General features: G+C 71.5%; 37 protein-coding genes, 1 tRNA gene and 2 pseudogenes. 23 read left to right on the top strand and 17 right to left on the bottom strand.

Features of this window, described 5'->3' with window-relative positions; genetic code table 11:
• Positions 1–184, bottom strand: a pseudogene (locus ACWDX9_RS25200) (hypothetical protein); the annotation flags it as partial.
• A gap of 158 nt (positions 185–342) precedes the next feature.
• Here ACWDX9_RS25200 and dnaG point away from each other — a divergent pair.
• From dnaG to rpoD, 4 genes are all read left to right on the top strand, one after another.
• Positions 343–2,184: a DNA primase gene (dnaG, locus tag ACWDX9_RS25195; protein ID WP_363967279.1), complete on the top strand. Its 1,842-nt coding sequence runs from the start codon at positions 343–345 to the stop codon at positions 2,182–2,184.
• Between the two features lie 131 nt (positions 2,185–2,315).
• A complete protein-coding gene (locus ACWDX9_RS25190) occupies positions 2,316–3,302 on the top strand; it encodes a hypothetical protein (protein WP_449957848.1) in 987 nt (328 codons plus the stop codon).
• A complete protein-coding gene (locus ACWDX9_RS25185) occupies positions 3,299–4,180 on the top strand; it encodes a hypothetical protein (protein WP_449957846.1) in 882 nt (293 codons plus the stop codon). The genes ACWDX9_RS25190 and ACWDX9_RS25185 overlap by 4 nt, the downstream gene beginning before the upstream one ends.
• Before the next feature lie 306 nt (positions 4,181–4,486).
• Positions 4,487–5,623, top strand: a complete 1,137-nt coding sequence (gene rpoD / locus ACWDX9_RS25180) for an RNA polymerase sigma factor RpoD (protein WP_449957844.1) — start codon at positions 4,487–4,489, stop codon at positions 5,621–5,623.
• Between the two features lie 66 nt (positions 5,624–5,689).
• On the opposite strand, the gene ACWDX9_RS25175 is transcribed toward rpoD, so the two are convergent.
• The 7 genes from ACWDX9_RS25175 to ACWDX9_RS25145 all read right to left on the bottom strand — a co-directional run bounded on the left by ACWDX9_RS25175 (position 5,690) and on the right by ACWDX9_RS25145 (position 13,983).
• A complete protein-coding gene (locus tag ACWDX9_RS25175; protein ID WP_449957842.1) occupies positions 5,690–6,496 on the bottom strand; it encodes a transporter substrate-binding domain-containing protein in 807 nt (268 codons plus the stop codon).
• The gene (locus ACWDX9_RS25170; protein ID WP_449957840.1) at positions 6,493–7,878 is read right to left on the bottom strand and encodes a hypothetical protein; all 1,386 of its coding nucleotides are present in this window, start codon (positions 7,876–7,878) and stop codon (positions 6,493–6,495) included. Before ACWDX9_RS25170 ends, ACWDX9_RS25175 begins: the two co-directional genes overlap by 4 nt.
• Positions 7,875–8,504 carry an FHA domain-containing protein gene (locus tag ACWDX9_RS25165; RefSeq protein ID WP_449957838.1) on the bottom strand — a complete coding sequence of 210 codons (630 nt, stop codon included), beginning with the start codon at positions 8,502–8,504 and terminating at the stop codon, positions 7,875–7,877. Before ACWDX9_RS25165 ends, ACWDX9_RS25170 begins: the two co-directional genes overlap by 4 nt.
• On the bottom strand, positions 8,504–9,790 hold the full coding sequence (locus tag ACWDX9_RS25160) for a vWA domain-containing protein (RefSeq protein WP_449957836.1): 1,287 nt from the start codon (positions 9,788–9,790) through the stop codon (positions 8,504–8,506). The genes ACWDX9_RS25165 and ACWDX9_RS25160 overlap by 1 nt, the downstream gene beginning before the upstream one ends.
• On the bottom strand, positions 9,783–10,604 hold the full coding sequence (locus ACWDX9_RS25155) for a protein phosphatase 2C domain-containing protein (RefSeq protein ID WP_449957834.1): 822 nt from the start codon (positions 10,602–10,604) through the stop codon (positions 9,783–9,785). Before ACWDX9_RS25155 ends, ACWDX9_RS25160 begins: the two co-directional genes overlap by 8 nt.
• 77 nt (positions 10,605–10,681) lie before the next feature.
• Positions 10,682–12,820 carry a tetratricopeptide repeat protein gene (locus ACWDX9_RS25150; RefSeq protein ID WP_449957832.1) on the bottom strand — a complete coding sequence of 713 codons (2,139 nt, stop codon included), beginning with the start codon at positions 12,818–12,820 and terminating at the stop codon, positions 10,682–10,684.
• Positions 12,817–13,983 carry a hypothetical protein gene (locus ACWDX9_RS25145; protein WP_449957830.1) on the bottom strand — a complete coding sequence of 389 codons (1,167 nt, stop codon included), beginning with the start codon at positions 13,981–13,983 and terminating at the stop codon, positions 12,817–12,819. The genes ACWDX9_RS25150 and ACWDX9_RS25145 overlap by 4 nt, the downstream gene beginning before the upstream one ends.
• Positions 13,984–14,161: 178 nt before the next feature.
• Between ACWDX9_RS25145 and ACWDX9_RS25140 the strand changes: the two genes are divergently transcribed.
• The 3 genes from ACWDX9_RS25140 to ACWDX9_RS25130 are packed head-to-tail and all read left to right on the top strand — an operon-like array spanning position 14,162 to position 16,100.
• A complete protein-coding gene (locus ACWDX9_RS25140) occupies positions 14,162–14,320 on the top strand; it encodes a hypothetical protein (RefSeq protein WP_449957828.1) in 159 nt (52 codons plus the stop codon).
• A gap of 32 nt (positions 14,321–14,352) precedes the next feature.
• The gene (locus tag ACWDX9_RS25135; RefSeq protein ID WP_364239809.1) at positions 14,353–15,627 is read left to right on the top strand and encodes an amylo-alpha-1,6-glucosidase; all 1,275 of its coding nucleotides are present in this window, start codon (positions 14,353–14,355) and stop codon (positions 15,625–15,627) included.
• A complete protein-coding gene (locus ACWDX9_RS25130) occupies positions 15,624–16,100 on the top strand; it encodes a hypothetical protein (RefSeq protein WP_364239807.1) in 477 nt (158 codons plus the stop codon). Before ACWDX9_RS25135 ends, ACWDX9_RS25130 begins: the two co-directional genes overlap by 4 nt.
• Positions 16,101–16,218: 118 nt before the next feature.
• On the opposite strand, the gene ACWDX9_RS25125 is transcribed toward ACWDX9_RS25130, so the two are convergent.
• A complete protein-coding gene (locus tag ACWDX9_RS25125) occupies positions 16,219–16,536 on the bottom strand; it encodes a YtxH domain-containing protein (RefSeq protein ID WP_350725184.1) in 318 nt (105 codons plus the stop codon).
• Between the two features lie 125 nt (positions 16,537–16,661).
• Between ACWDX9_RS25125 and ACWDX9_RS25120 the strand changes: the two genes are divergently transcribed.
• Positions 16,662–16,736, top strand: a tRNA-Asn gene (locus ACWDX9_RS25120).
• 62 nt (positions 16,737–16,798) lie between these two features.
• On the opposite strand, the gene ACWDX9_RS25115 is transcribed toward ACWDX9_RS25120, so the two are convergent.
• The gene (locus ACWDX9_RS25115; RefSeq protein WP_449957826.1) at positions 16,799–16,975 is read right to left on the bottom strand and encodes a hypothetical protein; all 177 of its coding nucleotides are present in this window, start codon (positions 16,973–16,975) and stop codon (positions 16,799–16,801) included.
• Between the two features lie 75 nt (positions 16,976–17,050).
• Here ACWDX9_RS25115 and ACWDX9_RS25110 point away from each other — a divergent pair, with 75 nt between their 5' ends.
• Both ACWDX9_RS25110 and ACWDX9_RS25105 read left to right on the top strand, forming a co-directional pair.
• Positions 17,051–18,193 carry a sensor histidine kinase gene (locus ACWDX9_RS25110; RefSeq protein WP_449957824.1) on the top strand — a complete coding sequence of 381 codons (1,143 nt, stop codon included), beginning with the start codon at positions 17,051–17,053 and terminating at the stop codon, positions 18,191–18,193.
• Complete coding sequence (locus ACWDX9_RS25105; protein WP_449957822.1) at positions 18,181–18,795, top strand: response regulator; 615 nt, start codon at positions 18,181–18,183, stop codon at positions 18,793–18,795. Before ACWDX9_RS25110 ends, ACWDX9_RS25105 begins: the two co-directional genes overlap by 13 nt.
• 232 nt (positions 18,796–19,027) lie before the next feature.
• On the opposite strand, the gene ACWDX9_RS25100 is transcribed toward ACWDX9_RS25105, so the two are convergent.
• From ACWDX9_RS25100 to ACWDX9_RS25090, 3 genes are read right to left on the bottom strand one after another with little or no spacing between them, the layout of a single operon-like run.
• Entirely contained in the window at positions 19,028–20,269 is a 1,242-nt protein-coding gene (locus tag ACWDX9_RS25100) for an RNA polymerase sigma factor (protein ID WP_449957820.1), read from the bottom strand.
• Positions 20,266–20,589: a YciI family protein gene (locus ACWDX9_RS25095; protein WP_449957818.1), complete on the bottom strand. Its 324-nt coding sequence runs from the start codon at positions 20,587–20,589 to the stop codon at positions 20,266–20,268. The genes ACWDX9_RS25100 and ACWDX9_RS25095 overlap by 4 nt, the downstream gene beginning before the upstream one ends.
• 46 nt (positions 20,590–20,635) lie before the next feature.
• Positions 20,636–21,256 (bottom strand): dihydrofolate reductase family protein, encoded by a 621-nt coding sequence (locus ACWDX9_RS25090; protein WP_449957816.1) that lies wholly within the window; start codon positions 21,254–21,256, stop codon positions 20,636–20,638.
• 254 nt (positions 21,257–21,510) lie between these two features.
• Between ACWDX9_RS25090 and ACWDX9_RS25085 the strand changes: the two genes are divergently transcribed.
• The 3 genes from ACWDX9_RS25085 (at position 21,511) to ACWDX9_RS25075 (ending at position 24,081) form a co-directional block, all read left to right on the top strand.
• A complete protein-coding gene (locus ACWDX9_RS25085) occupies positions 21,511–21,915 on the top strand; it encodes a hypothetical protein (protein WP_449957814.1) in 405 nt (134 codons plus the stop codon).
• Between the two features lie 267 nt (positions 21,916–22,182).
• On the top strand, positions 22,183–23,304 hold the full coding sequence (locus ACWDX9_RS25080; RefSeq protein ID WP_449957812.1) for a nitric oxide synthase oxygenase: 1,122 nt from the start codon (positions 22,183–22,185) through the stop codon (positions 23,302–23,304).
• 3 nt (positions 23,305–23,307) lie between these two features.
• Positions 23,308–24,081: an enoyl-CoA hydratase-related protein gene (locus ACWDX9_RS25075; RefSeq protein WP_449957810.1), complete on the top strand. Its 774-nt coding sequence runs from the start codon at positions 23,308–23,310 to the stop codon at positions 24,079–24,081.
• A gap of 43 nt (positions 24,082–24,124) precedes the next feature.
• Here ACWDX9_RS25075 and galK read toward each other — a convergent pair whose 3' ends face one another.
• Entirely contained in the window at positions 24,125–25,237 is a 1,113-nt protein-coding gene (gene galK, locus ACWDX9_RS25070) for a galactokinase (RefSeq protein WP_449957809.1), read from the bottom strand.
• A gap of 43 nt (positions 25,238–25,280) precedes the next feature.
• On the opposite strand from galK, the gene ACWDX9_RS25065 reads away from it, so the two are divergent.
• Positions 25,281–26,078, top strand: a complete 798-nt coding sequence (locus ACWDX9_RS25065) for a 1-aminocyclopropane-1-carboxylate deaminase/D-cysteine desulfhydrase (protein WP_449957807.1) — start codon at positions 25,281–25,283, stop codon at positions 26,076–26,078.
• Positions 26,079–26,223: 145 nt separating this feature from the next.
• Here the strand turns inward: ACWDX9_RS25065 and ACWDX9_RS25060 are convergent, their stop codons facing one another.
• The gene (locus ACWDX9_RS25060; RefSeq protein WP_364239787.1) at positions 26,224–26,772 is read right to left on the bottom strand and encodes a hypothetical protein; all 549 of its coding nucleotides are present in this window, start codon (positions 26,770–26,772) and stop codon (positions 26,224–26,226) included.
• Positions 26,773–26,901: 129 nt separating this feature from the next.
• Here ACWDX9_RS25060 and ACWDX9_RS25055 point away from each other — a divergent pair, with 129 nt between their 5' ends.
• The gene (locus tag ACWDX9_RS25055) at positions 26,902–31,857 is read left to right on the top strand and encodes a hypothetical protein (protein ID WP_449957805.1); all 4,956 of its coding nucleotides are present in this window, start codon (positions 26,902–26,904) and stop codon (positions 31,855–31,857) included.
• A 6-nt stretch (positions 31,858–31,863) separates the two neighbouring features.
• On the opposite strand, the gene ACWDX9_RS25050 is transcribed toward ACWDX9_RS25055, so the two are convergent.
• Positions 31,864–32,424: a TetR family transcriptional regulator gene (locus ACWDX9_RS25050; RefSeq protein WP_449957804.1), complete on the bottom strand. Its 561-nt coding sequence runs from the start codon at positions 32,422–32,424 to the stop codon at positions 31,864–31,866.
• An 84-nt stretch (positions 32,425–32,508) separates the two neighbouring features.
• Between ACWDX9_RS25050 and ACWDX9_RS25045 the strand changes: the two genes are divergently transcribed.
• A complete protein-coding gene (locus tag ACWDX9_RS25045; protein ID WP_449957802.1) occupies positions 32,509–32,937 on the top strand; it encodes a hypothetical protein in 429 nt (142 codons plus the stop codon).
• Here the strand turns inward: ACWDX9_RS25045 and ACWDX9_RS25040 are convergent.
• Positions 32,921–34,561, bottom strand: coding sequence for a bifunctional metallophosphatase/5'-nucleotidase (locus tag ACWDX9_RS25040; protein ID WP_449957800.1), 1,641 nt, complete (start codon positions 34,559–34,561; stop codon positions 32,921–32,923). The genes ACWDX9_RS25045 and ACWDX9_RS25040 overlap by 17 nt on opposite strands.
• Before the next feature lie 112 nt (positions 34,562–34,673).
• Here ACWDX9_RS25040 and ACWDX9_RS25035 point away from each other — a divergent pair, with 112 nt between their 5' ends.
• The 7 genes and pseudogenes from ACWDX9_RS25035 to ACWDX9_RS25005 form a co-directional block, all read left to right on the top strand.
• Positions 34,674–35,537, top strand: coding sequence for a MurR/RpiR family transcriptional regulator (locus tag ACWDX9_RS25035; protein WP_449957798.1), 864 nt, complete (start codon positions 34,674–34,676; stop codon positions 35,535–35,537).
• A gap of 8 nt (positions 35,538–35,545) precedes the next feature.
• Positions 35,546–36,778 carry an extracellular solute-binding protein gene (locus ACWDX9_RS25030; protein WP_449957796.1) on the top strand — a complete coding sequence of 411 codons (1,233 nt, stop codon included), beginning with the start codon at positions 35,546–35,548 and terminating at the stop codon, positions 36,776–36,778.
• Complete coding sequence (locus ACWDX9_RS25025) at positions 36,769–37,659, top strand: carbohydrate ABC transporter permease (protein WP_449957795.1); 891 nt, start codon at positions 36,769–36,771, stop codon at positions 37,657–37,659. Before ACWDX9_RS25030 ends, ACWDX9_RS25025 begins: the two co-directional genes overlap by 10 nt.
• Positions 37,656–38,459, top strand: coding sequence for a carbohydrate ABC transporter permease (locus ACWDX9_RS25020; protein ID WP_449957793.1), 804 nt, complete (start codon positions 37,656–37,658; stop codon positions 38,457–38,459). The genes ACWDX9_RS25025 and ACWDX9_RS25020 overlap by 4 nt, the downstream gene beginning before the upstream one ends.
• An 11-nt stretch (positions 38,460–38,470) precedes the next feature.
• The gene (locus ACWDX9_RS25015) at positions 38,471–39,217 is read left to right on the top strand and encodes a sugar isomerase domain-containing protein (protein ID WP_449957791.1); all 747 of its coding nucleotides are present in this window, start codon (positions 38,471–38,473) and stop codon (positions 39,215–39,217) included.
• Positions 39,214–40,239 (top strand): hypothetical protein, encoded by a 1,026-nt coding sequence (locus tag ACWDX9_RS25010; protein WP_449957789.1) that lies wholly within the window; start codon positions 39,214–39,216, stop codon positions 40,237–40,239. Before ACWDX9_RS25015 ends, ACWDX9_RS25010 begins: the two co-directional genes overlap by 4 nt.
• Positions 40,236–40,509, top strand: a pseudogene (locus ACWDX9_RS25005) (hypothetical protein); the annotation flags it as partial. The gene ACWDX9_RS25010 and the pseudogene ACWDX9_RS25005, both read left to right, overlap by 4 nt.

Raw genomic sequence — 40,509 nt, 5'->3', positions numbered from 1 at the left:
GGAGCAGGCCGCCATGTGAACAATCGTCGCGGAGGGTGAAGAAAAAGCCATTAGGGTTGGCGGTCGAGGGCGAGGTCGCGTTGACCCCTGCCAGGCCGGTGGCCTGGGAGCAGGCGCCGGTCAGCAACAGGGCGGCCGTGACGGCCGCCCATCGTCCGAGATGCCCCGTACGCATGATCTCCACCCGTGTCACCGTTTCCACCGACAACCTTTACCTTTGTAGCCGACCGGGAGCTCCCGCAGAGCCGGTTTCCCTCTTTAGCAACCGACAGGTAATGCGCGCCTACCCGTACCGGGCCCGGAGGGGCGGAACCGTCGGTGGGGCGGAATAGACTCACCGGCGTGGCTGGCCGGATCCGTGATGTCGACATCGCGCTCGTACGTGAGCGTTCACCCATCGCCGACGTGATCGGCGAACACATCCAGTTGCGCAACGCAGGGGGCGGCAACCTCAAGGGCCTGTGCCCCTTCCACGACGAGAAGAGTCCGTCCTTCAACGTCACCCCCGAGCGCGGGATGTACTTCTGCTTCGGCTGCTCCGAGGGCGGCGACGTGATCACGTTCGTCGAGAAGATCGAGCATCTGTCGTTCGGCGAGGCGGTCGAGCGGCTGGCGCAGCGGGCCGGGATCACGCTGCAGTACGAGCAGGGCGGCTACGTCCCCAGGCGCGACCACGGCGAGCGGGCCCGGCTGATCGAGGCGCACAAGGCGGCGGCGGAGTTCTACGCGGACAAGCTGCTCGTGCCCGACGCGGCGCCCGGGCGGCGGTTCCTGTCGGAGCGGGGCTTCGAGCGGGCCGACGCCGAGCTGTTCGGGGTGGGCTACGCGCCGGCCGAATGGGAGGCGCTGACGCGGCATCTGCTGGGGCGCGGGTTCACCGCCGAGGAGATCGTCAAGGGCGGGCTGGCCAAGGAGGGCCGGCGGGGGCCCATCGACCGCTTCAGGGGACGCCTGATCTGGCCTATCAGGGACGCCACGGGCGATGTGATCGGATTCGGCGCGCGGAAGTTGCTCGATTCCGATGATGGTCCGAAATATCTGAATACGCCTGACTCTCCGCTTTACAAGAAGAGCCAGGTGCTTTATGGGATTGATCTCGCCAAACGGGAGATCTCCAAGCGCGCCCAAGCCGTGATCGTCGAAGGCTATACCGATGTGATGGCCTGCCATCTGGCCGGAGTGCCGACGGCGGTGGCCACCTGCGGCACGTCGTTCGGCGAGGAGCACATCAAGATCCTGCGCAGGTTCCTGCTCGACCAGGCCGAATTCCGGGGCGAGGTGATCTTCACCTTCGACGGCGACGCGGCCGGGCAGAAGGCGGCGCTGCGGGCGTTCGCCGACGAGCAGAAGTTCGTCACCCAGACCTACGTCGCGGTGCAGCCCGACGGGCTCGACCCGTGCGACCTGCGGGTCAAGCAGGGCGACGCGGCCGTGCGGGACCTCATCGCGAGCCGGGAGCCGCTCTTCCAGTTCGCGATCAGGAGCACGATCTCCCGCTACGACCTGCGCAGCAACGAAGGCAAGATCGCCGCGCTCGACGCCGCCGCGCCGATCGTGGCCGGGATCAAGGACGTCGGGCTGCGCAAGCGCTACGCCATCGACCTCGACCGGTGGCTGGGGTTCATGGACGAGCGGTTCGTGATGCAGCGCATCGCCGAGGTGGGCGGGGCGCAGCAGGGCCGCCCGCGGCGCGCGCCCCAGGCGGCGCCCGTCGATCCGAGCGTGCGGGTGGAGGGGGAGCTGCTCAAGCTCGCCGTGCAGCGCCCGGCGCTGCTCGGGCCCCGCTTCGACGCGCTCGACCCGCAGGCGTTCACGGCTCCCGACCATGTGACGCTGCACAAGGTCATCCTCGCCGCCGGCGGCGTGGCCGCCGGCTCCTACGGCGGGCGGGAGTGGGTCGACCGGCTGCTGGAGCACGCGCACGAGGAGGGGGCGCGGGGGCTGGTGACCCGCTTCGCGGTGGAGCCCATCCAGGCGGACGCGCACGCCGAGGAACGCTACGCCGGCGCCATGCTGGCGGCCATCGAGGCCATCGCGGTCGACCGGGCCATCGCGCAGGCGAAGTCGCGGATGCAGCGGCTCAATCCGGTGGAGGAGCAGCAGGAGTACAACAAGCTGTTCGGGGAGCTGGTGGCGCTGGAGCAACAGCGCCGCGTCCTCCGCGACCGCGCCGCCGGCAGCTGACCCCCGCCCCCGGCGGCCACGCCCCGCACGCCGCCCGGGGCCCCAACCCGCCGACCGCGTGCCCTGCGCCGCCTGCCCGGCGTGATGGGTTTGTGATCAACCTTTGCGGCGACAAAGCGGTCTAAACCGGCGTGAGAGTCAAGATCACGTCGGCCCTGGGGGCGCTGGCGGCCGTGGCGATGGTGGCGGGCGCGGCCGGCACGGCGGAGGCGGGTGCGGCCAAGAGCTCGCCGGTCCGGGCCGCTCATCTGCCCAACTGCGGCGCTGACTACTTCATCCCGTGCAAGAAGGCCCCCTGGTACCTCTACCTCCGCGACGGCCGCTGGGTGAAGTTCCCCGCCGCCGCCCGGTACGCCACCGAGGCCGACGGGACACGCGCCGACGAGGTGGAGGACGATCCGGCGCCGTTCGAGGTCAGCGGGGACGGTGGCACCATCGCCTACGTCAGGGCCCGCGACGGCCGGGTGGTCGTCGAGCGGTGGCCCGGCGGCAAGGCGACCGTGCTGCCCGCCTACGGCAAGGGCGTGGGCACCAAGTACGTCGATCTGTTCCTGTCGCCCGACGGCCGCCGCCTGCTGGTCGGCTTCGCGGAGGCGGCGAAGCCGCGCGCGCCGATGGTGGTCGACGTGGCGACCGGCCGGACGGTCAGGACGCTCCCGGCGACCGACGTGCCGAAGGGGTTCGGCGCCGACGGTGACGAGGTGCTCGCGACCAGGGCGAAGGACGACAACACGATCGAGGTGCTGGCGTACCCGATGGACGGCGAGCCGGTCGCCGACACGCCGCCCCAGGAGGTCGTGTCCAGGGACTCCGAGTTCGTGCTGGCTGCCGACGGCCACACGCTCCTGGTGCGGCCGCCCACGGCGGGCAAGCAGCCCGAGCGGGTGCGGACGTACGACCTGCCGGCCCGCGCCTGGGCGGGCAAGGGCAGACCGATCAAGGCGACGGGGGGCACCTCGAGCCTGGCCTGGGGGCCGGGCGGGCGGCTGGAGCTCCGCCGCGTCGTCGGCTCCGACGAGGAGTTGCGGCGGACCACCCGGGTCTACGCGCTCGACCCCGCGACGGGGGCCACCAAGCAGGTGGACAAGTACACGATCCATGCGGGGGTGCCGAAGTGAGAGTGAGCCACCTTGCCGTCGCGGCCGCCCTGCTGGCGCCGTTCGCGATCACGCCGGCCGCCGGGGCCGCGAGCGACCCGATCCGCTACGCGGCGCCGCTCAAGGGCAGGACGCTCCAGGTCGTGCTCCGCAGCGGCGCCACGCGCACGCTGAAGGCGCTGGGGGAGGGCGACCGGCCGGTCGCGGTGAGCGCCGACGGGGCGCGGATGGCCTACTTCAGGGCGGCGGACAGAGCCCTCGTCACCTACCCCTCCGGCAAGCGCGTGGGATCGATCAAGCAGCCCAGGAACGAGGCGGGCGTGGACGAGACGACGCTGATGCTGTCGCCGGACGGACGGCGGCTGGCCTATTTCGACAACGACGGCTCCCACCGGGGCCGCGTGTTCGACGCCGTCACCGGGAAGAGGATCGGCTCGCTGCCGGCCCCCCTCAACTGGAACCCGGCCGGGTTCAGCGGCGACGGCGGTGAGATGCTGCTGGTCCGGAGCGGCTCGACGACCGACCTGGCCGTCACGGACCTGCGCGGGCGCGTGCTCCGCCGCGACACGCCGCCCCAGATCGTGGGGTTCAACCTGCCCGCGTGGGACGGCGACGGCAAGGTCGCGGCGCTGGCCGCCGACGGGCGCAGGATCGCCGTGTACGTGCCGGGCCAGGCCCCGGGCCTGGTGGTGTACGACCTGGCGAGCAGGCAGGTGAGCGAGAAGATCGCCGTCCAGAAGCCCGCGGCCGCCACCTGGACGGGGGAGCGGGAGGTGACGCTCCGCGTGGACGGCGGCGGCCGGACACGGCTGGTCCGGATCGACGTGGACAGCGGCGCGAGCCAGGTCGCGGACGACTACCGAACCCCTGTGAAGCGGGCATACCACGCAGGCGGTTGATAACAGTTCGGCCGCGATGACAAGCCGGATACCAGAGCGGTTGGCCAGGGAACCTGGCGCGGTCCAATAAGTGGTGAAGAGGATGAGTGACGACTTCCAGGCAGCGAAAGAGTTGCGTCCGCCGGAGGGGGTCGCCGGGCGCCGGGAATCCAGACCGCGTAATTGACTTTACTTTCCTGATCAAACTCCGGCTAAACCTTTAAGTGATCTCAATTCGGTAAGGACGTTAGTCTTACCTTCGGTGACAAAAATGGGTCTGCCATTTGATGGAACCAATACTGCAGACTGTCTCCCGTGGGTGCATCGGTGCTGCCAAGCAGTCCGCCAACGATAGATCAGGTGGCGGACCTCGTCGCGAAGGGAAGAGAGCGCGGGAGCGTAACCGTCGATGACGTCGCAGCCGCGCTTGACCGATCCGAGTTGCCGTCCGACGCGCTGGAACGCGTCGTGCGCATGCTCGCCGAGAACGGCGTGGAGGTCCTCGAGCCCCAGGGCGACGAGGAGGCCACCCGCGCCGATGAGGAAGACGTTGGCAAGCGGGCGCCGACCAGCGATCTGGTCCGTATTTATCTACGGGAGATCGGCCGTGTGCCTTTGCTGACCGCAGAGGAGGAGGTGGAGCTCGCCAAGTCGATCGAAGCCGGTCTGTTCGCCGAGGACAAGCTGGGCAGCGGGGTCTCGCGCCTGGCCTTCCCGGAGTTCAGGGAGCTCGTCTGGCAGGGCACCCGGGCCAAGCAGCGGCTCATCGAGGCCAACCTCAGGCTCGTGGTGTCGATCGCCAAGCGGTACGTGGGCCGCGGCATGCTGTTCCTGGACCTGATCCAGGAGGGCAACCTCGGGCTCATCCGGGCGGTCGAGAAGTTCGACTACACGAAGGGCTACAAGTTCTCCACCTACGCCACCTGGTGGATCAGGCAGGCGATCACGAGGGCCATCGCCGACCAGGCGCGGACGATCCGCATTCCCGTGCACATGGTGGAGACCATCAACAAGCTCGTGCGCGTGCAGCGCCAGCTCCACCAGGACCTCGGCCGCGAGCCGATTCCCGAGGAGATCGCCAAGGAGATGGACCTCCCTGTCGATCGCGTGGTGGAGATCCAGCGCATCGCCCAGGAACCGGTGTCACTGCAGTCGCCGATCGGTGAGGAGGACTCCGACCTCGGCGACTTCATCGAGGACGCCGACGCTGTCGTGCCCATGGAGGCCGCGGCCTTCATCATGCTGCAGGACCAGCTCGACGACATCCTGGCCACGCTGTCCGACCGCGAGCAGCGCATCATCCAGCTCCGCTTCGGCCTCGCCGACGGTCATCCGCGCACGCTGGAGGAGGTGGGCAGGGAGTTCGGGGTCACGCGGGAGCGCATCCGGCAGATCGAGTCGAAGACCCTGGCCAAGCTCCGGCACCCGACGCGGGCGCAGATGCTGAGGGACTATCTGGACTGATCCGGAGGGATCCCAAGGGAACGGGCCCGGGCTTCGTCGCCCGGGCCCTTCCCATGTCCGCGGCCGTCAGGAGCAGCCCTCGAACTGCGGCACCGCGACCGTCGACAGGTCCAGCCCCGACTTGCCGAACCACCGGTTCAGCAGCCGAGCGGTCGTCCCGTCCTGGTACATGTCGGTGATCGCCCGGTTGACCGCCTCGCACCCGGCCACGTCGCTCCTGCGCATGCCCACCCCGGTGCGCTGCTCGTTGAACTGCGCGTTGGCCAGCTTCAGCCCCGTCCCGTCCTGGTTGGCCAGCCCCGCCAGGATGACGTCGTTGGTGGTGACCGCGTCGACCTGCTTGCTCTTCAGCGCCGTCAGGCACGCCTTGTAGTCGTCGAACGGCACCAGCTGCGCCGGCACCTCGCGCTCCTCCACGACCCGCTGGGCCGCGTTCGAGCCCTTGACCGCGCAGATCTTTCGGCCCTTGAGCTCGCGCACGTTCTTGATCGTCTCGTCGGGCCGCTGCAGGATGTCCTGGTAGGAGACGTGGTACGGCCCCGCGAACAGCACGTCCTTCTTGCGCTCCTGGTCGATCGTGAACGTGGCCAGCACCAGGTCGGCCCTGCCGTCCGTCAGCACCTTCGCCCGGTCGGCGGCCAGCACGGGGAGGTAGGAGGCCTGCTTGTGCAGCTTGCGCGCGATGTAGGCGGCCACGTCCACGTCGAAGCCCTCGAACCCGCCGTCCGGGCGGCGGAACCCGACCGACGGCAGGTCGGGCCGTACCGCGATGACGATCTTGTCCTTGTCCAGGACCGATTCCTGCCCGTCCGTCCCGCAGCCCGCGACGACCGTCGCGAACAGGGCCAGCACCGCTGCCAACGCCCGCTTCACCGGTACTCCTTGAGTCGTGGCCACACCCCTGCGATCACCAGCAGGCCGATCGCGCCGATCGCGAACGGCAGCAGCCGCCACAGGTTGTCCAGCGAGCCCTCGCCGGTCGCGATCGCCCGCGTGAACACGGCCTGGTGCCCGGCGGACAGCGACACCAGCGCGCGGTCATAGGCGTCGAACGCCTGGCTCACCGGCCCGAGCCGCTCGGCGACCGCCTCGTTGGTCCGGCCGCCCGCCACCAGCTCGCGGAACTTCCCGTCGGCGGCCTGGAAGCTCCGGTACGCCTCCATCGCCTGGTCGCCCTGCTTGCCGATGAGCTCGGGCCCCAGCAGGCCGAGGACGTCGTCGTCGCCCTTGGCGACCTGGTCGTGGTAGGTCCGCAGGTTGCCCGCCTTGAGGTAGACGACCGACATCGCCTTGTCCAGGAACGTGTGCTCGTAGGTGTCGGCCCACTCCTTGTCGAGCAGGTAGCGGCTCTGGTCGCCCTGCATGCTGTTGCTGATCGAGCGCGCCTTGGCCAGCGTCAGCACCGAGTCGAACCCGGCCGACTTCGCCGTGCGCAGCGCGTTCTCGTCCTGCGCGAGCACGGTCAGCCCGGAGACCAGCGCGATCGCGGTCGTCACGGTGGCGACCAGCAGCGCCGGGCCGAACACCCGGCGGAAGCGGCGCGCGAGGAAGACCTGCAGCCAGATCAGGCAGCCCAGCGCGAGCAGCCCGGCCACCACGACGGCGGCCCGCAGGAGGGGCACCATGACGGCCTTCTCGTCATAGGTGGCGCGCACGATCGTGCCGCTCTCCAAGGTCAGGTTGTACGCCTGGGGCAGCAGCTCGACCCGCATCAGCTTGGTGGCCTCGCGGTAGGTGAGCACCACGTCCTGGGGCGGCGGCCCCGGCGCGTGCTTGGACCGCTCGTCCAGCAGCAGCGCCTGGCCGGTCAGCCGTTCGTAGCGGCCCAGCCGGTCGAGCACCGCGTGAACCGTCGCCTGCTCCGCCTTGGTGTCGGCCAGCGACAGCGCCTGCATCAGCGCCTCGTTGGCCCTGGACCGCGCCGCCTCGTAGCGGTCGAGCGCCTGCGCGCGCTGCGGCGCGTACTGGTCGCCCATGACCAGCACGTTGGCCACCTGCGCGTCCATGTCGCTCAGCGCCAGGTAGAGATCGGCGGTGGCGACCACCTGCGGGCCCGCGTCGCGCCCGATGACCTGCAGGCCATCGCGGGCGGTCATGCTGCCGACCGCGAGCGCCCCGAAGAGCAGCGCCAGCGAGGCGACGGTGATGCCGGTGATGACCCGGATCCGGCCGGGCACGCTCCGGCGGGCGGGCGGCGGGCCGCCCGCCGCCGGCACCGCGGGGGCCTGGGGCGCCTGGGGCTGTGCGAGGGTCACGGCGTGCCCTCCCTGATGGTGATGACGGTCCACGCGCCCAGGTGGATCCGGTCGCCCGCGCCGACCCTGACCGGCACGTTGACCTTGACGGGCTTGCCGTTCACCTGGGTGCCGTTGGCGGAGCCCGGGTCGACCAGCATCCAGGAGCCGTCCGGCTGCGCCAGCAGCACGGCGTGCAGGTGGGAGACGCCGGGGTCCTCGGGCGGCCCGGTCAGGTCGATCTCGGGGGCCACGTTCCTGGCCCTGCTGCGCCGCCCGATGCGTACCTGCTCGCCCATCAGCGCGAACGAGCGCTCGGGGCAGTACGGCGGGAACGCCATCGCCGCCGCGTCGGGCCCGCCCTCGGCGACGACCTTCTCGTAGTACGTCCGGTCGGCCGCCGTGACGGCCTCGAACCGCACCCCGCTCACGGGGACCGCGACGGGCGCGCTGCCGCCGGTGAAGTCGTGCCCGCACACCTCGCAGAACTGCCCCGCGCGCGGCGTCTGGCAGACCGGGCACGCCTCCACCGACGGGCCCGGAGCCTGGGGCTGGGGCGCGGCCGCGGACGCGCCCCCCATCTGGGCGCCGCAGACGTCGCAGTAGTCGTCGGCGCCTGACGGGTGCCCCTGAGGACAGGTGGCCATCAGTTTCCTTCCTTGCGCAGCCGGCTGGTACGGACGGAGCCGGTGTCGAGCTCGAGCTCGTCGGCCTTGTCCACGTTCCTGCGCAGCCGGGCCGTGCCGGTGGCCGGATCGACCTCGACCACCTTCTCCAGCAGCCTGGCCGTGTCCTCGCGGCCCGACTGGGCGGCCAGCTGCTGGGCCTTGGCCAGGCGGGCGGTCGCGGTGTCGACGTCCCCCATGGCGCGGGCGCTGAGGCCGTCCTGGATGAGCTCGTGCAGCTCGGCCTGGCCGGTGTAGTGGGCGACCTTGCCGTTGATCCGGGTGGACTGCGCCAGGTCGTCGGTCCACTGGGCGAGCACGTTCCCGCTGGCCAGGACCTCCTGGGTGTCGGGGCGTACGAGCTTGACCCAGCCGGCCCTGATCTCGTGCCCGATCTGCCCCGGCGGCACCTCCACGCAGATGTGGTACTCGCGCTCCTCCGTGCCCCAGGAGCCGGTCGGGTAGTCGCCGGTCAGCGGGTTCACGTCGGTGCGCTTGCCGGTCAGGTCGAGCAGCGTGGGGGAGACCTGCTTGACGAACTTCAGCGTCGCGGTCTGCGGCACCCACACCCGCAGCGACAGCTCGGCCACGGTCTTGCTCATCGACGTCTGCGTCAGCCTGCGGAAGAACTCCGACAGATCCCCTTGGTTGCGTACGTAGTCGAACGAGCCGAGCATGGCCTCCGCGACCTTCCGCAGCTCGGCGGGCACCCAGTCCTCGCCGATCCCCAGGGAGTCGCACACGAACTTGCCGCTCCAGCCCGCCAGCACCGAGGCGAACACCTCGGGCCGCTCGTTGTTCTGGCCGTCGGTCATCAGCAGCGCGTGCCGGATCGCCGACGGGCGCGACGAGAGGAGATGCCCGGCCAGCTTCAGCCATTCGCCCATGGCGGTGCCGCCGTGCGCGCTCAACCGGCTGATCGCCCGCTCGGCCTCGGCCCTGGTGGCCGGGCTCGACCTGACCAGGTTGGCGTTGCCGCCGGGGTAGACGACCTTGGCCCGCTCGGTGCCGGCGACCACCGCGAAATACACCCCGTCGCGCAGGGTGTGCACGGCGGTCGTGGCCGCCTGCCTGGCCTCGCGGATCTTGCTGCCGCTCATCGAGCCGGACGTGTCGATGATGATCACTTCGGCGGCCTCGGTGGCGACGGACTGCGTGGTGACGCCGCCGGTGGAGCCGACCGTGAGGATGGCGTGCACGTCGCGGCCGTCGGTGGAGAGGTACTTGTTCTGGTCGATCGTCAAGGTGAAGGTCGGCTGCTCACCCATGCGTCACTCCTAGGGGGATCAAGGCGATGGTCACGTTGTCCTGGCCGCCGGAGTCGAGCGCGTGGCGCAGCATCTCGCGGGCCATGTCGATGGGGGTTCCGGAGCTGGGGAAGGCGTAGCCGTCCAGATAGCGCCACAGGCCGTCGCTGCAGACGAGCAGCAGGCCGGGCTCCTCCGGGGTGAGGGTGCGTACGTGGAGCGGGACGTCGACGGCGTCGGCGCCCAGCCAGCCGGTGATCTCGCCGGTCTCGATCGCGTCGTCCACGGTCAGCATGACGCCGGGCCGGCCTGCCGGACCCGGCAGCCAGTAGGCCCTCGTGTCGCCGGCCCAGCCGAGCGTGATCCGGCCCCGCTCGACCACGGCGGCGATGTACGTGCAGGCGGGGGCGTCGTCCACGGACGTGGCGAGCTTGGTCACCGCGCGCCCGGCCAGCTCGAACGCCTCCTCCTGCCCCAGCCCCCTGGCCAGCGCGGCCGAGGCGGTCTCGACGGCCACCGCGGACGCCTCGTCGGCCCTGGGCGAGCTGCCCACGCCGTCGCAGACCACGGTCACGATCGCGTCACCGGACGTCAGCAGCGCCACCGCGTCCTCGTTGCGGCTGCGGCGCAGGCCCTTGTCGGTCACGGCCGCCGCGCCGCCGTCGATCACGCTCTCCGCGTGGTCCCTGTCGGTGGGCTGGCGCAGGCCGCACCGCTCGCAGTAGCCCTCGGCGTCCACGGCCGCCGCGCCGCACGACGCGCAGGTCGGCGCGCCCAGGGTGTGCCCGCACGCCTCGCAGTAGGTGTCACCCGCGAGCACGGGCGCCTCACACACGGGACAACTCATGGCGTCCTTTTGCGGAGCTGCGCTCGGGGCGTTCTGATGGATGTCCTCGCTTCGCTGCGGATCCATCAGAACCAGCTCCTCGGGCGCACCGCGTTCGCCTGGTCGATGAGGGCGTGGCGCTCCTGGCGGGACTCGGCCGCGACGGCCAGCTTGCGGAAGATCGACTCCAGCCGCCTGCGCAGCCCCTGCTCGGTGAACGGCGCCTCGGCCAGTTGCGCGCCCTTCGGCGGCGAGCCGCTCTCGAGCCAGGTCAGCGCCGAGGTGAGCAGCTCGGCGGTGAGCACGTCGCGGCGGCGCGGGTCGAGGTCGGCCTGTTTGGCCAGCCGGTCGGCCGAGCCCACCAGGTCGTCCGTGGTGAGCCTGCTCAGGTCGGCCCCCCGTACGACGGAGACCGCCAGCGCCACCTGCGCCCGCGCCCGGTGGACCGAATGGGTGGGCACCTCGTCGAGCACGCTCATCCGGCCCGACCTGGCCAGCCCGAACACCGCGCTCACGTACGAGTGGTCGGTCCGCCACACGGCCTCGTACCAGCCGGCGGCGGGCTTGCCCGCGCACTCCAGCGCGAACGCCAGCGCCAGCTTCGGCGCCAGCTCGCCGGGCAGCGCCGACAGGCACGCGTCGAACATGGCGGCGGCCTCCTCCGGCCGCCCCGTGGTCAGGCACAGAACCCCGCGGTACCAGGTCACCCGCCAGTCGCGGGGCAGCTCGATGTCCAGCTCGTTCAGCGCGACGGGGGCCTCGGCCGAGGCCCACTCGGCCAGCAGCCTGGCCCGCATCAGCTTCGTCTCGGGCGTCTTCGGCAGCGCCCCGAGCTGGTCCATCAGCTCCTTGCCGTCGCTGCCCAGCAGCCCGGCCAGCGCGCCCGCCGCCGCGTCGGCGGGGTCGACCAGCGGCACCGGCAGCGCCTGCGCGACGGCCACCGGATCGAGCGGCCCGAACACCACGTCGCTCTCCTCCGCCAGCGCCGTGCCCACGGCGCCGCGCTCGGGCCCGAACATCGGCGAGGGCGCCGGGTACGGGACCTTGTCCTCGATGGCGCTGACCTCCCGCAGCACCCCGACGAGCTGCTCCTCCATCTCCTCCGCGCTCTGGAACCTGTCGGCGGGATTGACGGCGGTGGCCTTGCGCAGCAGCCGGGTGAACGACGGGTGCCCGCAGTCCTCGGGCAGCGGGGTGGCCACGCCGTTCGCGTACGGGGAGAAGCCCGGGATCGCCAGCACCGCCAGCGTCCTGGCCACGGTGTAGAGGTCGGCGGTGGCGGCGGCGGCGTGGGTCTCCACCTCGGGGCCGTGGTAGCCGGGCGTGGCCCAGCCCGAGCCCGGCGGCGCGCCGATGGGCAGCACCGCGCCCAGGTCGATGAGCTTGAGCCGCTTGCCGACCCTGATCACGTTCGCCGGCTTGAGGTCGCAGTAGACCATGCCGTGCTCGTGCAGGTAGGCGAACGCCTGCAGGATCTCCCGGCCGTACATGAGGGCCTCGCGCAGCGGCACCGGGCCCTGGCGGCGCAGCTCGTGCAGCGACTGGCCGCCCACGTACTCCATGACGATGTAGCCGAAGCCGCCGGAGCGCTGGAAGTTGAGGATCTTGACGATGTTGGGGTGGTCGACCGTGGTGAGGAACTTCCGCTCGGCCTCCGCCGCCGCCAGCGCCTCGGCGTCGTTGGTGTTGAGCAGGCCCTTGAGCACGACCCACATGCCGTCGAGGTTCTCGTCGGAGGCCAGGTAGATCCAGCCGAGCCCGCCGTGCGCCAGGCAGCCCAGCACGCGGTACTGGTCCGCCACCAGGTCGGCCTTGTCCAGCTTGGGGGTGAAAGAGAACTGCGTACGGCAGTGCGGGCAGAACCCGTCCGTCAGCCCCGGCCGCCCCTCCCTGGAGCGCCCGACCTCCTGGCCGCACGCCGGGTTGGCGCAGAACCTCTTGTTCTCGGGCACCACGGGGTCGGCCATCACGGCGGTGGCCGGGTCGCGGTAGGGCACCGACGGAAGGTCGGCGATGGTGGCCAGCACGCCGGGCCGCGACCTGCCGCTGCTCACCGGAGAGGTGACGGACCGGCTCACCGGCTGTGTCTGCAGGGGGACCGAAACGGGCGCGGAAACGGGCACAGAAGCGGGCGGCGGCGCCGGCGTGCTCGCCGAGTGGCCGCACAGGTCGCAGTAGCCGTCCTCGATCGTGCCCGTGCAGCCCGGCTGCGCGCAGCGGGTCATGGCTTACCTCCGTGGATCGCGCGCTGGTACGTCTCGACGGCCGCCGCCGCCCTCGTCAGGTCGCAGGGCGCGGACCACAGCAGCACGCGCGCCCGTTCGAACAGCTCGGAGGCCGCCGGGTCCTCCGCCAGGCCCTTGCGCACCGCCATCACCTGGCAGGCGCCGAGCCGCCCGCGCAGCTCGTCACGCCTGCTGACCAGGCCGTAGAGCGCCTTGGCCGTGGTCTGCGACTGCTCGGCGGCCTTGCGGGCCTCCTCCTCCAGCGCCGCCAGCCGCTTGGCCCGCAGCACCCAGGTGTCGGCCGAGGCGTCGAGCGCGTCCAGCTCGGCGGCCAGGGACTCGGCCCGGCCGCGCGGCTGGGCCTGCGGCGGCAGGGCGATCTTCACGACCACCGCGCCGTGGGCCAGCCTGGCCTCGCTCTCGGCCCCCCGTACCCGGTCGAGCGCGGCCACGAGGTCCTCCCGCCGCCTGGCGAACTCGTCCTTGACGGTGAGCGCCAGCTCCAGCTCCGCGCGGGAGCCGGCCAGCAGCCGGGTCAGCCGGTCGAGGTCCGGCTCCGCGGACGGGCCCAGCGGGTCTTCGAGCACCGAGCCGCGCAGCCCCTTCAGCTCGGCCTCCTGCGCGGTCAGGTCGGCGCCCTCGCCTAACCGGCGTTCGAGGTCGCGGATGTGGCGCAGCTCGCCGTCGGCGCCGTCGAGGCGGGGCAGCACGGCGTTCCACACCGCGTCGATGTCGTTGAGCGCGGAGGTGACCTCGCGGAAGGCGGCGTCCATCCGGGTCAGGGTCTGGTCGAGGGTCAGCCGCTCGTCCTTCTGGGGGAGCAGCGAGCGCTGCTCGACGGGCTTGGCGGTGGCCCGCAGCACCACGGACGGGCCCGCCAGCAGCTCCGTCAGCCGGCTCAGCTGTTCGGGGGTCAGCCTGGCGCGCGTGGCCCTGATCTGCTCCGCGTCGCGCAGCACCCCCCGGTACGCGTCGTTCAGAGACCACAGCGTGGCCAGCGACTCCTGCGCCGCGGCCCATCTCCGCTGTGTCTCCCCGCGTAAGGAGGCTCCCTTGATCAGCTGATAGGTGGTGTGGGATTCGAGATCGAGCAGGTCGCCGGAGACGCGGTCGCGTTCGTCGGCTCGAGCGCGCAGTGCGTGCTCGACGCCCTCCCTGCTCATAGGTGGTCCCAGGCTCATCACGCTCCCCGTGAAGCAGGCCTCCCCCGAACCCTTGCTCCTACCGGCACAACGGGGGGATCGGCCGGTTGGTTCCAAGAGTAGGGGTGACCCTGACTTGTCCCTGATTCAACCCTGCATCGCCTGCAATTCGCTTAAAGGATCTTTTACCGTTGCAGGCATGGGACGAATTCTGCTGATCATCGCGGCCGTCGTGGCCGCACTCGTACTTCTCGGGCCCCTTGTGGGCTTCGCGCTCACGCTGCTCAAGTGGGGACTGATCATCTGCGCCGTGGCGTTCGGCGCCATGCTCCTGTCGAAGTGGGTCAAGAGGACATAGCGTCCTGACGTTTCCCCAGGCATAGTTGTGTGATGGAGGCGCGGCCCGCGGTCGACGATGCCGCGCTCGGGCGCGAGGCACTGGCCGTGCTCGAGGCGAACTGGACAGGCACGGGCACCGTGCCCGCGCCAGGTCTCTATCCGCACCAATGGAGCTGGGACTCCGCGTTCGTCGTCATCGGTCTGGCCAGGCACCGGCCGGACCGGGCCCGCGACGAGCTGCTCAGCCTGCTGCGGGGGCAGTGGGCGACCGGGATGGTGCCGCACATCGTCTTCCACACGCGCGAGGCGTACTTCCCGGGGCCGTCCGTGTGGCGCTCGCAGGAGCACGAGGCCGCGCCGCGCGTGCTCACCTCGGGGCTCACCTCGCCGCCGCTGCACGCGCTGGCGCTGTGGTGGTTCTACCGGCACACCGGCGACGTCGCGTTCGTCAGGAAGGCGTACCCGGCGCTGGTGGCCCAGCACGCCTACCTCTCCTCGGCCCGCGATCTCGGCGGCGCGGGCCTGGCGGCGATCGTGCACCCCTGGGAGTCGGGCATGGACGACAGCCCCTCCTGGGACGAGCCCCTGAACGCGCTGCCCGCGATCAGGTACGGCTACCGCCACGTGGAGCTCGAGCAGCGCCACCCCGACAGCGACCACGACCGCTACGTCTGGCTGGCCATGCGCTACCGGGACGCCGGCTACCGGGCCGAATACCTGCGGGACGAGCATCCGTTCGCGATCGAGGACCCGATGTTCAACGGTATCTGGCTGGCCTCCTGCCAGGCCCTGGCCGAGCTGGCGCCGCTGGCGGGCGCCGACCCCGTACCCCACACCGAGCAGGCCGACCGCATCAGGCAGGCCATGCTCGACCGCCTGTGGGACGGCTGCTTCTACGCCCGCGACCTGCGGACCGACCGGCTGATCCGGGTCTGCACGGTGGGCGGCTTCGGGCCGCTGCTGGATCCCGGGCTGCCCAGCGACCACCTGCACGCGGCGGTGGAGGTGCTGGAGTCGGCCAGGTTCATGGGGGCCACCGGCTATCCGGTGCCGAGCTGCGAGATCCGGGCCCCTCAGTTCGACCGTACGCGCTACTGGCGCGGCCCCTCCTGGGTGAACACCAACTGGCTGCTGCGCAGGGCCGCGGCCGTGCACTCGCTCGACCAGCTCGGCCAGCAGCTCGCCAACGGCACCCTGCGCCTGGTCCGGCAGGCCGGGTTCCGGGAGTGCTTCGACCCCTTCGACGGCAGCGGGCGCGGGTGCAGGGACTTCTCGTGGAGCGCGGCGCTCACCCTCGATCTGCTCGCCGATAACGTGGAGGAATGAGCATTTTCCGCCGCCTGCCCGCCGACGTGCGCAAGTCCCTGGCCACCGAGCCCGGGGAGCGGGTGCTGACGTTCGCCGCCGGGGCGGTCTCCGGCTATGTGGTGGCCACGAACCTCGCCCTCTACCTGACGGACGGGACGCGGGTGCCGTACGAGATGGTCGACAAGGCGTCGTGGGACGACGACGGGGTGCGGATCCTCACCACGGACGGCGCGCGGCACGCCGAGCAGATCACCGACCCGCGGATGCTGCCCGAGACCGTGCGGGAGCGCGTCAACTCCACGATCGTGGTCAACAAGCATGTGAAGCTCCCCGGGAGGGGCGGCGTGCGGCTGGTGGCCAGGCGCCGGCCCGGCGGCGAGGTGCGCGGCTGGACCTTCGTCTTCGACGACGGCCTCGACCCCGAGGACCCGGGCCTGCGCGCGCAGGCCGAACAGGCCCTGGAAGGGCTGCGGCGGAGCATGGGCGTATGACGCCCGTGGAAGGGCTGCGGCGGAGCATGGACGTGTGCGCCCGGCCCAGCTGCGGACGCCCGTACGGAGCCGTGTGGGGCCGTGTGGGGCGCCCACGCCCATGCCCTGCCCTGTCTGATCAGTAAGGGATCCCGCTCTCGCGAGCCTTCTTGTCCACGATGTCCTCTTCAGGCCAGCCCGTGCCCGTGTCGGGGTGGTGGTTGTCGGCACTGAGGAACGGGATGCGATGCTGCAACGTCGCCCCCACCTTCGACTTGGCCACCCCGGCCAGCCTCGACGCCTGCGCGCCCACCACCCCGGCGACCTCCTGCACCCTGGGGCTGTCGGCGACACGCTGGGCCGTCCGCTTGATCTGTTCGTACCGCTCGCGCCCGGCCCGGCTGCCCAGCACGTAGCCGATCGCCAGACCCACAGCGAATGTCACTCGATAACGCATTTTTCACCTCCGCTGTCTCCGGGCCTACCCCGCTTACGATGCGACACGCACTCCAGGAGTGCGCTAATCTATTCCTGCGCACGACGAAGGGGCCGACAGCCCCGAGGACATGCGCAGACGCACGATCCCGCGTAGCTCAACGGCAGAGCAGCCGGCTGTTAACCGGCAGGTTATAGGTTCGAGTCCTATCGCGGGAGCCATACCAAAGGCCCCCTTCCCGGGGGCCTTTCGCGTTTGCGGGGACTGGTGGCGATGGCGGTGGTCAGGAGGGGCGTTTGGCGAGGAGGCCGGTCAGCGCCCAGCCGAGGCCGACGATGACGCCGCCGACGATGGCGACGATGCCGACCCCGCCGGTCTGGAGCAGCGCGAGCAGGGCGATCACCAGCCCGTAGACCACGGTCAGGGCGAGCATCAGGCGGGGATACGTCTTCTGGGTCATATGCATACGATCGCGCGGCGCAGGACGGGGGTCTGTCCTCCGATCGGTGGACATGTCCCCGGTAAAATGCCGATCATGGGCAGTCCCGTGGACGCGCGGGCGGAGAACGCCTGGTTGCGTTCCTATCCCTTCTGGGACGCGTACTTCGCGATCGTGCTGATCGCGACCATCATCACCATCGTGGTGGACGACGGGGCGCCGGTCGCCATCATCCTGCTGCTCCTGATCACCGTCTCGTACGCGCTGTGGGGCCGCAAGGCCGTGCGGGCGCCGGTCGCGCCCACCAAGGAGGGCTGGTGGCACGCCGCCGCGATGCTCGTCCTGTTCACCGCGGCCGACCTGCTCGCGTCGCAGTCCGCCGTCGCGTTGTCGGCGTTGATCCCCATGACGTTCATGGCGCTGCGGCGGGCGCGGGCCGTGGCCGTGACGGTGGCCATGTTCGCCGGGCCCGCGATCCAGCTCATGGCGGAGAACGGCTCGCACCCGCTGCTGATCGCGGTCGCGATCGTCCTCGGACTGTCGGCCAGTACGCTGCTGGGGGTGTTCATCGACCGGCTCGGGCGGCAGAACACCGAGCGGGCCCGGCTGATCGCGGAGCTCGACCGGACCCGGGAGGAGCTGGCCGAGGTGAGCAAGGAGGCCGGGATGCTCGCCGAACGCGAGCGGCTGGCCGGTGACATCCACGACACGCTGGCCCAGGGGTTCGCGAGCATCATGATGCTGCTGCAGGCCGCGGGGGACGGGCACGACCCGTACGTGCGGCGCGCCATGGAGACGGCCAGGGAGAACCTGTCCGAGACCCGCGCGCTCATCGCCGCCCTGGCGCCGCCCGCGCTGGAGGGCGCCTCGCTGGAGGAGGCGCTGGGGCGGCTGGCCAAGGGGTTCGAGCTGCCCGTGGAGGTGAGCGTCGCCGGGGCCGCCGACGCGCCCGCCCTCGTGGCGGAGACGCTGGTGCGGGCCGCTCAGGAAGGGCTGGCCAACGTACGCAAGCACGCCCGAGCCCGCTCCGTACGGCTGGCCCTCGAACACGTGCCGGGCCCGGCCGTACGGATGTCGATCTCCGACGACGGGTGCGGCTTCGACCCCTCGACCGGCGGCGACGGCTACGGCCTGCGCGCGATGCGCAACCGAGTGACCCGGCTCGGCGGAACCGTCCGGATCGCCGGCTCGCCCGGCCAGGGGACCACGCTCGTGGTGGAGCTGCCATGCTCAGGGTGATGATCGTCGACGACCATCCGATCGTCCGCGAGGGGTTGCGCGGGATGCTGCAGGCCGAGCCGGACCTGGAGGTGGTAGGCGAGGCCGGGTCGGGGGACGAGGCCGTGGTCGTCGTGCCCCGGCTGCGGCCCGACGTGATCCTCATGGATCTGCGCATGCCGGGCGGGGACGGGGTCAGCGCCATCGAACGGCTGGGGCCCGGCCACCGGGTCATCGTGCTGACGACGTACGAGGACGACGGGGAGATCCTGCAGGCCGTCTCCGCGGGCGCGGCCGGATACCTGCTGAAGGACGTGTCACGGGCGGACCTGGCGTCGGCCGTGCGGGCGGCGGCGGGCGGCCGGACGGTGCTCTCGCCTTCGGTCGCCGCGCGGCTGGCCGGGCGGCGGCCCGCCGTGCCCGTGCTGTCGGAGCGGGAGCGGGAGGTCCTGGAGCTGGTGGCCCAGGGACTCACGAACGGGGAGATCGGCCGGCGGCTGTTCATCGGGGAGGCGACGGTCAAGACGTACCTGCTGCGGGTGTTCGGCAAGCTGGGCGTCTCCGACCGCACCTCGGCCGTCCTGGCCGCCCTGGACCTCGGCCTCGTCCACCGCCACCCCTGACCCCGTCCCAGGCGGTTAGTTGGCGGGGGGCGTCTCCGGGCCGGGAGGTGACTGCCTGCGCGTCCGTAGGGGACATGCCTGTGCGTCGGCCTCAGGTAGGGGCTGCGTGGGTGTCGGCCTCGGGTGGGGGCGCCTCCCCCTTCGGCCAGGGACACCTCGACCTGGGGAGCTGTCTCGGCTGGTGGATGTTCCGGTTGAGGATCACCTCCCGTGCGGGATGCGTCCGTGGGCGTTACCGCAGTTGGTCGCGGCGGCGGGTCAGGGAGGCGGTCTCGGCGGTGTTGCCGGCCAGTTCGATGGCTTTGTCGTAGGCCGCACGCGACTCCCGGCCGCGTCCCAGCCGGCGCAGCAGGTCGGCGCGGGTGGCGTGGTAGGCGTGATAGCCCGCCAACCGGGGCTCAAGACGGTCGACGGCCGCCAGTGCCACCTCCGGGCCGTCGAGCTCGGCGACCGCGACGGCCCGGTTGAGGGCGATGATCGGCGAGGGGTCGAGGCGGACGAGCTGGTCGTACAGGGCGAGGACCTGCGACCAGTCGGTGTCGCGGATGTCGCGGGCGGAGGTGTGCACGGCGTTGATCGCCGCGAGGATCTGGTAGCGACCCGGAGCCACCCCGGCGGCGGCAGCGGCCAGGCGCTCGCGCACCAGCCGGTGACCCTCGGCGATCAGCGCCGTGTCCCAGGCCCCTCGGTCCTGCTCGTCGAGGGCCACCAGTTCGCCGCCGGCCGAGACGCGGGCGGTACGGCGGGCCTCGGTCAGGAGCATCAGCGCCAGCAGCCCGGCCACCTCACCGTCGTCCGGCAGGAGCGCCCGGATCAGGCGGGTGAGCCGGATCGCCTCGGCGGTCAGCTCGTGCCGTACGGGATCGGTGTCGGGGCCGGTGGCCAGGTAGCCCTCGTTGAAGACGAGGTAGAGGACGGCGAGGACGCCGGAGACGCGCGCCGGGAGATCCTCCGCGGACGGCACCCGATAGGGGATGCGCGCCGCCTTGATCTTGGCCTTCGCGCGGGTGATCCGCTGCCCCATGGCGCTCTCGGCCACCAGGAAGGCGCGGGCGATCTCGGGCATGGTCAGGCCGGCGACCATGCGCAGCGTCAGCGCCACGCGGGTCTCCATCGCCAGCGCCGGGTGACAGCAGGTGAAGATCAGCCGGAGCCGGTCGTCGTCGATGGCGCCGACAGGCTCGGGCGGGTCGTCGTCGTAGGACATCTGAGCCTCCTTGTGCTTGTCGTCGCGTTTGTTCTCGCGCCGGATCCGGTCGATGGCCTTGTGGTTCGCGGTGGTGGTCAGCCAGGCGCCGGGGTTGGGGGGCACGCCGTCGGCCGGCCACCGCTGGACGGCGGTCGCGAACGCCTCGGCGGCCGCCTCCTCGGCGATGTCGAGGTCACCGAAGCGCCTGGTCAGGGAGGCGACCACCCGGGCCCACTCCTCATGGTGGGCCTGGGTGATCGCTTCGCGGACGTCGATGCTGTTCACTGGAACGGCCGCACCTCGACCTTCCGGTTGCAGGCCCTCGACCCCTCGGCTGCCAGCTTGAGCGCCACGTCGAGGTCGGGGGCCTCGATGATCCAGAAGCCGGCGAGGTACTCCTTGGACTCCAGAAAGGGCCCGTCGATGACCATCGCCTCCCCACCCCGGTTGTCGATGACGGTGGCCGTGTCGGGCGAGGCGAGGCCGCCGGCGAAGACCCAGTGGCCGTCGGCCTGGAGCCGGTCGTTGAACACGTCGATCGCAGCGTCCTCGTCCGGGGTGGCGAGGCCGGCCTGGTCGTGGATCACGGAAATCAGGTACTGCATCTGAGGATCATCTCCTGTGGTGTCAAGACAGTGCCGGTCAGGGGCTTCAAGGCGTTGCATACTGCGGGCGCCCGGCCGGCCGGTAGACCTGGATCGTCACGCCCTTCGAGTCGACCTGCGACTCGACCAGGTCGAGCGCAAGATCCGGGCCGGTCTCCGGGAACAGTCTCGCGCCCTGGCCGAGGACCACCGGGATCACGATCAGAGTCATCTCGTCGACCAGGTCGTTCTCCAGCAGCCACCGGGTCAGGGTGCCGCTGCCGTGCACCTGCAGCTCACCCCCGGGCTTGGCCTTCAGGTCCGCGATGGCGGTCGCAAGGTCGTCGGACAGGACGGTGGTGCCCGACCACGCCGGATCGGCGAGTGTGGTCGATGCCACGTACTTGGGTCGTGTGTTCAATGCCCGCATGACGGGCTCCCAGCCGGGGACATCCTGGACCGTCAGGGACCCCCACGAGCCGGCGAACAGCTCGTAGGTGCGCCGGCCGAACAGGAACGCCTCGGCGCGCTGGTAGGTCTGGTTGATGAACGTCACGGTCTCGTTGTCGCCCTTGCCCAGGGCCCATCCGCCGCGCTCGAATCCGTTCCTGCGGTCCTCCTCCGACGCGCCGCCGTTTCCCTGCATCACTCCGTCGATGGTGACCTGAGTCATGGTCGTCAGCTTCATGATCGCGGTTCCTTCACCTCGGCGCCGCCCCCTTGCGGGCGGCCTCACCCCTGCTACGAACACCACCGCCCCGATCCGACACCGCCTCCCGGATTTCTTTGAAGAACTTCCAGCGATCCGACAGGCCGGCTGCGCTCCACTTCCTCGACCCCGGATCAGGCGTACCTGAAGATCACTTCGGGTGCCTTAAGCCCTCCTTCAGGTGCGCCGCGCCACCCTCGGGCTGTCTCATCGAATCGGGGAAGGAGACCCCAATGTTCAAGCGACGCGCCGCCGTCGTCCTCACCGCCGTCACCCTCGGGCTCGCCGGTATGGCCGGGTCCGCGCTGGCCGACGACGGTCCGATCGAGGTGCGCGGCGAAGGGCTGGTCAGGGTCCACGGCGAGCCGGACCTCCCGGCCGGCCCGCTCACGTGCTGGCTGAACGACGGCAAGGTCGTCAAGTTCTCCAAGGCCAGGGTGGCCGAGCTCGTGGACGAGGAGTACATCGAGCCGGCCCGGCCCGTGACCGTGGACGGCGTGACGACCGTGCCCGCGGACCGGCTGTCGATCAGCGTCCCGGCCGGGGAGCTGCCGTACAAGGTCAAGGCCGGCAAGCGCTGGCACCGTAGCCGCGTCGTCCACCTCACGTGTGTGTGGAGGGACTACGCGGGCCGTTAGCCGCTGAGTGCGCCCCGGAGTCTTCCGGGGCGCACTCATTTCATGGTTTGGCGGGACAAAGCTGAGAGCGGCTGGTAAGGATGGGTTACCGGTCCTCTGGGCTGGGAGCCGCGGGCAGGTCGACGGGGGCGAGGAGAGGGCGCCGCCACCAGGACGTGTCGCCGACCCGGAATCGGCGGGGCGATCCGATGACGGAGAAGTGCTGATTGCCGCGTGCGTACCTGGATTACGAGCCTGCGCCCCTTCGATGCCCTGACCGTGCAGGCAGTGCTTGAGCGAACCACCGACTTCCGCGAGGCGGAGCGTTTCATCAGGCTCTTCCACGCCGAGAACCCCCAGGCCGGAGGCCTGCACGCCCGGCTGCGCGACGTCTCCAGAGACGTGGCCCGCCACGGGACCTACACCCACACGTACGAGGAGCTGGAGTTCGGCGCCCGGGTGGCCTGGCGCAACAGCAACCGGTGCATCGGACGGCTCTACTGGCGTTCGCTGAAGGTGCGCGACCGCCGGCAGGTGAGCACGGCCGAGGGGGTCGCCCTGGAGTGCGTCGAGCACCTGCGGGTGGCCACCGGGAACGGCAGGATCAGGCCCACGGTGACCGTCCTGCCGCCCGACACCCCGGCGCTGCCCGGCCCCCGGATCCTGAACGACCAGCTCATCCGGTACGCGGGCCACCGCACCCGGGAGGGCCGCATCGTGGGGGACCCGCACAACGCGGAGCTCACCGACCTGGCCAAGGCGCTGGGCTGGCAGGGCAGGTCCGGCCGGTTCGACGTGCTGCCGGTGATCATCCAGCCGAGCCTGGGCGATCCGCTGCTGTGCAACCTGCCGGGTGACGTCGTGCTGGAGGTGCCGCTGGTGCATCCGGAGTATCAGTGGTTCGAGGAGTTGGGCCTGCGCTGGCATGCCGTTCCGGCTATTTCCGACATGTGTCTGGAGATCGGCGGCATCTGCTACCCGTGCGCGCCCTTCAACGGCTGGTACATGGGCACCGAGATCGGCGCCCGCAACTTCGCGGACGCCGACAGGTACGACCAGCTCAAGGTCGTCGCGGAGCGGCTCGGGCTGGACACCTCGACCGAGCGGACCCTGTGGCGGGACCACGCGCTGGTGGAGCTGAACGTGGCGGTGCTGCACTCGTTCGAGCGGGAGGGGGTCACGATGACCGATCACCACACCGAGTCGCGCCGTTTCCTCACCCACCTGTCGCGCGAGGAGAAGGCCGGCCGCGTCTGCCCGGCGGACTGGTCGTGGATCGTGCCCCCGATGTCGGGCGGCGTCACCCCCGTCTTCCACCGCTACTACGACAACAGTGTCCTGAGCCCCGCCTTCGTCCATCACCGCCAGTCGCCGTCCTTGCCTTCCCGGCCTAGAACATGGTTCGGTTAGGGCATGGCAGAACTCGTGCTCTCATCCCTCGACCAGGGCGTACTCACACTGACCTTCAACCGTCCCGACACCCTCAACGCGTGGACGGACGCCCTGGGACGGCGCTACTTCGACCTGCTGGCGGAGGCCGAGAAGGACCCCGAGGTGCGGGCCGTCGTGGTCACGGGCGCGGGCAAGGGGTTCTGCTCGGGCGCGGACTTCAAGGCGCTGGCGGCGATCCAGAACGGCACCTACGACGTGGAGCCGGACCCGCGGCCCAACACGTTCCCGACCACGATCGGCAAGCCGATCATCGCCGCCGTCAACGGGGCCTGCGCGGGGCTGGGCATGGTGCACGCGCTCGTCTGCGACCTCGTCTTCACAGCCGCGGACGCCAAGTGGACCACGGCGTTCCCGCGCCGGGGGCTGATCGCGGAGTACGGGCTGTCGTGGGTGCTGCCCAAGCTGATGGGGCAGCAGCGGGCCATGGACGTCCTGCTGTCGGGGCGGGTGTTCACCGGGGCCGAGGCGTACGAGCTCGGGCTGGTCAACCGGGTCGTGCCGGGGGAGGGCCTGCTCTCCGAGGCGCAGGCGTACGCCCGGGAGCTCGCGGCCTACAGCTCGCCGGCGTCCATGGCGGTGATCAAGCGGCAGGTGTGGCACGACTGGGACGCCACCCTGGAGAGCTCCGCCGCGGCGGCCGTACGGGAGATGATGGCCTCCTTCGACCGCCCCGACTTCGCGGAGGGCGTCGCCAGTTTCCTGGAGCGACGCCCGCCGAACTTCCCGCCCCTTTAAGGGGCAGGGTAAGCGGGCAGGCTAGGCGGGCAGGGTAGGCGGCTCAGGCCAGGCGGTGGGCGCCGCGGGCCGGGACGGCGGGCAGGAAGCGCGGAGCCTGGAAGCCGTGCTCCGCGTACGCGGCGGTCACCGACTCCTCGACGCTGGACAGGCGCTCCACCGGCACCAGGGCGATGGCGGAGCCGCCGAAGCCGCCGCCCGTCATCCGGGCGCCCCGCGCCCCGCCCTTGATGGCGGCCTCGACCGCGACGTCCAGCTCCGGCGAGGAGACCTCGTACTGGTCCCGGAGCGACAGGTGCGAGGCGTTGAGGAGGGCGCCGATCTCGGTGACGGCACCGGCGCGCAGGAGGCCGATGAGGGCCTCGACGCGGTGGTTCTCGGTGACGATGTGCATCGTGCGCTTGCGCTCGTCACCCTGGAGCTGATCGAGGGCCGCCGCCAGGTCCGTGACGTCGCGCAGGGCCGGGACGCCGAGCTTGCGGGCCGCCGACTCGCACTCGGCGCGGCGCTTGGCGTACTCGCCGCCGGCGTGCTCGTGGTGGACCTGCGTGTCGATGATCAGCATGCTCAGCCCGTGGGCGGCCAGGTCGAGCGGGATGTTGCGGGAGCCGAGCGAGCGGCAGTCGAGGAACAGCGCGTGCCCCTCCTCGCACAGCGCAGAGGCGGCCTGGTCGAGGATGCCGCAGGGCATGCCGACGAAGTCGTTCTCGGCCTTCTGGCTGAGCAGGGCGATCTCCATGGGCGTCAGGCCCAGGTCGTGCAGGTCGTTGAGCGCGGAGGCGACGGCCACCTCGAGGGCGGCGCTGGAGCTGAGGCCGGCGCCCGGCGGGACGTCGCCGTCGATCGCGATGTCCGCACCCCGCACGCGGTCGCCCAGCATGGCGAAGACGCCGACGACGTAGCGCGTCCAGCCCGCAGACTGGTCGTGACTGGGAATCGTGACCGGCTCGCCGGGAGCCTGGAGGGAGAGGAGCCGGATGGTGCCGTCCGTGCGCGGTGTGATCGCGGCCGTGACGCCCCACGGCACGGCGAAGGGGAGGACGAAGCCGTCGTTGTAGTCGGTGTGCTCGCCGATCAGGTTGACCCGGCCGGGCGCACGCCAGACGGTCTGGGGGGCCGCGCCATAGGCGGCACGGAAAGCTTCAACAACGCGCATAATCGAACACTCCTCAACAAAGGCTCGACCGTAGACTAGCGCCATGGAAGAGCTCCTGGATCCCGGGCTCGGCCGGGTCCGGTTGTTCCTGATGCACGACGACAACAAACCCCGCAAACTCCGGTACAACCTGGGCCATTCCCGCCTGCTCACCTTCGGGGGCGCGTACTCCAACCACATCAGGGCCGTGGCCGAGGCGGGGCGGCGGCACGGGATCGAGACCATCGGGGTCATCCGGGGCGAGGAGCACCTGCCGCTGAACCCCTCCCTCGCCCACGCGAGGGCGTGCGGGATGACCCTGACCTACCTCGACCGGGCCTCCTACCGGCTCAAGCACACCGAGGGCGTGCTGGCGGGGCTGCGGGCGCGCTGGGGTGACGACGTGGCGATCCTGCCCGAGGGCGGGAGCAACGCGGCCGCCGTGCGCGGGTGCGCCGAGCTGCCGGGGGAGATCTCCGCGGAGTACGACGTCATCTGCTGCCCGGTCGGCACCGGCGGGACGCTGGCCGGGATCTCGGCGGGGCTGCCGGAGGGGAAGCGGGCGATCGGGTTCGCGGTGCTGAAGGGGGCGGGGTTCCTCGCGGGCGAGGTGGCCAGGCTGCAGCGGGAGGCGTACGGGCGCACCTGGGCGAACTGGGAGCTCAACCTGGACTACCACTTCGGCGGCTACGCCAAGTCGACCCCCGCTTTGGACGCATTTATCGGGAAATATCGTGTTGAAGGCATCTATGTGGCGAAGATGCTCTACGGGATCCTCGACCTCGCCCGGCAGGGCGCCTTCCCCGACGGCGCCCGCATCGTCGCCGTGATCACCGGTCAGCCCTCCACCTCGCAGACGTAGGGGAGGTCGCGCACCGGCTCGCATCCGCCGGCCGTCGGTGAAGCGATGAAGCGGTGAAGCGGTGAGCATCGCGCACGCGGCGTCCTCGTGGTGCGCGGAGAGCGCCGCGTGGAAGCGCTCGGCCGCCCGCGCCGGGGCGGCCGTGTCAGGGGCCGAGCTGGTCGAGGACCGGCGCGACCAGCGCGTTCAGCTCGCGGGTCAGCACCACCACCGCCCGGTGCGCGCGCTGCTCGACCTCGTCGTGCGGCCCCTCGGGCTCGGGTGGCAGGTCGTCCAGGGGCACGGGCACCTCCAGGAGCAGCGAGGTCCGCAGGAACGGGTGCCGGGCCAGGTCCTGCTGGGTCGGCTCGACGTACTGGCCGAAGGTCTCCTGCCAGCCCAGCCACCCCCGGTCGCGCCACCAGGCCCGCGAGCGGGTCAGCTCCTCGGGCAGCGGCGAGACGACCCTGACCCGCGCGTAGAGCGAGCCGTCCCAGGTGTTGCGGTGGCAGGTGGCGTCGAGCACGCGCCGGTCCCACCGTACGTAACCGGGGGTCAGCGCCGGCGGCGTGGCCAGCCGCCACGCGGCGCACGCGAACCTGACGGGGGCGATGTCACCCCATTCAAACTCTTCCAGATTCTTGCGAACGTGTACGGCATAGCGCCCGTCACGGTCTCTGTCGAACTCTTGATCGATCCAGAACGCCTTGCCCATGAGGACTACGCTACGGCCTCCCCCGCCCGGCGGGGGCTCCATAAGCACGTGCCATCTCCACAAATGGCCTGTGACGGACGTGACACATGTGTAGCTTTTTCACATTGTTGGATGACTTTGGAGTGAGCAATGGCGTCAGAACAGCTCGACGCGGCCATGGGCCACTGGAAAGCGGGAGACCTCGACCAGGCCGCCGCGCTGTTCAGGCAGATCGCGGCCACAGGGGACCCGGAAGCCTCCCACCTGCTGGCGGGCCTGCTGCAGGAGCAGGGGGACCTCGACGGCGCCGAGGCGGCGCACAGGTCGGTGATCCAGTCGGGCGACCCCGTGTTCGGGCAGCGCTCGGCCATCGCCATGGGCATGATGCTGGTCGCGGCCAAGGAGTGGCCGGCGGCGCACCGGGTGCTGACGATCGCTTCCGACGGGGCCGACTTCGAGGTGGCCGCGCTCGCCGACACGGCGATGGTGCTGGTGCTCACGCAGATGGGCGACGTGGAGGGCGCGCAGGAGGCGCTGGAGCGGGCCCGCAGGTGTGACAGCCCGGCGGTGGCCGAGCTGGCCGCGCGGCTGGAGCTGCCCGAGTTCCACTTCCGGGACCCGGCCTCGGCCCGCGAGCTGTACGAGGAGGCGGAGGACGAGGACGACTTCCGGGCGCTGCTGACCTGCGGCGACCCCGACGTGGTGTCGCTGTCGGCGTTCCGGCTGTACCAGATCTACGCCGAGGAGGAGGAGTTCGAGCAGGCCAGGCAGGTGTGCGAGCACGCCATCGCCGTCGGGCACCCCGACCACCTGGCCATGGCGCACAAGCTGCTCGGCGCGGTGCTGGTGGACCTGGGCGAGTACGCCGAGTCCGCCGCCGCCTACCGCGTGGCCGCCGAGGACCCGAGGCCCGACATCCGGCTGCCGTCGCTGATCGAGCTGGCCAAGGTGACCGCGTCGCTGGGCGACGTGGAGGAGACCAAGGCGATCTTCCGCCGGGTGATCGCCAGCGGGCAGCGCGAGTACGTCGTGCAGGCCCAGGCCTGCCTGGCCCAGATGCACGTCGAGGCGGGCGAGACGGCCGAGGCGCTGGCCGCGCTGCGCGCGGTGCTGGAGGCGGGCGAGGACGAGTGGGCGTCGATCTGCGTCACGCTGCTCGGCCTGCTGCTCGACCAGCATCCCGGGGTGTACGACGAGGCCATGGAGCTGGCGCGCTTCGCGTCCGGGCACGACGACCCCGACGCCGCGTTCAAGGCCACGCTGCTCCTCGAGCACGCCGCCAGGCAGCAGCCGCTGGCCGACCCCGTCGAGGAGCAGGCGCTCCAGGACACCGACGAGGGGCTGGCCCGCCTGCAGGCCGGTGACGTGGCCGGGGCCAGGCTGCTGCTGCGCGGGGCCGCCGACTCGGGCGCGGCCACGCAGTCGCTCAGGGCCATGGCGACGCTGGCCCAGCTGGAGATCGGCGAGGGCGACCGGGAGCAGGCCGACGAGCTGCTCGCGTACGTGGCCGAGGGCGACGACGTGCTCCAGGGCTTCAGCGCGGTCTTCCTGCTGCACCTGCTGCGCGAGTCGGGCGAGGAAGCGCACCCCGTGCTGGGCGCGATGCTCGACCACCAGCGACTGGGCAGGGAGGAGGGGCTGGTCCGCTACCGCGCGGCCATGGACCATCCCGATCCCGCCGTCGCCGCGATCGGCGCCGCCGTGTTCGCCCAGGTGCTGGCCTCGATCGGGTACGACCTGTCGGACGCGGCCAAGCTGTTCGAGTCGGCGGCCGAGAGCGGGGACCCGCTGGCGCTGTCGTACACGGCGGTGATCTGCAAGGAGGTGCTGTCCGACGAGGAGGCCTCGCTCGACCTGCTGCGCCGGGCCACGGCGGAGGGGCATCCGGTGCTGGCGCCGTGGGTGGGGTACGCGCTGGGCGGGCTCGTCACGGAGCACGACCTGGGCGAGGCGCGGGCCGCGTACACGACGGCCATGGACGGCGGCAACCGCGGACTGCGGATCGAGGCGGCCGCCTCGCTGTTCACGGTGCTGGAGCGGCAGGGCGACCTGCTGGCCGTCTGCCGGCTGCACGAGAGGCAGATCGAGGAGGAGACCTCCGCGGAAGAGCGCTCGCGCAGCGCCTGGCTGCTCGGGCTGCACCGGGTGCGGGTCGACGACCTCGCCGCCGCTCGGGCGGCCTTCGACCTGGCGACGGGGGAGCCCAAGGAGATGGGGCGCTTCGCCCGGTTCCTGCTCGACCGGGACCTCGACGCCGCCGCCGAGGCGCTGGCCGAGATCGACGACGAGGGCAACGCGTTCCTGGTGAGCATGCTGGCCATGGAGAGCGCGCACGCCTGGCAGCGGCGCGGCGAGATCGCCGCCGCCGACGCGGCGCTCTCGCTGGTGCTGGCCGCCGGGCACCCCAACTACCGGCAGGAGGCGGGCTGCTACCTCGGCGCGCTGCGGAACGAGGCGGGGGACAAGCGCGGGGCGCTGGAGGCGTGGGAGCAGGTCGCGGAGGGCGACAACGAGCGCCTGGCCGCCATCACGCTGCGCGACATCGGGCAGGTGCGGCAGGAGCTCGGGCTGCTGGTCGAGGCGGCCGCCGCCTACCGGGGAGCGCTCGGGGAGCTGAGCGAGGCGCGCAGGAAGGACGCGACCGTGCGGCTCGCCGAGGTGCTCGTGGCGAGCGGGGCGGCGCAGGAGGCCGGCGAGCTGATGACGGAGGAGTTCGGCGCGGCCGGGCGGCTCAAGTTCGCCGTCGTTCTCCGCGACCACGGCGACCTGAGCGCCGCCCTGTCCCTCCTGGCGCCCGGCTCGGGCGATACGCTCGAGGAACAGGTGCTCGGGGAGCTGCTGGCCAGGACGGGCGACGTGCTGGGGGCGCGGGAGGCGTTCGAGCGGGCCGTGGCCGCCGACCCCGAGTCCGCGTCCGGTGCGCTGATATGGGCGGGCCGGACGCTGGCCGAAGCGGGCGACGACGAGTACGCCCGCTCCGCCTACGAACGGGTCGTCGCCCTGGACGACGACGAGTGGTTCACGGCCGTCGCGCGCGTCCGGCTCGGCACGGCCTCGGCCAAGGAACGCGGATGGGTGCTGGCCGACGACGGCGACCGGGAGGGGGCGGTCGCGGCGCTGACCGAGTTCGCCGGGTCGGAGCTGATGGCCGAGGTGCTGCTCGCGCTCGAAGAGGACGACGCGAAGGCCGTACGCCGGCTGGTGGCCGCGGCGGACCCGCAGGACCGGCGGGAACCCCTCGCCGAGACCCTTGAGCGGGCCCGCGGGCTGGACAACGAGCACGCGGCCGCGGCGCTCTGCCGGGTGGTCGTCGAGTTGGGCGAGCCCGACCTCGCCGCGCAGGCCGCGGTGGACCTCGGCGTGGTCCTCGCCGAGCGCGGCCAGCACTGCCGGGCCGAGCTGAGCACCCTGCCCGCCACCGGGCACCCGCGCACGGCCGAGATGGCCTGGCGCAACATCGCCATCCTCCGCCACCGCCGCGGCGACCTCGACGGGGCGATCGAGGCGGCCCGCGCCGCGATGCCCGCCACCGCCGTCGTGCTGGCCGACCTTCTCAACGCGCGGGGCGACGCCGAGGGCGTACGCGAGGCGCTGACCGCCGGTGCGGCGGCCGGGGACCTCGAGAGCGAGCGCCACCTGATCGCCCACCTGCTCCTCATGGAGGACCACGACGCGGTGGTGGAGGAGGCCGAGCGGGCCGTCGGCACCGGCGACCCCGAGACCGTGTCGATGGGCTACTGGGCCTGGGGCGACGCGTACAAGGCGCGGGACGACCTGGAGAACGCGGCCCTCATGTACCGGCGGGGCGTGGAGACCGGCTTCCCCGGCACCTCGGCCGGCATCCGCGTGGACCTCGCCAAGGCCCTGCGCGGCCTGGGCGACACGGCCGGCGCCGTCCGGGAGGTGCGGCTGGCCATGGAGTCCGGCGCGCCCGACGCGGTGGACCGGGGCGGCGTGCAGCTCGGCATCTGGCTGTACGAGGAGGACGACCACATGGGCGCCGCCCAGGCGTTCGCGGCCGCCGCGGGCGCCGGTTCCGAGGTGGCGGCGGGCAACCTGCGCGTGCTCGCCCACCAGGCGTCCGACCGCGGCGAGCACGACCTGGCCGTGCGGATCCTCCGGCTGATGGGCGAGGAGGCCGCCGCCGTGGCGCGCGAGCTGGGCGAGCGGTGTGCGCACCCGGCCGCCGTACGGGCGTACTTCGAGCTGGCCGAACGGGGGTCGTTCACCGAGCTGGACGTCGCCGACCGGCTGGCCGAGCTGGGCGAGCACGCCGAGGCCCGGGCGATCTACGAACGGCTCAGCCGGGACGACGACGCGGACGTACGGTTCGTCGCCGGCGGCAGGCTGCTCGAACTGCTCGACGACGAGGGGGACACCGAGGCGTTCTTCGACGTCGCGCAGCGGGCGGCGGCCGACGCCGACAGCCCCATCCGCGGGGTGTTCGGGAGCCTGCTCGGCATGCTGCAGGGCAACCGCGGGGACACCGAGGCGTCCCTGGACACGTTGCGGGCGGCCGCCGCCGGGGGCGAGCCCATCGCGGTGGCCACGCTGGCGCAGACGCTGGTCGGGGCCGGGCTGGTGGACGAGGGGCGGGAGGCGTACCTGCGGGTGCTCGACGCCGGCGACGCCGACCTCGCGGCCCGGGCGACGATCGCGCTGGGGCAGACGTACCACGAGGAGGACGAGGAGCGGGCCCGGCAGTGGTACCTGAGGGGCGTCGAGGAGGCCGAGGGGCACTACAGCGCGCTCGCGGCGATGTACCTGGGCGCGCTGGCCAAGCGGAACCGGGACTTCCCCGAGGCGCTCACCTGGTACCAGCGGGTCATCGACGCCGGGGACACCGAGTCGGGGCTGGCCGCGGCGCACCTCGGCGAGCTGTGCTACTGGCTCGGCGACCACGACGGCGCCCTGCGCTACTACGAGCTCACGCTGGGGCTGACCGAGCAGGCCGACCTGGTGGCCGAGGCCGCCTGCCGGATGGGGGAGATCAGGTACGCGCGGGGTGACGTGGAGCTGGCCCGGCGGTTGCTGCGGACGGCGGTGGAGACCGGCGACCCGTCCTTCGTCTCCCCGGCCTCGTCGCTGCTGGCCAAGATCGGGTAAGCCAGGTCAGGCGTGCCCGAGGCCCGCCGGCAGCAGGGCGCGGAGCGTGGCCCGGACGGACTCCAGGTCCACCGCCTCGGGAGCGACGCGCCACTGGGCGTGGACGCCGATGACGGCCCCCACCAGCAGGACCGCGAACGCCTCCGGGTCGGTGCCCGGGGGCAGCGCGTCCGCCGGCATCCGGGCCAGCACCCCTTGCCGGAGTGCCGCGTGGAGCCGGGCGTAGTGCTCGCGGATCGGTGAGCCGACCTCCACGGCCTCGGCGAGCAGGGTGATGAACAGCCGCGTGGCGGGCCGGCGGATGAAGCCCATGATCTGGTCGAGCGGATCGCCGGCGGGCGGGGGGAAGCCGCTCGGCACGGCCTGGACCTGGTCGTCGACCACCGCTTCCAGCAGGCCGAGCTTGTTGCCGAAGTGCCAGGGGATGGAGCCGCGGCTGATGCCGGCCTTGTCGGCGATGTCGATGAAGCTCGTCTGCCGGTATCCCTTCTCGGCGAAGAGCTCGGCCGCGGCCGTCACCAGCAGCCGGCGGCTCTCCTGAGTGCTCTCGATACGTCGCGTGGCCATGCGGCCATCTAACCAGGTATGCCGGATGACAGAGCATATGCCCGGCGATATAGCCTGTGTTCGCCAACATAGAAAGGTGTCACGATGGACTCCAAGAAGCGGCTGCTCCGCTGGGCGAGCGGGATCATGCTGGTGCTGGGTGCGGGGCACCTGTTCCTGCTGGCGCTCTTCGCCTGGGGCGACGTCGCCGGCTGGGCGGACCGGGGGCTGTGGGCGGCCGTCCCGCTCGAATTCACGGGCGGCGCCCAGACGGTGGAGTCCCTGCAGAACAAGCTCGTCTTCTGGGCCGGTCCGGGGGGCTTCGCCGTCCCCTTGTTCCTCCTGGGGTGCCTGATCTGGCACCTGGCCGGACGAGGGGTGGCGATGCCCGCCGGACTCGGCTGGGGTGTCGCGGCGTGGTGTGCGCTGGGCGGCGTCCTGCTCGTGCCGTCCCCGTTCTTCGCCGGGACGGTCTCCGGGGCGCTCATCGTCGTGGCGGCCCGGGTCGGCCCTGGTCCTAGTTCAGGCGGGTGACCCGGCCCAGGGCCGGGGCCTGCAGCGGGCTCTTCGCCCGGATGTAGGACTCGAACGCCTCGATGTCGCGTACCTTCTCCACCCGGTCGGTGCCCTCGGTCAGCACCGAGAAGCCGTCGCCGCCGTTCGCGATGAAGGAGTTGGCGGTCAGGCGGTACCTCGCGGCCGGGTCGACGACGGTCCCGTTGAGCTTGACGGTGGCCGGGTCGATCCGGTCGCAGGCGGGCTTGGCGTTGTCGTAGGTGTACGTGAGCCCCTGGGAGACGCCGAGCACGCGTGCGGTGCCCTGGCCGCACCACTGTTGCTCCAGCAGCCGTTCCAGCTGGGTGCCGGTGAGCGTCATGGTGACGAGCATGTTGCTGAACGGCTGCACGCGCAGCGCCTTGCCGTGCGTCACCAGGTTCGCCATCTCGTTGCCGGTGGGGTTGACGATCAGGTCGCCGCCGATGCCGCCGCCGTAGGGCGGCTGGATCCCGATCTGGGCGCCGCCGTTCTCCGGGGCCGAGGTGGCGAAGAGCCGGGCGTCGGCCAGGGCGTGGCCGACGGTGGACTCGCCGGCGGCGTTGCGCTGGGCGGTGAGGTCGCGGGCGAGCAGGCCGACCGGCCGGTCCAGCAGCTTCTGCCCCTGCTCGTCGGTCCTGCGGCGCAGGGCGGCGATCTGGCCGTCCGGCTTGACGTCATGGGTGACGGTGAGGTTCTCGGCCTTGGAGGCGGTCGGGTTGCCGGTCGCCCGGTCGACGGTGAGGGAGATCCTGGTGAGCTCGCGCGTGTGGCCCGAGGTCTGGGTGACCGGGATGCCGTTGATCACGCAGTTGTACGCGTTGTGCGTGTGCCCCGAGATCACCGCGTCCACCTCGGGATCGAACCGCTGCACGATGTCCTTGATCGGCCCGGCCAGGTTGTTGCACTGGTTGGGCAGGCCGCCGCCGGTCTGGCCGCCACCCTGGTGGATCAGGACCACGATGGTCCGCACACCCTTGGCCTTGAGCTCGGCCGCGTACGTGTTGACCGCCTCGGCCTCGTCGCGTCCCTCCAGCGGTGCGGTGGGGCCGGGGGCCTCGTTCAGCGTGTTCTTGTAGCTGACGCCGATGATGCCGACCTTGACGCCCTTGACCTCCTTCACGATGTAGGGGGTCATCGCGGGCTTGCCGGTGGTGGTGTCGATGATGTTGGCGCCCAGGTACGGGAAGTCGGCGCCCTTGAAGCCAGGGAGCGCGCACCCTTCGATCGGGTGGCAGCCGCCGTTCTCCATCCGGCGGAACTCGGTCAGGCCCTCGTCGAACTCGTGGTTGCCGACGCTGGAGGCGTCCAGGCGCATCAGGTTGAGCGCCTGGATGCCCGGCTCGTCGTGCAGGGCGGTGGCGTTCATGGTGCTGGAGGAGATGTTGTCGCCGGCCGCGAGCCGCAGCGTGCCGTGGGGATTGTCGCGCTGGAGCCGGTCCATGTGGGCGGCCAGGTACTCGGCGCCGCCCGCCGGGACCGGGCCGGACGGCGTCATGGCGAAGCTGGTCGGGAAGCCGGAGTGGAAGTCGTTGAAGGCCAGTAACTGGATGTCCACCGCGTCGGCGCGGGTGGGCAGCAGGCCGGCGCTCCCGAGCACCAGCGCCAGGAGGAAGTTCCGCATGGCCTCGAAAGTGACATACTCCCAACGCATCACACAAGGGGGAAATTTTCTAACATCGTCTGTTTAATGTTAACTATTGACATACATGTCGGAAAGCGGGAGGGTTCCTCCCATGTCACCGATCCTGGCCAGAATCCGGGGGGTCGAGCCCACCCTCACCGCGACCCACCGGCGCATCGCCGAGACGATCCTGGCGGACCCCGCCGCCGTGGCCGCCTCGACCATCGGCGAGCTGGCGGAGCGGTGCGGCACCTCACTCACCACCGTCACCCGCTTCTGCCGCGAGCTGGGCCTGGCCGGCTACCCCGAGCTCAGGCTGGCGCTGGCGGCCGAGCTCGGCCGCAACGACGCCACCCCGCGCGAGCAGAGCCTGATCGCCTTCTCGCCGGACGACCCCGCGAGCCTGGTGCTGCGCAGCCTGCTGGCCAGCGACATGCGCGCGATGGAGGAGACGGCGGCCCAGCTCGACCTCGAGGCGGTGGACCGGGCCGCCTCCGCCCTGGTGCGCGCCAGGTTCATCGACTTCTTCGCGGTCGCCGGCAGCGCCGGCGTGGCCATGGACCTGCACCTGCGGCTGCACGCCATCGGCCGGCCGGGCGCGCTGTGGACCGACGTGCACAACGCCGTCTGCAGCGCCAACGCGCGCAACGACCACGACGTGGCGCTCGGCATCTCCCACTCGGGCACCACGGCCGAGGTCGTCGAGCCGCTGACCATCGCCAAAAAACGCGGCGCCACCACGATCGCCGTCACCAACTTCCCCCGCAGCCCGCTGGCCGAGGCCGCCGACATCGTCCTCACCACCGCCGCGCAGGACACCCCCTTCCGCGCCGGCGGGGTGGCCGCCCGCCACACCCAGATGCTCGTCCTGGACTGCCTCTACATCGGCGTCGTCCAACGCACCCATCAGACCAGCAACCAGCTGCTGACCGCCGCCACCGACGCGGTCGCCAAGCACCGCCTGCCCCCACGCTAGGAGCCCCCATGCGCCTCGCCGCCGCTGTCGCGCTGGCGATAGCCCTCACCGCCTGTGCCCCTTCGACCACCACCAGTGCCGGCGAGGGCAAGGTCACCCTCTCGGTCTGGGGGTGGGGTCCCGAGGCCAACTACGACAAGATGTTCGCCGAGTACGAGAAGCTCAACCCCGGCGTCGACGTCGACGCCCGCTCCTTCACCACCGCCACCGAGTACGACACGATCCTGTCCACCGGCCTGGCCGGCGACAGCGGCCCCGACCTGGCCTGGCTGCGCGCCGGAGCCCAGCTGCAGCCGCTCGTCGAGGCCGGCCGGCTGCTCCCGCTCGACACCAAGGACGTGCCCGGCCTGGCGAGCTACGACGAGGGCGTCCTGCGGGCCGCCAAGGGCGACAAGGACGGCAAGGTGTACGGCGTCCCGTTCGCCGTGCAGACCCTGCAGGTGATCTACAACAAGAAGATCTTCGCCGACAACGGCGTCACCCCGCCCAAGACGTACGACGAGATGATCTCCTCCGCCGAGAAGCTCAAGGCCAAGGGCATCATCCCGTTCGCCTTCGGCGGCAAGGACGACTGGATGCTGCCGATCGTGGCGAGCATCTTCGGCACCGCCCAGTGGGGCGGCGACGAGTTCCTCGCCGAGGTCAAGGCCAAGCGGAAGAAGTTCGCCGACCCGCGCTTCGTCGAGGGCATCGAGCAGCTCGGCAAGCTCAAGCCGTACTTCCCCGAGAACGCCGCCGGCGTCTCCTACACCGACGCGCAGATCCTGTTCTCCTCCGGCAAGGCGGCCATGTTCCCCGGCGGCCTGTGGGAGCTGAACTTCTTCAACGAGAACGCCAAGGGCGTCGAGCTGGGCGTCTTCACGCCGCCCTCGCCGGATGGCCAGGGCCTCATGCCCGGCTTCACCGACGGCTCCTACGGCATCAACGTCAAGACCAAGCACAAGGCCGAGGCGCTGAAGTTCGCCGCCTGGCTGGCCTCCAAGGACTACGGCCAGCTCTACACCGACACCCTGCGCATCTTCTCCGCCGTCCCCGGCGTCACGCCCAAGGACCCCCTGCTCGGCGAGGTCGCCACCACCTTCGAGCAGCACGGCGCGGCCTACTTCATGAACGAGTTCGCCTACGGCAACCCCTCCTCGGCCGCCGTGTTCTCCAAGGCGCTGCAGGAGATGCTGCTGGGCCGGATCACCGCCAAGGAAGCGGCGGAGCGGCTCGACAAGAGCGTGTCCACATGGCTCTAGGCATGCGGCGGGGGCGGGGATCGTCGTACCTGTTTTTGATCCCCGCCTTCCTCCTCTACTCGGCCTTCGTGGTCTACCCGCTGTTCACCGGCCTGACCTACAGCTTCTTCTCCTGGAAGGGCACGCTGCGCGGCGGCTTCGCCGGGGTGGACAACTACGCCGGCCTGCTGTCGGGCACCTTCCTCGACCAGCTGCTGCCGGCGCTGGGGCACAACTTCCTGCTCTTCGCGGGCACCATGCTGGTGCAGAACACGCTGGGCCTGGCCTTCGCGCTCGCGCTGTCCCGCGTACGGCGCGGCAAGCGGGCGCTGCAGACCATGTTCGCCCTGCCGTACCTGGTCAACCCCCTGGTCATCGGCTACCTGTGGACCCTGCTGCTCAGCCCCGCGTTCGGCCCGGTCAACGCGTTCCTCAAGCCGCTCGGCCTGGCGATGCCGTGGCTGGGCGACCCGGACACCGCGCTGCCGACCGTCATCATGATCACCACCTGGCAGTGGGTGGGCTTTCCGATGCTGCTGTTCAGCGCCGCCCTCGGCGGCATCCCCCAGGAGTACGGCGAGGCCGCCAGGACCGACGGCGCCGGCTCCTGGCAGGTGTTCTGGCGCATCACGCTGCCGCTGCTCAAGCCGGCCATGGCCACCGTCACGATCCTCAGCTTCATCGGCAGCATGGGCACCTTCGCCCTCGTCTACGCGCTCGGCGGCTCCAACGGCGCCCCGGCCGGCGCGACGGACGTGCTCGGCCTGCTGTTCTACCGGACCGCCTTCGCCTCGGGCGACGTCAACGCTGTGGGCACCTCCTCGGCGCTGGCGGTCTTCATGTTCACCTTCATCTTCGGCTCGACGCTGCTGCTCGAGCGGGTCCTGAGGAGGAGGGCATGAGGGCGCTGGCGATCAAGATCCTGCTCTGGGGCTACGCCGCCTTCTCCATGGCGCCCCTGCTCGTCATGGTGCTCAGCTCGTTCCGGCCCACCAGCGAGATCTTCGACCAGCCGCTCGGCCGGCCCACCGGGTTCGGCAACTACGTCAAGGCGTGGACGGAGGCGTCCTTCTCCACGTACGTGGTCAACTCGGCGGTCGTCGTGGTCTGCGCGGTGCTGCTGGGCGCCGGGGTCTCGCTGCTGGCCGCGTACCCGCTGGGCCGCAGGGAGTTCCGCGGCCGCGCGATGTTCGCCGCCTATTTCATCTCCGGCATGACGCTGCCCGCCCATCTGGGCGTGCTGCCGCTGTTCTACCTGCTGGAGAGCATGGGGCTGGTGGACTCGCTGGCCGGGCTGGTGCTGGTCTACGCGGCCGGGTCGGTCCCGTTCAACGTCTTCGTGCTGACCGCCTTCTTCCGCCAGCTGCCGTACGAGCTGGACGAGGCCGCGTCCCTGGACGGCGCAGGCCCGTTCGCGACCTTCTGGCACGTCATGCTGCCGCTGGTCCGGCCCGCGCTCGCGACGGTGGTGGTCTTCCAGTTCGTGCCGATCTGGAATGACTTCTTCTACCCCCTGGTCCTGATGCGGGACGAGAGCAAGCTGACCCTGCCGGTCGGCCTCACCCACTTCTTCGGCCAGTTCCAGAACGACTGGGGGACGCTCTTCGCCGGCCTGGTGATGACGACGATCCCCCTGGTCGTGCTCTTCGTCCTGGCCACGCGCCAGATCGTCGCCGGGCTGACCGCCGGCATGAACCGTTGAGGAAACAATCCATGGATCTTGTGATGGCCTTCGCCGACGAGGCGCGCTCCCGCCTGGACCGGCTGCTGACCGGCCAGCTGCCCGCGATCAGGCGGGCGGGGGCGCTGATCGCCGAGGCCGTGCGCGCCGGCGGCGTCGTGCACGCGTACGGGACGGGGCACTCGGAGGCGGTGGCGCTGGAGGTGGCGGGCCGGGCGGGCGGTCTCATCCCGACCAACCGGCTCACCCTGCGCGACCCGGTGGTGCTGGGCTCGGCCGACCCCGGCGAGTTCGACCCGCTGGCCGAGCGCGATCCGCGCACCGCGCACCAGGTGCTGGCCCTGCACACGATCGAGAAGTCCGACGTCTTCGTCATCGCCTCCAACTCGGGCGGCAACGGCTCGACCGTGGAGATGGCCCGGCTGGTCAAGGAGCGCGACCTGCCGCTGATCGCGATCACCTCCCTGGCCCACTCCGGCGCCATCACCTCGCGCCACCCGTCAGGGGAGCGGCTGTTCGAGCTGGCGGACATCGTGATCGACAACCTGGCGCCGTACGGCGACGCCGTCCTGCCGACCGAGCACGGCCCGGTCTGCGGCATCTCCTCGATCACCTCGGCGATGGTCGTGCAGCTGATGATCGCCGAGGCGATCGGCCTGCTCCAGGAGGATGGAACGGTCCCGCCGGTCTACCTGTCGGCCAACATCCCCGGTGCCGACGCGCACAACGACGCCCTCGTGGCCCGCTACGCCGGGCGGATCAGGACCGGAGCGCTGTGAACCTGACGATCGCCGCCTTCTGGCCGCCACCGCCCCACGAGACGACGGCCGCCCGCTACCGGGAGATCGCCGACGCCGGCATCGACCTGGTGATCACCGGCAACTACCTCAACGACCGCGTCATCCTGCGGCACGCGCTGGCCTGCGCCGAGGAGGCGGGGCTCGGCGTGCTGGTCGCCTCGGACCCGCGCGTGGACGTGCTCATGCGCGACCTGGACGTGGACCCCGCGCCGCTGATCGGCCGGGTGGTCGACGACTACCGCCCGTTCCGCTCCTTCCGCGGCGTCAGCCTCATGGACGAGCCGCACGCCGAGCAGTTCGCCAGGGTGGCGGCCGGGGTCGCCGCCGTGCGCGCGGCCGGCGCCTTCGCCTACGCCAACCTCCTCCCGAGCCACGCCACCGGCCCCTACGACGCGTACGTGGGGGAGTTCGCCAGGATCGTCCGCCCCGACGTGCTCTCCTTCGACCGCTACCCGTTCCTGGCCGACGGCTTCGACGAGGGCTACCTCGCCGACCTGGCGACCGTGCGCGAGCACGCGCGCCGGGCGGGCCTGCCCGCCTGGATGTACGTGCAGACGCTGGCCTACGACGGGCACCGCGAGCCGACGGCCGCCGAGCTGGCCTGGCAGGTCAACACCGCGCTCGCCTACGGCTACACCGGCATCCAGTACTTCACCTACTGGACGCCCGACCCGGCGCGCGGCGAGGGCTTCCGGCCGGCGCTCATCGACGGGGACGGCGTGCCGACCGGGCGCTACGGCATGGTGCGCGACCTCAACACCCGCTGGCTGCGCCCGGTGGCGGCGGAGCTGTCCGGCTGGACGTCGGCCGGCCACGACGGCGACGTCCTGGTGGGCCGCTACGGGGAGGGCCGGCTGTTCGTCTGCAACGCCCGCCACGACGAGCCGGCCGAGGTCGCGCTCAACGGGATCACCGAGGCCTTCGACCCGGCGACCGGCGCCTACGAGGCGTGTGGCACGGCCTTCACCCTCGCGCCCGGCGCGGCGAGACTGGTCCGATGATGCTCTTCGCCGGCGTCGACGCCGGCGGCACCACCACCCGGGCCGCCCTCCACGCGGCGGACGGGACCAGGCTCGGATACGGCACCGCCGGCCCGGGCAACCCGGCCGCGCACGGCGGCCCGGCGGCCGGGGCGGCGATCGAGCAGGCCCTGCGCCGCGCGCTCGACGGCCTGGACCCGTCGCTGGTGGCCGCCTCGGTGGCGGGGGTGGCGGGCGCGGACGACGGCTTCGCCGAGGTGCTGCGGCGCGTCTGGACGGCGTGCGGCATCG

The sequence above is a fragment of the Nonomuraea sp. NPDC003201 genome, assembly GCF_053590415.1.
The sequence above is the reverse complement of the archived record's forward strand: the minus strand, read 5'-3'. Positions and strand labels throughout refer to the sequence as shown.

Bases quoted from the DNA above. Each gene is read 5' to 3' on its own strand.
- ACWDX9_RS25165 (WP_449957838.1), bottom strand. From the start codon at position 8,504: ATGGCCACCTGTCCTCAGGGGCACCCGTCAGGCGCCGACGACTACTGC.
- ACWDX9_RS25160 (WP_449957836.1), bottom strand. From the start codon at position 9,790: ATGGGTGAGCAGCCGACCTTCACCTTGACGATCGACCAGAACAAGTAC.
- ACWDX9_RS25150 (WP_449957832.1), bottom strand. From the start codon at position 12,820: ATGACCCGCTGCGCGCAGCCGGGCTGCACGGGCACGATCGAGGACGGC.
- ACWDX9_RS25145 (WP_449957830.1), bottom strand. From the start codon at position 13,983: ATGAGCAGGGAGGGCGTCGAGCACGCACTGCGCGCTCGAGCCGACGAA.
- ACWDX9_RS25140 (WP_449957828.1), top strand. From the start codon at position 14,162: ATGGGACGAATTCTGCTGATCATCGCGGCCGTCGTGGCCGCACTCGTA.
- ACWDX9_RS25135 (WP_364239809.1), top strand. From the start codon at position 14,353: ATGGAGGCGCGGCCCGCGGTCGACGATGCCGCGCTCGGGCGCGAGGCA.
- ACWDX9_RS25130 (WP_364239807.1), top strand. From the start codon at position 15,624: ATGAGCATTTTCCGCCGCCTGCCCGCCGACGTGCGCAAGTCCCTGGCC.
- ACWDX9_RS25125 (WP_350725184.1), bottom strand. From the start codon at position 16,536: ATGCGTTATCGAGTGACATTCGCTGTGGGTCTGGCGATCGGCTACGTG.
- ACWDX9_RS25115 (WP_449957826.1), bottom strand. From the start codon at position 16,975: ATGACCCAGAAGACGTATCCCCGCCTGATGCTCGCCCTGACCGTGGTC.
- ACWDX9_RS25110 (WP_449957824.1), top strand. From the start codon at position 17,051: ATGGGCAGTCCCGTGGACGCGCGGGCGGAGAACGCCTGGTTGCGTTCC.
- ACWDX9_RS25105 (WP_449957822.1), top strand. From the start codon at position 18,181: ATGCTCAGGGTGATGATCGTCGACGACCATCCGATCGTCCGCGAGGGG.
- ACWDX9_RS25095 (WP_449957818.1), bottom strand. From the start codon at position 20,589: ATGCAGTACCTGATTTCCGTGATCCACGACCAGGCCGGCCTCGCCACC.
- ACWDX9_RS25090 (WP_449957816.1), bottom strand. From the start codon at position 21,256: ATGAAGCTGACGACCATGACTCAGGTCACCATCGACGGAGTGATGCAG.
- ACWDX9_RS25085 (WP_449957814.1), top strand. From the start codon at position 21,511: ATGTTCAAGCGACGCGCCGCCGTCGTCCTCACCGCCGTCACCCTCGGG.
- ACWDX9_RS25075 (WP_449957810.1), top strand. From the start codon at position 23,308: ATGGCAGAACTCGTGCTCTCATCCCTCGACCAGGGCGTACTCACACTG.
- galK (WP_449957809.1), bottom strand. From the start codon at position 25,237: ATGCGCGTTGTTGAAGCTTTCCGTGCCGCCTATGGCGCGGCCCCCCAG.
- ACWDX9_RS25065 (WP_449957807.1), top strand. From the start codon at position 25,281: ATGGAAGAGCTCCTGGATCCCGGGCTCGGCCGGGTCCGGTTGTTCCTG.
- ACWDX9_RS25060 (WP_364239787.1), bottom strand. From the start codon at position 26,772: ATGGGCAAGGCGTTCTGGATCGATCAAGAGTTCGACAGAGACCGTGAC.
- ACWDX9_RS25055 (WP_449957805.1), top strand. From the start codon at position 26,902: ATGGCGTCAGAACAGCTCGACGCGGCCATGGGCCACTGGAAAGCGGGA.
- ACWDX9_RS25050 (WP_449957804.1), bottom strand. From the start codon at position 32,424: ATGGCCACGCGACGTATCGAGAGCACTCAGGAGAGCCGCCGGCTGCTG.
- ACWDX9_RS25045 (WP_449957802.1), top strand. From the start codon at position 32,509: ATGGACTCCAAGAAGCGGCTGCTCCGCTGGGCGAGCGGGATCATGCTG.
- ACWDX9_RS25040 (WP_449957800.1), bottom strand. From the start codon at position 34,561: ATGCGGAACTTCCTCCTGGCGCTGGTGCTCGGGAGCGCCGGCCTGCTG.
- ACWDX9_RS25035 (WP_449957798.1), top strand. From the start codon at position 34,674: ATGTCACCGATCCTGGCCAGAATCCGGGGGGTCGAGCCCACCCTCACC.
- ACWDX9_RS25030 (WP_449957796.1), top strand. From the start codon at position 35,546: ATGCGCCTCGCCGCCGCTGTCGCGCTGGCGATAGCCCTCACCGCCTGT.
- ACWDX9_RS25025 (WP_449957795.1), top strand. From the start codon at position 36,769: ATGGCTCTAGGCATGCGGCGGGGGCGGGGATCGTCGTACCTGTTTTTG.
- ACWDX9_RS25020 (WP_449957793.1), top strand. From the start codon at position 37,656: ATGAGGGCGCTGGCGATCAAGATCCTGCTCTGGGGCTACGCCGCCTTC.
- ACWDX9_RS25015 (WP_449957791.1), top strand. From the start codon at position 38,471: ATGGATCTTGTGATGGCCTTCGCCGACGAGGCGCGCTCCCGCCTGGAC.